General features: G+C 47.1%; 40 protein-coding genes and 1 pseudogene (1 of these 41 running past the window's edge). 18 read left to right on the forward strand and 23 right to left on the reverse strand.

What is annotated here, in order from left to right:
- Nucleotides 1–203: 203 nt before the first annotated feature.
- The 4 genes from Q0502_RS12845 to Q0502_RS12860 are packed head-to-tail and all read left to right on the forward strand — an operon-like array spanning nucleotide 204 to nucleotide 1,992.
- The gene (locus Q0502_RS12845) at nucleotides 204–605 is read left to right on the forward strand and encodes a hypothetical protein (RefSeq protein ID WP_298651322.1); all 402 of its coding nucleotides are present in this window, start codon (nucleotides 204–206) and stop codon (nucleotides 603–605) included.
- Nucleotides 606–616: 11 nt separating this feature from the next.
- Nucleotides 617–1,180 carry a GYF domain-containing protein gene (locus tag Q0502_RS12850; RefSeq protein WP_298651324.1) on the forward strand — a complete coding sequence of 188 codons (564 nt, stop codon included), beginning with the start codon at nucleotides 617–619 and terminating at the stop codon, nucleotides 1,178–1,180.
- 12 nt (nucleotides 1,181–1,192) lie between these two features.
- Nucleotides 1,193–1,588 carry a CD225/dispanin family protein gene (locus Q0502_RS12855; RefSeq protein ID WP_298651326.1) on the forward strand — a complete coding sequence of 132 codons (396 nt, stop codon included), beginning with the start codon at nucleotides 1,193–1,195 and terminating at the stop codon, nucleotides 1,586–1,588.
- Nucleotides 1,589–1,608: 20 nt separating this feature from the next.
- Nucleotides 1,609–1,992: a DUF2752 domain-containing protein gene (locus Q0502_RS12860; RefSeq protein ID WP_298651328.1), complete on the forward strand. Its 384-nt coding sequence runs from the start codon at nucleotides 1,609–1,611 to the stop codon at nucleotides 1,990–1,992.
- Nucleotides 1,993–2,146: 154 nt separating this feature from the next.
- On the opposite strand, the gene uvrA is transcribed toward Q0502_RS12860, so the two are convergent.
- Nucleotides 2,147–4,942 (reverse strand): excinuclease ABC subunit UvrA, encoded by a 2,796-nt coding sequence (gene uvrA / locus Q0502_RS12865; protein WP_298651330.1) that lies wholly within the window; start codon nucleotides 4,940–4,942, stop codon nucleotides 2,147–2,149.
- Nucleotides 4,943–5,111: 169 nt separating this feature from the next.
- Between uvrA and Q0502_RS12870 the strand changes: the two genes are divergently transcribed.
- From Q0502_RS12870 to Q0502_RS12900, 7 genes are all read left to right on the forward strand, one after another.
- Nucleotides 5,112–7,181, forward strand: coding sequence for a cation:proton antiporter (locus Q0502_RS12870; RefSeq protein ID WP_298651332.1), 2,070 nt, complete (start codon nucleotides 5,112–5,114; stop codon nucleotides 7,179–7,181).
- A gap of 183 nt (nucleotides 7,182–7,364) precedes the next feature.
- Nucleotides 7,365–8,840, forward strand: coding sequence for a family 10 glycosylhydrolase (locus tag Q0502_RS12875; protein WP_298651334.1), 1,476 nt, complete (start codon nucleotides 7,365–7,367; stop codon nucleotides 8,838–8,840).
- Between the two features lie 88 nt (nucleotides 8,841–8,928).
- Nucleotides 8,929–10,341 (forward strand): THUMP domain-containing protein, encoded by a 1,413-nt coding sequence (locus tag Q0502_RS12880; RefSeq protein WP_298651336.1) that lies wholly within the window; start codon nucleotides 8,929–8,931, stop codon nucleotides 10,339–10,341.
- A gap of 695 nt (nucleotides 10,342–11,036) precedes the next feature.
- Nucleotides 11,037–14,201 carry a SusC/RagA family TonB-linked outer membrane protein gene (locus tag Q0502_RS12885; RefSeq protein WP_298651337.1) on the forward strand — a complete coding sequence of 1,055 codons (3,165 nt, stop codon included), beginning with the start codon at nucleotides 11,037–11,039 and terminating at the stop codon, nucleotides 14,199–14,201.
- A gap of 17 nt (nucleotides 14,202–14,218) precedes the next feature.
- Nucleotides 14,219–15,685 (forward strand): SusD/RagB family nutrient-binding outer membrane lipoprotein, encoded by a 1,467-nt coding sequence (locus Q0502_RS12890; protein WP_298651339.1) that lies wholly within the window; start codon nucleotides 14,219–14,221, stop codon nucleotides 15,683–15,685.
- A 31-nt stretch (nucleotides 15,686–15,716) separates the two neighbouring features.
- Nucleotides 15,717–16,421: a BT_2262 family domain-containing protein gene (locus tag Q0502_RS12895; RefSeq protein ID WP_298651340.1), complete on the forward strand. Its 705-nt coding sequence runs from the start codon at nucleotides 15,717–15,719 to the stop codon at nucleotides 16,419–16,421.
- An 8-nt stretch (nucleotides 16,422–16,429) separates the two neighbouring features.
- Nucleotides 16,430–16,936 carry a lipid-binding protein gene (locus Q0502_RS12900; RefSeq protein WP_298651342.1) on the forward strand — a complete coding sequence of 169 codons (507 nt, stop codon included), beginning with the start codon at nucleotides 16,430–16,432 and terminating at the stop codon, nucleotides 16,934–16,936.
- A 302-nt stretch (nucleotides 16,937–17,238) separates the two neighbouring features.
- Here the strand turns inward: Q0502_RS12900 and Q0502_RS12905 are convergent, their stop codons facing one another.
- From Q0502_RS12905 to Q0502_RS12970, 14 genes are all read right to left on the reverse strand, one after another.
- The gene (locus Q0502_RS12905) at nucleotides 17,239–18,969 is read right to left on the reverse strand and encodes a family 43 glycosylhydrolase (RefSeq protein WP_298651345.1); all 1,731 of its coding nucleotides are present in this window, start codon (nucleotides 18,967–18,969) and stop codon (nucleotides 17,239–17,241) included.
- Nucleotides 18,970–19,085: 116 nt separating this feature from the next.
- On the reverse strand, nucleotides 19,086–21,380 hold the full coding sequence (locus tag Q0502_RS12910) for a glycoside hydrolase family 3 N-terminal domain-containing protein (RefSeq protein ID WP_298651347.1): 2,295 nt from the start codon (nucleotides 21,378–21,380) through the stop codon (nucleotides 19,086–19,088).
- A 244-nt stretch (nucleotides 21,381–21,624) separates the two neighbouring features.
- Nucleotides 21,625–23,007, reverse strand: a complete 1,383-nt coding sequence (locus Q0502_RS12915) for a glucoamylase family protein (RefSeq protein ID WP_298651348.1) — start codon at nucleotides 23,005–23,007, stop codon at nucleotides 21,625–21,627.
- 15 nt (nucleotides 23,008–23,022) lie between these two features.
- Entirely contained in the window at nucleotides 23,023–23,811 is a 789-nt protein-coding gene (locus tag Q0502_RS12920; protein WP_298651350.1) for a prolyl oligopeptidase family serine peptidase, read from the reverse strand.
- A 29-nt stretch (nucleotides 23,812–23,840) separates the two neighbouring features.
- Complete coding sequence (locus Q0502_RS12925; RefSeq protein WP_298651352.1) at nucleotides 23,841–25,334, reverse strand: Gfo/Idh/MocA family oxidoreductase; 1,494 nt, start codon at nucleotides 25,332–25,334, stop codon at nucleotides 23,841–23,843.
- 3 nt (nucleotides 25,335–25,337) lie between these two features.
- Nucleotides 25,338–26,132, reverse strand: coding sequence for a DUF1080 domain-containing protein (locus tag Q0502_RS12930; RefSeq protein WP_298651354.1), 795 nt, complete (start codon nucleotides 26,130–26,132; stop codon nucleotides 25,338–25,340).
- Nucleotides 26,133–26,177: 45 nt separating this feature from the next.
- Nucleotides 26,178–27,377 carry a Gfo/Idh/MocA family oxidoreductase gene (locus tag Q0502_RS12935; protein WP_298651356.1) on the reverse strand — a complete coding sequence of 400 codons (1,200 nt, stop codon included), beginning with the start codon at nucleotides 27,375–27,377 and terminating at the stop codon, nucleotides 26,178–26,180.
- 62 nt (nucleotides 27,378–27,439) lie between these two features.
- Entirely contained in the window at nucleotides 27,440–29,638 is a 2,199-nt protein-coding gene (locus Q0502_RS12940; protein ID WP_298651358.1) for a glucoamylase family protein, read from the reverse strand.
- A 191-nt stretch (nucleotides 29,639–29,829) separates the two neighbouring features.
- Nucleotides 29,830–31,470, reverse strand: coding sequence for a glucoamylase family protein (locus Q0502_RS12945; RefSeq protein WP_298651359.1), 1,641 nt, complete (start codon nucleotides 31,468–31,470; stop codon nucleotides 29,830–29,832).
- Between the two features lie 168 nt (nucleotides 31,471–31,638).
- Nucleotides 31,639–32,454 carry a LamG domain-containing protein gene (locus Q0502_RS12950; protein WP_298651360.1) on the reverse strand — a complete coding sequence of 272 codons (816 nt, stop codon included), beginning with the start codon at nucleotides 32,452–32,454 and terminating at the stop codon, nucleotides 31,639–31,641.
- A 204-nt stretch (nucleotides 32,455–32,658) separates the two neighbouring features.
- The gene (locus tag Q0502_RS12955; RefSeq protein ID WP_298651361.1) at nucleotides 32,659–34,197 is read right to left on the reverse strand and encodes a RagB/SusD family nutrient uptake outer membrane protein; all 1,539 of its coding nucleotides are present in this window, start codon (nucleotides 34,195–34,197) and stop codon (nucleotides 32,659–32,661) included.
- Nucleotides 34,198–34,221: 24 nt separating this feature from the next.
- Nucleotides 34,222–37,278 carry a TonB-dependent receptor gene (locus Q0502_RS12960; protein WP_298651364.1) on the reverse strand — a complete coding sequence of 1,019 codons (3,057 nt, stop codon included), beginning with the start codon at nucleotides 37,276–37,278 and terminating at the stop codon, nucleotides 34,222–34,224.
- Nucleotides 37,279–37,494: 216 nt separating this feature from the next.
- Nucleotides 37,495–40,350, reverse strand: coding sequence for a triple tyrosine motif-containing protein (locus Q0502_RS12965; protein ID WP_298651366.1), 2,856 nt, complete (start codon nucleotides 40,348–40,350; stop codon nucleotides 37,495–37,497).
- A 55-nt stretch (nucleotides 40,351–40,405) separates the two neighbouring features.
- Nucleotides 40,406–41,131, reverse strand: a complete 726-nt coding sequence (locus Q0502_RS12970) for a hypothetical protein (RefSeq protein WP_298651368.1) — start codon at nucleotides 41,129–41,131, stop codon at nucleotides 40,406–40,408.
- 147 nt (nucleotides 41,132–41,278) lie between these two features.
- Here Q0502_RS12970 and dut point away from each other — a divergent pair, with 147 nt between their 5' ends.
- From dut to Q0502_RS13000, 6 genes are all read left to right on the forward strand, one after another.
- Nucleotides 41,279–41,713: a dUTP diphosphatase gene (dut, locus tag Q0502_RS12975; protein ID WP_298651370.1), complete on the forward strand. Its 435-nt coding sequence runs from the start codon at nucleotides 41,279–41,281 to the stop codon at nucleotides 41,711–41,713.
- A gap of 44 nt (nucleotides 41,714–41,757) precedes the next feature.
- Nucleotides 41,758–43,485 (forward strand): tetratricopeptide repeat protein, encoded by a 1,728-nt coding sequence (locus Q0502_RS12980; RefSeq protein ID WP_298651372.1) that lies wholly within the window; start codon nucleotides 41,758–41,760, stop codon nucleotides 43,483–43,485.
- A 2-nt stretch (nucleotides 43,486–43,487) separates the two neighbouring features.
- Entirely contained in the window at nucleotides 43,488–44,333 is an 846-nt protein-coding gene (locus tag Q0502_RS12985; RefSeq protein WP_298651374.1) for a DUF4292 domain-containing protein, read from the forward strand.
- A 162-nt stretch (nucleotides 44,334–44,495) separates the two neighbouring features.
- Complete coding sequence (locus tag Q0502_RS12990) at nucleotides 44,496–45,857, forward strand: peptidoglycan DD-metalloendopeptidase family protein (protein WP_298651376.1); 1,362 nt, start codon at nucleotides 44,496–44,498, stop codon at nucleotides 45,855–45,857.
- Between the two features lie 19 nt (nucleotides 45,858–45,876).
- Nucleotides 45,877–47,157: an MFS transporter gene (locus Q0502_RS12995; protein WP_298651378.1), complete on the forward strand. Its 1,281-nt coding sequence runs from the start codon at nucleotides 45,877–45,879 to the stop codon at nucleotides 47,155–47,157.
- An 8-nt stretch (nucleotides 47,158–47,165) separates the two neighbouring features.
- Nucleotides 47,166–48,209, forward strand: a complete 1,044-nt coding sequence (locus tag Q0502_RS13000) for a glycoside hydrolase family 130 protein (protein WP_298651380.1) — start codon at nucleotides 47,166–47,168, stop codon at nucleotides 48,207–48,209.
- A 202-nt stretch (nucleotides 48,210–48,411) separates the two neighbouring features.
- Here the strand turns inward: Q0502_RS13000 and Q0502_RS13005 are convergent, their stop codons facing one another.
- From Q0502_RS13005 to Q0502_RS13040, 8 genes are all read right to left on the reverse strand, one after another.
- Nucleotides 48,412–51,216 (reverse strand): M16 family metallopeptidase, encoded by a 2,805-nt coding sequence (locus Q0502_RS13005; protein ID WP_298651382.1) that lies wholly within the window; start codon nucleotides 51,214–51,216, stop codon nucleotides 48,412–48,414.
- A 247-nt stretch (nucleotides 51,217–51,463) separates the two neighbouring features.
- A complete protein-coding gene (locus Q0502_RS13010; protein ID WP_298651384.1) occupies nucleotides 51,464–52,330 on the reverse strand; it encodes a nucleoside phosphorylase in 867 nt (288 codons plus the stop codon).
- Nucleotides 52,331–52,358: 28 nt separating this feature from the next.
- Nucleotides 52,359–53,345, reverse strand: coding sequence for a flotillin-like protein FloA (floA, locus tag Q0502_RS13015; RefSeq protein ID WP_298651386.1), 987 nt, complete (start codon nucleotides 53,343–53,345; stop codon nucleotides 52,359–52,361).
- A gap of 224 nt (nucleotides 53,346–53,569) precedes the next feature.
- Nucleotides 53,570–54,067 carry a hypothetical protein gene (locus Q0502_RS13020; RefSeq protein ID WP_298651388.1) on the reverse strand — a complete coding sequence of 166 codons (498 nt, stop codon included), beginning with the start codon at nucleotides 54,065–54,067 and terminating at the stop codon, nucleotides 53,570–53,572.
- Nucleotides 54,068–54,073: 6 nt separating this feature from the next.
- The gene (locus Q0502_RS13025) at nucleotides 54,074–55,498 is read right to left on the reverse strand and encodes a tetratricopeptide repeat protein (RefSeq protein ID WP_298651390.1); all 1,425 of its coding nucleotides are present in this window, start codon (nucleotides 55,496–55,498) and stop codon (nucleotides 54,074–54,076) included.
- 87 nt (nucleotides 55,499–55,585) lie between these two features.
- The gene (locus tag Q0502_RS13030; RefSeq protein ID WP_298651391.1) at nucleotides 55,586–56,569 is read right to left on the reverse strand and encodes a type II CAAX endopeptidase family protein; all 984 of its coding nucleotides are present in this window, start codon (nucleotides 56,567–56,569) and stop codon (nucleotides 55,586–55,588) included.
- Nucleotides 56,570–56,596: 27 nt separating this feature from the next.
- On the reverse strand, nucleotides 56,597–56,821 hold the full coding sequence (locus Q0502_RS13035; protein WP_298651393.1) for a helix-turn-helix transcriptional regulator: 225 nt from the start codon (nucleotides 56,819–56,821) through the stop codon (nucleotides 56,597–56,599).
- Between the two features lie 344 nt (nucleotides 56,822–57,165).
- Complete coding sequence (locus Q0502_RS13040; RefSeq protein WP_298651395.1) at nucleotides 57,166–57,402, reverse strand: hypothetical protein; 237 nt, start codon at nucleotides 57,400–57,402, stop codon at nucleotides 57,166–57,168.
- Between the two features lie 262 nt (nucleotides 57,403–57,664).
- Here Q0502_RS13040 and Q0502_RS13045 point away from each other — a divergent pair.
- A pseudogene (locus Q0502_RS13045) lies at nucleotides 57,665–57,671 on the forward strand (GMP synthase (glutamine-hydrolyzing)); its annotated part runs 267 nt beyond the window's last position; the annotation flags it as partial.

Consider the following 57,671-nt stretch of genomic DNA (forward strand, 5'->3'; position numbering starts at 1 on the left):
TTGCAACGTGGTTTTTTCATAATAGTATTAGATTTAAGGTTAACATGTTTGGCAGAGTGTCGAGAGACATTCTGCCGAATGCTTTTGAGGAGGGTAAAATGCTTTATCGGAAAACGGGAGTTTTTACCCTGCGGAACAAAAAAAACCCTTTCTATTTTTTATCTCTCCTAAACTTTTTTATTTTTGTAGTATAAAATTCAAGTATGCGAAAAATTATTTTCATTCTTTGCCTTGTCTTCCTTTCTTTGCTTCTTCTCCGGTGTGTTTCTGACGAAAAGGCACTCCACAGGAAGCTTGAAGAGATGGCTGCCAACGTCAATGAATCGGCTCCGCTGATGCTCAACCGGTACACCCGGTTTGAAGGGGCTTCCGTGACATCCGGGAATATATTTTGTTATCACTATACGGTATTGAATACATCGAATCCTGATTCATTGGTGGGAGATGAATTACAGTCATTAAAGGAAAATATCCGAAAAAAGTTCTCATCGCATCCCGATCTTCGTATTTTCAAGAAGAACAATGTAACCCTTGAGTATGTTTACAATGACGAGAGCGGACGGACTATCCGTTCACTCCGGATTACACCCGAAGATTACCAGTAAAATAAATATCTATGAACCGCTATTTTTACATCGACGCTGAAGGAAAGCAAAAAGGAACCTTCTCCCCCGAAGAACTGAGACGGGAGGGGATAAAACGTGATACGCTTGTGTGGACACAAGGTATGGAGCAGTGGAGACGTGCAGAAGAAATTGAAGAGCTGTACTCCCTGTTTTCCGATACATACAGGGAGCCTCAGGTAATTGCGGATCAGCCTGCCGTCCGGTATGACCGGCCCGGAGAGGCGGCGGGACCGCAGACACACCGACCCATGCCAAAAACCTGGCTGGTGGAGTCGATCCTGGTGACTATTCTCCCGTTTATGCTTTGCAGCAGTGTGCTGAGTCTCCTTGGGATTATCGGTATCGTATATGCTGCACAGGTGGAATCTTTCTATAACAGGGGCGACTACGCCGCCTCGCTGGAATCTTCCCGCTCTGCGGCGAAATGGACCAGAATAGCCATGTGGATCGCCATCGGCTGGATAGCGCTGATCGTGATCGGCATAATACTGTTTGTCGTGTTCATCGGTTCCCTTTCGGGGCTTGCCGGGATGAGTGATTTGCTGAATACTTAATCCTAAAAAATAATGGAATATCAAAACGACTCCGAATTACAGACCTTTCCCGACAGGGAAGACCGGACTCCGATGCCTCCTCCTCCGCCGCAAGAGCCGCCGGCATACGATATCCCCCCGTTGAAACCGAACAACTGGCTCTGGCAGTCTATTGTGGCTACCTTACTCTGTTGTATGCCCTTCGGGATTGTGGGGATCATCTATGCTGCAAAAGTCGATTCACTCTACTTTAACGGGAAGTACGAAGAAGCGGAGCGGATAGCCCAGAAAGCAAAGATGTGGACCCTTATTGCCGTCGGAGCGGCGCTGTTATATGTGATCTTCTGGGTAATCCTGGTTGTTACCGGTAATCTGCCGGAATACATGGAAAATATCATCGAGAACAATGCAAGCGGTTATAATTTTTAAACGCTTTTCTGCGGGGTATCGTGGGTAAAGGACTAAAAATAGCAATAGGCGCTGCCGTAAGTGTTTTGCTTGTGGCGGCGCTTTATCTTTTTTATATTTTCGACCCGGAGGCGCAGCCGCTTTTCCCGAAATGTCCCTTTTTGCTTGTGACGGGCTACGAATGCCCGGGATGCGGTTCGCAAAGGGCCGTCCATAGCCTGCTGCATCTCGATATCGGAGCCGCGCTGAAGTACAACGCTTTTATGGTGCTGGCGTTGCCGTATATATTTCTGGGGATCTATCTGGAGTATTTCGGCGGGAAAAAGCGATATCCCGGGATTGAAAAATTCTTTTTCGACAAGTGGTCGGCTGTCGTGCTGTTAGTTGTAATAATTGCTTATTGGATCTTGAGAAATCTATTATAAATCCGGACTTCCTCAGGAAATCTTTTGCCTCTTTAAGGAGGATTATGATCTAAGTACATGATCCGTATCATGATCCCGAAAAATTCGCTTATAGTCGGCCTAACTCAACAAATATAGACGGTTTTGGTTTAATAACCAAATAATTAACTTGTTCTTAACGTAGTTTCTCCTTCAGGAAACGGCCTGTATATGATTGTTTACACTGCACGAGCTGCTCCGGCGTTCCTTCACACACTACATAACCTCCCGCTTTTCCTCCTTCCGGCCCGATATCGATAATATGATCGGCACATTTAATGATCTCCATATTGTGTTCGATGATGATCACCGTATGCCCGCGCTCTATAAGCGCATTAAACGCCTGGAGCAACGTTTTGATATCATGGAAATGCAGGCCGGTGGTCGGTTCGTCGAAAATGAAGACAGTCGGTTGCGCCTGCTCCTCGCCCAGGTAAAAGGCCAGCTTTACGCGCTGGTTCTCACCTCCGGAAAGGGTGGAGGAAGACTGTCCCAGCTTGATGTATCCCAGCCCTACATCCTGTAAGGGCTGCATTTTTTTTACGATCTTCTTCTCTGTCGCCCCCTTCTGCTGTCCGAAAAAGTCGATCGCCTGGTTTACCGTCATCTCCAGTACATCATAAATGGTCACTCCTTTGTACTCTATTTCCAGTACTTCGGGTGAGAACCGTTTCCCGTGGCACGATTCGCATTCCAGCCGGATATCGGCCATAAACTGCATTTCCACGGTAATGGTTCCTTCGCCTTTACACTCACTGCAGCGGCCCCCTTCCACATTGAACGAGAAATAGGCCGGCGAAAAACCCATCTGCTTTGCCAACGGCTGTGCCGCAAAGAGTTTTCGGATCTCGTCGAATGCCTTGAGATAGGTTACCGGGTTGGAACGCGATGACTTCCCGATGGGATTCTGATCTACATATTCCACTCCTTTCATCAGCTTGAGATCGCCCCCGATGCCGTTGAATTCGGCAGGCTCCAGCGCCGTGCCTTTATAGTGATGTTGCAGGGCATTGAAGAGGACATTGTTCACGAGCGACGATTTTCCCGAACCGCTGACGCCGGTCACCACAGTCATCACGTTCAGCGGGAATTTTACGTCGATATTCTTCAGATTATGCTGTCGGGCCCCTTTCACCTCGAGGTAGTTATTCCATTTGCGGCGGATTCCGGGAATCTCGATCCGCTCCTCGCCCGTAAGGTATTTGACGGTATAGCTGTCGCTTTTTTTCTCCAGCTCGGCCACGTTGCCCTGATAGATCACTTCTCCTCCCAGACGTCCCGCCTTGGGGCCTATGTCGATGATGTAATCCGCGGCACGGATGATCTCTTCATCGTGTTCCACCACCACCACCGTGTTGCCCATACGTTGTAACTCACGCAATACGCCGATCAGCAGGTGGGTGTCGCGTGAATGAAGCCCGATACTCGGCTCGTCGAGGATATAAAGCGATCCCACCAGGCTGCTGCCCAGCGACGACACCAGGTTGATACGCTGGCTTTCACCGCCCGAAAGGGTGTTCGAGAGACGGTTGAGGGTGAGGTAGCCAAGCCCTGTATCCAGAAGGAACCGTACCCGGTTCTTTATTTCCGTGAGAAGCCGTTCCGCGATGACGGCGTCGGTTTCGTTTAATTCAAGTTGATCGAAGAACTCTTTCAACTCCGTTACCGGCAACATGACCAGTTCTGTGATAGATTTCCCGTCCACTTTTACGTATGACGCTTCCTGCTTGAGCCGCGATCCCTTGCACAGGGGACAGGTGGTTTTGCCGCGGTAACGCGCCAGCATGACCCGGTATTGGATCTTATAGAGATTCCTTTCCAGCATCCCGAAAAAATCGTGGATCCCGTAGATGCTAAAGTCGTGACGCCCATTCCAGAGGATATCCTTTTCCTCATCCGTCAGGTCATAATAGGCGCGGTGGATAGGAAAATCGACTTTGTAGGCATTCTGTACGAATTCCTTTCTCCATTCGCTCATCTTTTCCCCCCTCCAACACTGTGCGCACTCCTCCTGTACCGAGAGGCTCTTGTCGGGAATCACCAGGTTCTCATCGATACCCACCACCTTTCCAAACCCTTCGCATTTGGGACAAGCGCCGGCGGGACTGTTGAAGTTGAACATCATCTCGGTGGGTTCTTCGAACGTGAGACCGTCCGCCTCGAAACGATTGGAAAAGGTGAACGACTCAATCCCGTTCTCACTCCAGAAACGGACAATGCATTCGCCGTTGCCCTCCAGAAAAGCGGTCTCTACCGAGTCGGACAGCCGGTTCACCGTCGCTTTATCGGAAGAGCATGAGAGCCGGTCGATCACCAGTAACACCTCGTTTACGGGTGGCAACTTCTTCTGCTCCAACAGTTCGTCGATACGGTAGAACTGTTCTCCCACATCCACACGGGTAAAACCCTCTTTCAGCAGTATCTCCAGCTGGCTTCGCAGGTCGCGCCCGTTCCTCAGCTGGATATGCGACAGGACCGCCATGCGGGTACCTTCCCGGTATTCTTCCATTTTTGCCACCACATCATGGACATAATGGCGTTTTACCTCCTTGCCCGAAACAGGTGAGATGGTCTTGCCGATGCGGGCATAAAGCAACCGCAGGTATTCATATATTTCGGTAGAAGTACCCACCGTGGAACGCGGGTTGCGGGAGGTGGTTTTCTGTTCGATGGCGATGGCAGGGGGAATGCCCCGTATATAATCGCACTCCGGCTTGTTCATGCGCCCGAGGAACTGCCGTGCATAAGCCGAGAGGCTCTCTACATAACGCCGCTGCCCTTCGGCATACAACGTGTCGAATGCCAGTGACGATTTTCCTGATCCGGAGAGTCCCGTGATAACCGTGAAAGTGTTGCGGGGGATGTTTACGTCGATGTTTTTGAGGTTGTTGACGCGTGCACCTTTTATTTCGATCTGTTTTGGATTATTCATATAACCTTTGCTATAACCCGCAAAGATAAGGATTTTATCTCTCTCGATAAAGGTCATGGGTGATAAAAAGGGATCAGTCGCCCGATAAATCAAAGAAAAGAATTATTTTTGTTGCTGAATGTGGAAATCTACCTTCCGGAATCTGTTCCCAAATCTCAAGAGTCACCCTATGGAAGCTTTTCTTTCAGAATTACAACATGAATTTGCCTTACCGTTTTCCAACCCGGTATTGATCTTCGCGCTGCTTTTGGCGATTGTGCTTCTGGCGCCCATCCTCCTCAAACGGATCAATGTGCCGAGTATCATCGGGCTGATCGTGGCGGGTGTTATTATCGGTCCCCACGGGCTTAACTGGATCGATAATACCCATGCCGGTGTGGAGATGTTTTCCACCATAGGATTGCTGTATATTATGTTTATCGTGGGATTGGAACTCGATCTGGGTGAGTTTGTGCTGCATAAGAACAGAAGTCTCGCTTTTGGTTTTTACACCTTTGGTATCCCCCTGCTCGTCGGCTACCCTGTTTGTCATTATCTGCTCGGCTACGATGCGAATGCCAGTTTCCTTACGGCAAGTATGTTCTCTACCCATACCCTGGTAGCCTATCCCATTGTGAGCCGTATGGGGATTGCACGTAACCAGGCCGTGGCAATTACGGTGGGAGGTACCATCCTTACCGATACGGCCGTGCTGATTATCCTCGCACTGGTTTTGTCCAACAGCAACGGGGAACTGGATGCCGGTTTCCTTATAAGGTTGCTACTCTCGCTAACGCTCTTCTCACTGGTTATTTTCCTGATAGTACCCCGCATTGCCAAATGGTTTTTTAAGAGAGCTACCTCCGAAAAATATTCTACCTTTATCTTTGTGCTTTTTGTGGTATTTTCTGCCGGTTTCATGGTAGAACTGGGAGGAATTGAGCCCATCATCGGGGCATTTGCCGCGGGACTGGCCCTGAACAGGCTGATCCCTCATTCATCGGCATTGATGAACCGGATTGAGTTCTTCGGGAATGCGCTCTTTATCCCCTTTTTTCTGATCTCGGTAGGGATGCTGGTCGATATCACCGTGGTACTGGACGGGCCACGTACCCTTATCGTGGCGTCGACGCTTACGCTGGTAGCGCTGCTGGGGAAATGGTTGGCGGCATGGGCGACACAAAAGACATTCCGTTACTCAAATACCCAGAGAAATCTTATTTTCGGACTGAGCAGTTCACATGCAGCTGCTACGCTGGCCATCATTCTTGTGGGCTACAGGGCGGATCTGCTGGATGAATATATTCTGAACGGGACCATTATCCTTATCCTTCTTACCTGTATCGTGGCTTCGGCCTATACGCAAAGGGCAGCCAGGAAGATAGCGATCAGCGAGGAGAACGAACCCCTTACGCCCTCTTCCATGGGCGAATTTGCCCAGGAGAAAATTCTGGTGCCTATTGCTAACCCCACCAATATCGGTCAGCATGTGGAACTGGCATTGTTGCTGAAAGATAAAAAATCGGTGAATCCCGTCTCACTGTTGGGGGTAGTGCCCAACAACCAGGAGGCGGAAAAAAATATAGTGAGCTTCAGGAAACAGTTGCAGGATCTTGTTTCCAGAGCTACGGCGGCTGAGGTGAACGTAGATATTATTACTACCATCGACCATAATCCGGCGGATGGTATTGTGCGCACAGCACGTGAGACGATGTCGGATATCGTGATCTTGGGATGGCCGGGCAAAGCGGGGCTATGGGATAAACTGCTGGGAGAGAAAGTCGACCTGATCATTAAGAATATGGATAAGAATCTGTTTGTCTGCCATGTGGAACAAAATCTTATTTTAAGCAAACGGATTGTGGTGATCTCGCCGCCCCTGGCTGAAAAAGAAGATGGCTTCGGGCTGTGGGTGAGTAAAGTGACAAAACTCTCCTCTGAGTTGTCCATCCCGGTACTGCACCTGGGACATCCCGATACGCAGAAGATCATTTCCGGACAGAAAAAAGCGGGGAATTTTACTTTCCAGCCGTTTGTGGATTGGAACAACCCGTTGTCCTGCGGCGACCTGATCAAAAAAGATGATTTGATCATGCTGGTTTCAGCTCACATCGGATATATTTCCCATATCCCGGTTTTGGAGAGTCTGCCGACCCGCTTAGAGAACCGTTTCCCACACCATAACCGTATCGTTGTCTATCCCAAACAACATTTCGCAGATCAGTTGCTGGAAACCGATGATCATATTTTTATTCCGTAGAATTTAAGATTTAAAATTTCAAGATTCAAGATCTGACTACGTCGATTTTGGCTCCGCCGAATGTTGTTTCAATTCAAAATTTAGGAATTTGAGTGTGTAATAAATGGATTTAATGGTAATTAATTGGTAATTGATAAAATGAATCAGTTTGTTCGATTTAGTTGTTTTTTGTTTATTATTGGGATGATCACTGCCTGTGGCACTGCAAAACAATCCCTGACGCATACTCCCGATGCTGCCCCGAAACGCGAATTTCGCGGCGCATGGGTGCAGACAGTAGGGCAATCGCGTTACAGCCAGATGAACAGTGCCGCCATGAAGCATTATATTTCCGCTATGATGCAGAAATTCGATGAAGCGGGCATCAATGCTGTTATTTTCCAGATCCGTCCCGAAGCCGACGCTTTCTACCGGTCGGAACTGGAACCCTGGAGCCGGTTTCTGGCCGGTGAACAGGGGAAAGCGCCCGACGATCCCACCTTCGACCCTCTGGCTTTTCTCATCGAAGAGTGCCATAAACGGGGGATGGAGTTCCACGCCTGGCTGAATCCCTATCGGGTAAAGACCAATACCAACAATACGCTTGCAAAAAGCCATCTCTATTGGAAACATCCGGAGCGTTTCGTTCAGTACGGGAACCAGTTGTTTTTTGATCCGGGGCTGCCTGAAAACCGGGGATTTATATGTGAAGTGGTGCGTGATATTGTTACACGCTATGAGGTGGATGCCATCCATATGGATGACTATTTTTATCCTTATCCCATAGCGGGAGCCTCTTTCCCCGACGACAACAGTTTCAGGATGTATGCTGCTTCGCAGGGGTTTTCCCCTTCGCAGCGCGGCGACTGGCGCCGTAACAACGTAAACCTGCTTATCCAGCAGATAAAACTGACTATTGCCGGCTCCAAACCGTGGGTGCGTTTCGGCATCAGCCCCTTCGGGATTTACCGGAACAAGCGGAGCGACCCGAACGGGAGCGATACCAACGGTTTGCAGAACTACGACGACCTGTATGCCGATATTAAACTGTGGGTGGAGAAAGGGTGGATCGATTACAACCTGCCGCAACTCTATTGGGAGATCGGTCATAGCGCTGCCGATTATACCACCCTGCTGCATTGGTGGAATGCCAATAACTTCGAACAACACCTTTATATCGGGCAAGACCTGAAACGAAGCATCGACAAGAACGAGTTAAACGTAAAGATCCGCCAGTCACGCGAAATGTCTTTTGTACATGGCAATTGCTACTGGTACGGCTACCAGATACTCGATAATTTTGCCGGAGTAGCGGATGCCCTGAGAACCGACATTCATCGTGCCAAAGCGTTGCTTCCCGCATATACACATCTGTACAAAGGACGTCCCGCCACCGTAAAGAAACTGACGGACGTGTACACCGAGGATATGCATTTCCTCACCTGGGAACATAAGAAGGCTCCCGTGGATCCCGAATCGGCACAACGATTTGTGGTCTACCGTTTCCGCCGGGGAGAGAAGGTGGATATCAACCGGGCGGAAAATATTGTGAAGATTACGCCTGACAACTTTTTCGTACTTCCTTATGAAGATGGCGGAACCCGTTATACCTATGTGGTAACCGCACTTGACGCTTTTCATAACGAAAGCAAGCCGGCAAAGACCAAGGTGAAGCTGTAAAACAGGGAAATATTGATTTTGTTTGCCGGCGATAGGGTAAAATCGTTTCACGGATGTTATCTTTGTACCCATATTAAAAGGAGAACGGATGATTGATAGTGAACAATTTCCGCTGGTCGCCAAAACCCTGGCGGAGCTGGAAGACGTACTGGCGGAAGAACTGATCGCACTGGGTGCGGATAATGTGGAGTTGGGTACCCGGATGGTGTCGTTCACGGGCGACAAGGCGCTGATGTATAAGACGAATGTGCATTGCCGTACAGCATTGCGCATCCTCAAGCCCTTTTATACTTTCAAGGCGGAGAGCGCCGATGAGGTATATGAAGCGGTGAAACAATTCAATTGGGATGATTACCTCTCCTTAGACACTACATTCTCCATCGATGCCGTAGTCTTTTCGCATATCTTTACCCATTCCAAGTTTGTAGCATACAGGGTAAAAGATGCCATTGCTGACTGGTTTAAAGAGAAGTATGACAAGCGTCCCTCAGTAAGTGTATCCAATCCCGATATCATGTTGCATATCCATGTGGCGCATAACAAATGCACCCTGTCGCTCGATAGTTCGGGAGAGTCGCTCCATAAGCGCGGTTACCGGGTGGCACAGGGAGATGCACCGCTGAACGAGGTGCTGGCGGCCGGCATGATCCTGAAATCGGGATGGAGAGGAGAGAGCGACTTTATCGACCCGATGTGTGGTTCGGGAACGCTGCTGATCGAGGCGGCCATGATCGCCTTAGGCACCCCTCCGGGTATTCACCGTCCACATTTTGCCTTCGAAAAATGGAGAGATTTCGATCAGGAACTCTTCAGCGACATTTACAATGACGATTCCGGTGCCCGCGAGTTTAACCATCGTATTATGGGTTTCGATATTTCTCCCAAAGCCATCGCTATTGCCGAGAGGAATGTCAAAAATGCAGGACTGAAAAAATATATTGATCTGGAGGTGAAACCGTTCCGGCAATTCACCGAAGCACCTGCACCCGAAGGTATTCTGATGACCAATCCGCCGTACGGGGAACGCCTTAAAGTGGAGGATCTGGACGAACTTTATTCGATGATAGGCGAGCGGCTGAAACATGTCTTCGCGGGATACCGCGCTTATATATTGAGTTACCGGAAGGAGTCGTTCGATGCGATCGGGCTCAGGCATTCCAACCGGTTTTTCCTCTATAACGGTGCGTTGGAGTGTGAGATGCGTGAATACGAGATATTTTCCGGTAAACGCGATGACCGCCCGGCAAAGGGTGCGCCCCGCGGCAGTGGTAGGTCGGGCGGCTACGACGCGCAATCCGAAAGGAATTCCAGAGAGGGGTACCGTCGTTCTCACCGTGCAAATGAGACCAGTGAGGAAAAACCGCGAGACACGTACCGCCCTAAAAGGAGCGACGATGCGAGACCGGGCAACACCTTTTCCTCTAAAGGCCGGGGGCAGGGCAAGTTCAGTAAGCAGGCGCCCAACAGAAAGAAGGGCGGCAACCGATTAAGAAGTAAATGATTATTTTATCCATGAAATTCATCTGCATAAAAATAAAACCTTAACCCAAAAACGATAAACAATGTAGGCATAGTCTTTGTGATTGAATACAAATTAGGGACAAAAATTTATCCCTAACGTTTCTTCTTTCTCTAAATATGTTAAATTCATATTTTTTCTATATAAAATTATGAAATACCAAGAAAATGATATACATTTGTGCTCGATTGGTTAAAAAATAAGTGTAAATGAAAGTAAATTCAACAGTCTTCTGTATGTGCAACCGCCCTTCATTAACATTATTTAACGGGGGGGGGGCAAATTCTCTTGTAAACTTTCCGAACTTTATTTTTGCCTCTTTCTCAGTCAATTAACGTCCAATTTTATTTCTTCATTCCATTATATGTCGAAGCGCCTCTTCGGCGTACGTTCTCCTTTTACACCCTTTTTATCGATAACTAATGTTTCCGTCTCTCTCTTTTGGAAGACGTCCAAATTGTTTATGCCTGCCGGCGCAACTTTACCCTGTTTCTTCCTCGCTCTTCTCCGGGCGAAGAGGAGGCGAAGAAAAAACCAACTGCGTAGGGTTCCTGCTTACGGGAACGTGCACAACAGGTGTGCGTTAGGCTTGTGCTTGGCGGATGTCTCGATATGTACCAGGGAAAGAAAAAATAAAATTGTTCAAAAGAGTTCTTAATCTTCAAAACAAGTAGAGTATGAAAAGAAAATTAATTGTGTTTCTAACCCTTTTCTTTGCAGGAATAGGGAGCTTGATCGCACAGACACAGGTACGCGGTATCGTGACGGACGAATCGGGCGACCCGGTGATCGGTGCTACCATCCAAATCAAAGGGACTTCACAGGGTACCGTTTCCGATATCGACGGAAACTTCACCCTCTCGGCCCCCGCGGGAGGGACACTGGTAATCTCCTTCGTGGGGTACGCCACCCAGGAGGTTGCCGTGAGTGCAAACGTGAGGGTCATATTACGGGAAGATGCGGAGATACTGGATGAAGTAGTTGTCACTGCCTTGGGTATTTCAAGGGAAAGGAAAGCTTTAGGGTATTCTGCCACAACTGTTAACAATGAGCGGCTAACAGAAAGCCGCACAACAGATATCATGTCAGGAATCGCCGGCAAGGTAGCCGGTGTGCAGATAACCAGTAGCTCAAGCCCGGGAGCTTCCAACTCTGTAATCATTCGCGGTATAAGTTCTCTGTCGGGATCCAACCAGCCACTGTATGTGGTGGATGGGGTACCCGTCGACAACTATGCGCACTTTCCGACAGACGGGTTGAACTTAGCATACGACTTCGGCAGCGGCGCCAATGCCATTAATCCCGACGACGTTGAGTCCATGACAATTCTCAAAGGCGCGGCGGCAACCGCCCTCTACGGTAACCGTGCGGCAAACGGGGTTATACTCATCACCAGCAAAACCGGTAAGAAAAGAGCCAAAGGGTTGGGCGTAGAATATAACGGCGGCTTGCAAGCCGAAACCGTTTTGCGCCTGCCGGAATTTCAAAACGAGTTTGGTATCGGATGGAGCGGCGACTACACCTTGATAGAGAACGGTAGTTGGGGACCGCGTTTCGACGGTTCCATGCAGTTGTGGGGGAATGTATACAACAACTCTCAAAAAATGAAACCCTACGTGGCGTTGGAAAACAATGTGAAGGAATTTTTCGATACCGGAATGCGCTATTCAAATAGCGTTTCGTTCAATAACGCCACCGAAAGCAACAGCTATTTTGTTTCCCTGTCCCAAATAACGGACAATGGGATTCTTCCCACCTCCGCCGATTCGTATGATCGTTACACTTTCTCGCTTCGCGGAAGCCAGAAAGTGAATGACCTCAATATTACCGCGGCGGTCAACTACGCCAGCCAGGAAAACAAGTTCGTCTCTACCGGGCAGGGGCTTTCCATGGTAAACTCAATCTACCAAATGCCTCGCGACGTAAGCATTATAGGACTGGCCGACTTGAATGACCCCTTTAACACGCCGGGCTATTATTACACCCCTTATGGAGTTACGAATCCTTATTACATTCTGGAAACCTACCAGAATCAACAAAAGGCTGAGAAAATATTCGGAAAGTTCGAGTTGGATTACAGTTTCTTGAAATATTTCAAAGCACTGTACCGCTTAGGCTTGGATGCTTCCAACAGCCACCACAACTTCGGCTCTCCAAACCTGAAGGCGTTGTATCCCAACACCCCCAACAGTAGCAACTTTGAAAGTGAAGAGGGTACCGTGCGGGTGAGGATGGACCGCAGAAGGGAGTTGAACCAGGATTTCCTTCTTACTTTCGATATGCCGGTGAATGACTTCCAAATTAATGCCGTAGGCGGTTTTAGCACCAACGAACGGTGGTCTGTCTATACGCAAACCGAAGTCAATGGGCTTGACTTACCTACCTGGTACCACCTGAGCAACTCGGCAAGCACTCCCAATATCACGCAGATAGAATCTCTCCGCAGGTTGTACGGAGTGTACGGACAGGCGGAAATAGCCTGGCGAAACACGCTCTATCTTACCCTTACGGCCCGTAACGATTGGTCGTCGACCCTCCCGAAAGAAGCCCGGAGTTTCTTCTATCCGGGAACAGCCGTCAGTTTTGTTTTCAGCGAATTGCTGCCGGCATCGGCCAGGGAAGCCATAACCTTCGGGAAGGTGCGTCTGGCTTTCGGACAGACCGGTAATGATGCCAACCCGTACATGGTCAATCCCTATTATATTCAGGGAAATTTCAATTCATCTGGCTTCGGCGACCTGAACTTCCCATTGCAAAACACCAACTCTTTCAGTTTGGGCAATGTATTGGGAAATCAGAACTTAAGCCCCGAAAAAACAACCGAATGGGAAGTCGGGCTGAACATGGGATTCCTTAAAAACCGCATCTCCATTGACGCGGCCTATTATGACCGTAACTCCGACAAGCAGATTTTTACGCTGAACATGGATCCGGCCACCGGATACACCGCCCAGAACATGAACCTGGGAAAGGTGAGCAACAAGGGGATAGAACTACTCCTCAACTTCCGGCCGATCGAAATGAGGAATTTCAGTTGGGATGTGGGATGGACTTTCACCCAAAACAAGAGCAAAGTGATTAGCTTGCCCGAAGAACTGGGTGGCGAAGTAAACATTTCCCCCGTTGTAAACGAGGTGCAGATGTATAACATTGTGGGCGAACCGGTCGGGACGTTCAAGGCTCAGGTAGCCAAACGCGACAACCAGGGACGGATCATCGTCAACGCCTCGAATGGGCTCCCGGTGGCCGCCGACGATTACGAGATAATGGGTTCCATCAACCACAAATATGAAATGGGTGTCTCCACAACTTTCAGGTTCAAAGAGATAACCCTTTCCGCTGACTTTGACATCCGGCAAGGGGGGAAAATGTATTCCCGCACCAAAGACATCAACTACTTCGTGGGAAATCCGATTCAAACGGCTTACAACGACCGCAATACGTTCATTGTCCCCAATTCGGTAAACGAAGTGGTAGCTGCCGACGGCTCGGTATCCTATGTCGAAAACAAAACAGCCATCGCTTCCAGCAATGTCTTTCAGTTCTGGGGCAACGGGGGCGAAGATTTGGGAAGCGCTTTCCTGATAGACAAGTCGTATGTGAAACTACGTTCCATAAGTTTAGGATGGGACCTTCCGGGAAGGTGGTTGGCCAACACCCCTTTCATGGGCGTGAAAATGTCGGTTTTCGGCAATAACCTGTTCCTTTGGACGCCAAGTAGTAATACCTTCATCGATCCGGAAATGACTACTTTCGGGAACGACCTTCGCGGTAAATACGGCGAATTTTCAGCCAACCCCACTACACGGCGATTTGGTTTCAACTTGAATGTTAAATTTTAAACTGGAGAGCACTAAAGATGAAAAAAATATTCATATACGTTATTTTGTTTGCGGGTCTATTTGCCTGTGACTTAGATATTAACAATGATCCGAGCTATCCTTCGGATGTGTCGGCCGACCTGATCTTCCCCTCGGCTCAAAATGCCATGGCGACAGTGATCGGTGACCAACTGTACAACTACTCCGGTTTCTTCGCACAATATTACGATCAGATGCCGGAAGCAAACCAGTATAACAACGAAGCGGAATATAATCTTGACGTGGCGCGCACGGTCTTTAACCGGCCGTACCAAAATTTGTATGCCGGGGCTCTGGCCGACTTGCAGGATATATTTTCTAAAACGACCAACACGTCAAACCTCTTTGCAGCCCAGGTTTTACGCACTTTTTGCTTCCAGGTGCTGGTGGACAACCTGAACGTTGTGCCTTATACGGAAGCCTTGCAGGGCAGCGCCATACCGTCTCCCGCCTGGGATAACGGACAGTCTGTTTATGAAGGGGTCCTGGCCGAGTTGGATGAAGCAGAATCGGCTTTGGGTAGCGAACTGATGACCCTGAGCGACCTGCTCCTGTCGCAAAACATGTCGCAATGGAGAGGGTTTGCCAACGCCTTGCGGCTGAGGATGTACCTGCGCTTCATCGACGCCAATATAGACGCGGCGAACTATACCAGCAAGGTCAAAGCCTTGGTGGATGCAGGGAATTTCTTCAGCGGTGATGTGAAATATGATGTATTTGCCGACGAAGCGAATAAACGCAACCCGTGGTATTCCACGAACCGGGCATCGTTGGCAGCCAACCATGTGGCGTCTTACCCGATCATCGAATACCTCAAGATCACCAACGACCCGCGCATCGAGTACAACTTCGAAAGGGCAACGAACACGGGTGACTTTGCCGGCGAGTTACCCGGGTCGAAACAGGTGTTGACGGCCAACAAGAATGCCGATTTCAGCTTTATGAAGTATTATCCGACCAAGCCGGTCTATTTCTTCACACAAAGTGAGTTGCAATTCCTGCTTGCCGAAATTTACCTGCGGTTTTATGACGACAACGCCCGGGCCCAGGCGGCATACGAAGCCGCCATCGACGCCGATTTTTCGGCACGCGGAATGGAGGAATCTCCCGAAACTATGTACGGAACGGGAAGAGCGGTTGCCTGGAGTACGGCCACGACGACAGCCGATAAGTTGGAACTGATCTATATGCAAAAATGGGTGGCGCTTTGCTACATGGATCATATGGAAGCCTGGTCGGAACTGCGCCGTACGGATGTGCCGGAATTGTCGCCTCATACCGGCGCTGCCATTAATGCCGATGCAACGATATATACCGCCGGCAATCTGATTGCGCCCATGACCAATGCGCTTGGAGGACAAACCCTGATCAAACGGGTGCCTTATCCGCAGACGGCGATCGACAGAAACAAGAATACACCCAGCCCTGTTTCCTCTTCAACTGCAGTATGGTGGGATGTGAAATAGATCGGGTTACTAATATTTAAACTATGCAGTTATGAAGAAAATAATACATTACTTGTTTGTTTGTCTCGCATGTATGGCAATTTCTTGCGAAGACGATACGTCAAAAGATATGTCCAAGATCACATACTTTGTCAATTATGAGATATTGGGCGATGAGACAATGCTTTTGCCTGTGGGTACGCCCTACGTGGAACCGGGTGTTATTGCCATGGAAGGAGAGACCGATATTACTTCTTCCGTAGTCATTACCGGCAGCGTTGATGCGAGCGCCATCGGAATTTACGACATCAGTTATTCCGCCACCAATGTGGACGGTTTCTCAAGTTCCGTCTCCCGGACGGTTGTCGTGTATGATCCCTCGATCACAACGGATATCTCCGGAGTATATACTGCCGCCGCCGGTACGCACAGGCTCGCAATCGCAACCGGTGCAACAGTCTCGTACGCCGATTATAGCGTTACGCTGACCTCTATTGCACCGGGTGTTTTTCAGGTGAGCGACTTCTTTGCCGGATACTATGAAGTGAGGGCAGGATATGGCTCTTCATACGCCATGAGAGGCTATATCAAGCTTAATGCCGATAATTCCCTGGGATTGCTGAGCAGCAGCGTTGCCGGATGGGGCGATTCACTCGACCGTTTGGAGGACGGAGCCTACGACCCCGTATCGGGAACCGTTTCCTGGGGCGCCGTATACGCAGGTGCTTATTCGTTTAATGTTATATTAACAAAATAATGATCGCTATGATGAAAAAATATATTGCATTGCTTACTGCCGCTTTGGCCTTTACATTCATTTTTACGGCTTGCGAAGATACAACAGACCCGGGTGGCACCGAAGTTGAAAAAATGGCGGGCGACTGGTGGGTAACAATCACCAACACCGGAACCGATTATGAAGGCGAATACGGCCCCTATCTGATAAACAGCTACAACACGGCAGCCAACGTTGCCACGGAAATATGGGTGGATGACGGAGCGCACTTCTGGGATTTCAAGGTGAAGGTGAACGTCAACTATGCAGCGGGTACCTTTGCAACAGACGGTTTCGTGGATAACGACTCCTATGAATCGAAGGTAAAGATCACCGATGGCAAAATAACGAAAGACGGTGCTGTAACACCAAGCGGGATGCCGGCCGATAAAATAGAATTCAAAGTGAACTTCGACGACGACGACCTGGACGGAACCGCTGTTTTTGAAGTGACCGGATTCCGCCGGACCGGTTTCCCGGCAGACGATTTTGAATAAAAACGTCCGGTTTAACCCCAAAGCATCCGGCGATGGTGCCGGATACTTTGAGTAATAGACGGAAATCGGTTAAAAAATCATATATAAAACCTTTCAGTTCAATTTATCATAAACTCTACATTAAATTAAACACTAATGAAAGGACCGGACAGGGCCAGGAGTGATTCCCCGCCCTGTCTTTTTTTCTCTTTTTACGCTCCTTGCAAGCGGCGGGTACCCCGGAAAACATCGAAAGGCCTCCTATTTACCGGTATCCAGTCCTAAGGTATAAAGATAAGCGTATTTTTAACAAACAAATAATCCTATCTCACCCGGACGGTATCTGAAGATTCCGATATCCCATTCTCGTTGAATGCTTCGATGGTGAAATAATATTCCTGATCGGTGGTCAGGGCTTTTAAAAGCAACTGGTTGTCGTCATACACCAGCCAGGAACTGTAAAGTTTATCCGGGGCGATTCCCCAGCGGACATTGTAGCCTTGCACATCTTTTTGTGCATTCCAGGTGATCATCGCATCGCGGCGGTCATCCTCCCTTTTCACCCGGAAGCCGGTAACAGGCCCGGGTTTTTTCCCTTCACCAATGCCGAACACGCGGATATCGGAAATGGCCAGGTGGGGAGTGGGTACTTCTATATTCCTGTACCGGAGATAGCGGATCCTTTCCGGTTGCGCCAATTCCACGTAGTCGTTGGGATTGTCCCGATAACTGTTGCTTTTGTCTATCAATATTTCCCACTTCCGGCCATCCAATGAACCCTCAACCACGTACCTGTGCCTTAATCCGGGAATTCTGCCGTACATGTCGGATTCGTGATCGAAGTAGTTGATCTGTACGGCCTGTACCTTACCCGGTTTTTGCAGGTCTATGGTAGCCCACTGGCTGTCTCCGTTGTCTCCGGCAAGCCAGTAGGTTTTTACCTGCTCGTCGGTCAATTTTTCGGCGGTATGATCTCCTGTGGATGAAGAAACCGTGACCGGTTTTTTATAAGATAACAGCATCCAGCCGGCGAATTCACCCGCTTTTCCGGGTTCGGACGGTGCGTAACGCGGATAGTCACCGAAATAGGTGTCGCTCCACATCAGGTCATCGTTATCAAAATAGAGCGGGAACATGCAAAGCCGTCGTTCCCAGTTGACATTGTAAGAGAGCGCCATCGAGGCAAAGTGCCAGTAAAGGTCCTGCGGACCTTTTACGGTACTTCCATGTCCCGCTCCATTCATAAATCCTCCCGGTTTAAAACTCACCGGATTGTTGGGGGCATATTCAAAAGGCCCCAGCGGATGGTCGCCGATATATACGCCATCGGCATACACATTGAATTCGGTTCCCGGGGCTCCGTATTGCAGATAATATTTGTTGTTGTGCTTTGTCATCCAGGGTCCTTCAATATACCCCGGAATGGTGTCGCTGTTGTTCTCACCGAACCTTTCCCATCCATGTTTGTCCATATCCTTATTGAAGAGGGAATCAACTTCTCCGTAACGGATGAAACGATGATCCTTGTTCAATCTTTGTCCGCGGATAGGGTAGAGGTTGGATGATCCCCAATAGATATACGCTGAGCCGTCGTCGTCGATAAAGAGCGCCGGATCCTGAAGATTATGCAGTATGGCGGGAACAGCCTTCCAGTCGCCCCGCCTGGGATTATCGGTATATAATGCGCTCATTGATCCGGAAGGGTCGCCCATGACATATAAGACCGAATCTTTATAGTTGTGGGCGGCAGGCGCGTTGCTTCCCTGCGGATACCACTTTTCGGGCTCAATGAAATTCCAGTTCTGCAGGTCGGTAGAGTGCCAGTAACCCATGGAACGTGTGACGAACATATAATATTCCCCCCTGAATTCCACCACTGCCGGATCGGCTCCCGAGCGATAGGATATATCCTTATCGGAATTGTAGATCATATAGGTGTAATCTATATTGATCGGATTACAATAGGTGCGCATCCTTGCGTTCTGCGCGATGGCGTTGAAAGACACCATGCACGCGATAATCGCGATCGTGACGGAGAGATTTTTATTGTTCATAATTCAAAATTCAAGATTCAAAATTCAAGATTGAGCTTCGCTGACTAGCAGATTATTATCACTGATTTTCAATTAAATCGTCACATCATCAAATTATCACATCATCACATCAACTTTTATTCAATCCGGAAATCGATCTCGTTGGAATTGTCAGCAGCGTGTTGTGCTACCCAGAGTTTCATATTGCCGGGTTCCGCCTTTTTCTGCATATCGATGCCGTAGAAAGCCATATCGTCGGAGGCCAGTTCAAACGTTACCTGTCCGGACTCGCCCGCTTTTAACGCGATCTTTTGGAATCCTTTCAATTCTTTTACCGGACGGGTCACACTGGCGACAAGCTGGCGGGTATAAAGTTGTACCACGATCTCCCCGTCTGCCGGTCCTGTGTTCCGGATATCGGCCGTAATGGTGATTTTATCATCCTTCGTTTTCAGTACACTTTTATCAGTTTTCACGTTATCGATCCCGAATGTGGTATAGCTCAATCCGTACCCGAAAGAATAAAGCGGGGTGATGGACGTATCGAGGTAGTTGGATTTGTAGTCTACCGACTCATTGTTCAGATCCACCGGCCGGCCGGTATTCTTTTGATTGTAGTAGATAGGTATCTGTCCTATGTTCCGGGGGAATGACATCACCAGGCGCCCCGACGGATTGTAATCGCCCGCGATCACGTCGGCAATACCATGCCCTCCCTGCGTGCCGGGGAACCAGGCCTGCAGGATGGCATCCATATTCTCATCTTCCCATAAAAGATCGAGCGGACGCCCGCTCAGGGTGACCAGTACCACTGGTTTTCCGGTTTCCTTCAATGCCCTTAACAACTCACGTTGCGGTTCGGGCAGGCGTATATCGGTTCTTACGGCCGCTTCGCCCGACCAGTTGAAATCTTCTCCCATTGCGGCGATCACGATATCGGCCCTGCGGGCGGCTGATACCGCTTCGGCTATTGTGGCAGGTGAGGTTTCGGTGATGGATGCCCCTTCTGCATAGATAAGGCTTACCGGGGAGCCTTCATATTTTTCCATCAGTCCTTTCAGGATGGGTATGCTTTTGTTGCGGTCGCCCAATCCGGCCCATTCGCCGTTGAGGTTGACGGAGTCGTTCATCAGCGGACCGACCAGGGCAATGGTCTTTCCGCTCTCTTTCGTAACCGGGAGAACTTGGTTGTCGTTCTTCAACAGGACTACCGATGATGCTACGGCTTTGCGTGCCGTTTCCATAAATTCGGGCGTCATTGTGTTTTGTTTCGCCCTCTCTTCGTCGAGATAGCGATAAGGATCATCGAAGAGACCCAGCAGGAACTTCATTTCGAGGATGCTGCGTACGGCATTATCGATACTCTTTTCGGATATTTTTCCTTCTTTGACCGATTCGGCCAGATACTTAATAAACGTGGCTCCGGTCATGTCCATATCGATACCCGCATTCACTGCCAGTTCTGCGGCATGCTTCTCGTCTCTTGCCACGCCGTGGGGTACCAGTTCGTTCACACCGGTATAATCACTGACCACAAATCCTTTGAAACCCCATTCGTTGCGCAGCACCTCCGTCATCAGCCACCGGTCTGCGGTAGCCGGTACGCCGTTGATCTCGTTAAAAGAGGCCATGAAAGTGGCCACGCCTGCTTCGAGTGCAGCCCGGTAAGGTGGCAGGTAAACATTCCTTAGGGTGTGTTCCGACAGTTCAGCCGTGTTATAATCCCTGCCCGATTCGGCTGCGCCGTAAGCCGCAAAGTGTTTGCCTGTGGCAAGCAGTGTGGTAAGCGAGTTGAGGGACTCAGTTCCTTTTCCTCCCTGAAAGCCGATGACCCGGGCTTCGGCTACCTTACTGCCCAGGTAAGGATCTTCGCCGGCGCCTTCCATCACGCGGCCCCAGCGGGCATCACGTCCAATGTCGACCATGGGTGCGAACGTCCAGTTGATCCCGTCGGATGCCGCTTCAATAGCTGCGATCTCGGCTGTCCGTTGCATCATCCCCAGGTCCCACGAACAGGCTTCGGCCAGCGGGATAGGGAAGATGGTTTTATAACCGTGCACTACATCCTGTCCGAAGAGGATAGGAATACCCAGTCTTGTCTTTTCCACGGCAATTTCCTGCATCCGCCGGATCCCCTCCACCGAAGTGGCATTAAAGATACTACCTATCAGTCCTTTTTCCAGATAGGGCTGAAAGTCATCTGACATCACCGGGCCGGTGATCGACCAGTTAGCGGAGAACTGCGTCATCTGTCCGATTTTCTCCTCGAGCGTCATCAGTTTCAGTACCGAATCCACTCTCTGTTCGATGCGTTTGTCGCCACTGAAACTCTGCCATCTGCCGGCTCCCGAAGTTCCGGGTGAGGGTGATCCGCAGGCCGCAAGCAGGATCACCGCCAGAATGTATACTATTGAAAGAATATTTTTTCCCATTTTTTGTCTTTTCTTTTTATCCTTGATTATTATGTAATGATTAATTAAATTCAGAAATTAGAAATTAGAAAGAAAGAAGTCCGGGAAGTCAAGAAGTCTGGTATTTTCAATTATAAATTATAAATTATGAGTTATGAATTGAAAATCGACATAGTCAAATCTTGAATTTTGAATCTTGAATCTTGAATCATTATTCCCTTTACTCACCTTTTACTATTCACTATTCACTATTCACTTTTAGTTTTTAGTTACTCGTTTCATAGGTGAATCCCAGTTTCTTCAACCCTTCCTGGATCTCGGGCGCTCCCATAAACAGGTTCCACAACAAGCCGGTGCGGTAGTTTTCGATCATCGGAGCAATGGTGAGCTGGTCGATGGCCAGGTATCGTTGCGGATACCAGTCGTCCTGTATACTGAACGCATCGTAAAAACCGTACTTTCCCCATATCTTATCGCCCAGGTCGAAATAAAAGTGTTTCAATGCCTTCATCGACTGGTCGGGCGTGTAGGGAAAACTCGACAATGCGGCCGTAGGTGTGATAACACCCAGGTCGTTCTTCACCGGCATGTGGGCCGAATATCCGTTGACTGAGTAGCTGGCCGTCAATCCCCAGCAGTTGTCGCTGTATCCTTCAAACCCTTTGGGATTCTCCGCACAGTATTCGTAGTTGATAAGCGCCTGGTTACTGTTGAGTTGCCAGTAATCGGCATATTGATCTTTCAATCCTTTCGGATTCAATCCGATATAAGAATAGTGCGCCCAGAACAGCGGGCCTCCGTATTCTTCCGCCCCGTTATGCTTCAATATAAGCGGATGCCCATACGCAACCGCATCGCTTTTGATCCCACCACTGCGTGCCCATCCGTTGTGGTAGGCCGATGCCGGAATGGAATGGGTGGGTGAGGATGCCGCCAGGATATAAGTGATAAGGCATTCGTTGTATCCTTCCAGGGGGAAATTCATCTCCCAGCCGTACTCCGGGCTCCAGTGCCAGTAGAGTACATCCTGCCCGTTGAGGTACCAGGTCCAGTCCATTTCCCGCCAGAGGGTATCGATCTTTCCGGTCAGTTGTTTTTCGCTCTCGTTCCCGTCCTTAAAATATTCCCGTACGCAGAGTAATCCCTGTATAAGGAAAGCGCTTTCCACCAGATCACCGCCGTTATCTTTCCGGCCGAACGGTTTTACTTTCCCCGTGGGACCGTGCAGCCAGTGAGGCCATATCCCGTGAAAGCGATCGGCGGAGGCTAAGTAATCGGCTATTATGTGCAACCGCTCAACCCCCTCTTCACGGGAGATAAAGCCCCGGTCGATGCCGACGAGCAGGCCGGCGATACCGAAGCCGCTACCTCCTGTAGTAATGACGTCCGCGTCGTTCTGCGGATAAACTCCATCCATATGTATGCGTTCCGGCGCCAGTCCGGATGTGGGCTCTGCTCCTTCCCACATATAATCGAAATGGGCTTTCTGTATGAAATCGAGGAATTCGTCGTCCGATGTGAAAGAGGCGGGAGGGCTCTCTTCGCCGGTGGAAGCCGACTCTTTTTTGCTACTGTTGCTATTGCATGCTAAGAGGAAAATACCGCCGATAACCAGTGCGGTGATTGATAAGAGTATGCGATTGTTCATCTTTATATAATTATTTTATTTTTTTCTTTGCTCGAACAGCCATGACATGAAATCGGGTCTGTTAAAAGCCGGATCCCAACTGCCGTGATTCACTCCCGGGAACTCGATATATTCCACATCGGCTCCTTCGGCTTTCAGTTTCAGGTAAGCTTCACGCGAAAACCGGACGGGCACGACCGGGTCGGCATCGCCGTGAAATATACGGAAAGCGGTTTTTGAAGAAAAATCATGGAGCCGGTCGGTATGGATGCCGCCGCAAACCGGTATTGCTGCTGCGAACAGGTCGGGAAAGCGGCAAACCATGTCGAATGTACCCATTCCTCCCATTGACAAACCGACTATATATATCCTGTCCGTATCCACCGGATATGTTTCAATGATCTTGTCCAGTAGTTCTTTCGTCAATGCCAGCGGTTTTGAAATTTCAGCATCGAACGGAAAAGGATTTTCCTGCTGAAAACCGTCGGGCCTTTTGGGTGTGGGCCAATACAAATCTGCCGGACATTGGGGGAAGAGGACAAAAGCGGGATATTCTTCCCGGTTTACAGGATTGGTAAACATCAATGCGCCGTGATGCAACTGTGAGATATTGTCCGATCCCCTTTCTCCCGCTCCGTGCAGGAACAGCACAAGCGGGTATTTTTTCCCCTTTTCTATCTTCAGCGGATTTAACTGGCGATAAAGCAGCGAATCTCCCTGTTCAGATATATATGTCAGAGAGTCGTATTCCTGATACTGAGCATACGCAGCCGGAGCTAAAAGGGAAAGAAGTAAAAAAAGGGTCAATGTTCTTCTATATGTCATATCTACCGAATTTTCTGTAAAATCAATTTTTATCCGGGCATACCGGGTAATGTCCAGCCTTCCCTGTAAGTATGTTTTATGTATTCATTTGCGGCCGCCAGCGCATTGAACTTTTCCGTTTTTTCATCAAAATGGGGATGACCCTCTATTACTCTGAAAGAATTTTCCGAAGTGATAATTAATTCTTCTGAAGGCGAAATATTGGTAAATCCCATATTTTCGCCATCCCATTGTAAGATCTTTTTTAAGTTTTGTAATCTGATAGCAAGCACTCCGAGAAGTACCATTTCATTAAATGGGCCTGAGTAGGAAAAATTGGAGGATGTTTCAACCCGGTTTCCGGGAGACTCTTTACATGCCCTGATCCAATCCTGCTCATGGTATCCATCTGTATAGCCGGTTGCACCGGGAATCCGCCTTAACGATTGAGGTACATCCGGTACCCGGCCGGAGAGCAGGCGCGGATTAAATCCTCCGCAATCACAAAGCAGGGTATCTTTAGATCCCACAAACAGGCATCCTCCGAGGCCATCGCGCATAAGGTCGGTCCCGTCGGGGAGCAGATCGGGCCGGTCGGGCATTAAGCCACCGTCATACCAATGTACGCTCACTTCGGGCATGCCCACTTTTGGAAGATGATCTCTCGCGGGAAAACGAAATTCAACTTTTTCCGATTGAGGAGGAGACTCGGTATTTATGGGGGACGAACTGCCTTGAATTCTGTCCGGATATTTCAGTTTCAGCGCCTGATATACCGGATCTAAAACATGACATGCCATATCTCCGAAGGCGCCGGTTCCGAAATCCCACCATCCCCGCCAGTTCCAGGGCGTATATACCTCGTGATAGGGACGGAAAGGAGCAGGGCCGAGGAATAGATCCCAGTCAAGCGTTGCCGGCACTTTCATTTTTTCAGTGGGTCGCTGCAATCCCTGAGGCCATATAGGCCGGTTTGTCCAGGCATGCACTTCCCTTATTTCACCAATTTCGCCATTCCATATCCATTCGCAAAGCTGTCTCACACCATCCCCTGAATTACCCTGATTACCCATCTGCGTAGCTACTTTATGTTTTTCGGCTAATTTTGTAAGAAGCCTGCTTTCATAGATAGAGTGGGTCAGGGGTTTCTGGCAGTACACATGTTTGTCCATCGTGAGCGCCGTAGCTGCTATGATCGCATGGGTATGATCGGGAGTGGAGACCATGATCCCGTCTATATCTTTGCCTATTTCATCGAACATACGTCGCCAATCTTTGTAACGTTTTGCCTGTGGAAATTCTTTAAAGCAATTGTCTGCATACTTCCAGTCTACATCGCACAAACCAATGATGTTTTCGGTATTCATTCCTACGAGATTGGGATGCCCTTTTCCACCGATTCCAATGCCGGCAATATTCAATTTATCGCTGGGCGCCTTGAATACTTCGCTACGTTTCACACCACTTACTACGTAAGACGGTAATATGGTCAATCCGGTTACAGTAAAAAGTGTATTTTTTATAAAGGTTCTCCTGGTAGCCATTATTTATAACTCTTTAATTTTAATATTCCGGAACCAGACTTTAGTTCCATGATTTTGCAATGAGATATTTCCTTCGTCGAATTTTCCCCAATCGGGGAAATCGGTCCATTTGCCGCTATTGCGCAATTCGTTCCATTCATCTGAGTATTTTGTATAGCTTACTACCACCTGACCGTTTATCATCTGTATTACATCGTTTCCTTCCACAACCAGTAAAAGCCGGTTCCATTCACCGACCGGATTGTAAGGCTTGGTTAACGGCGGATACATGGCATAGTTCGCACCATGGATCTGCCAATCTTCCAACGGGTCAGGCCAGTTGTCGTGGTCTATCAATTGAAATTCCGGGCCTGTTTCGTAAGGAAATTTATACCTGCTGTCTTCTTTTAGCTGGAAAATGATACCGCTGTTCGCGCCTTTACTTAACTTATATTCTACGGTAAATGCGAAATTCCTGTATATTTTGTCCGTAATGATATCCTGTTCTTCCCCCATTCCTGTACTGTTCATGGTCAGACTTCCGTCTTCAATACTCCAGAACTCAGGAATATCCTGCTGATTATAGCCATGCCAACCGTTACCGGTCACGCCGTCGAAGAGCAATTGCCAACCGGCGTCTTTTTCTTTGTCACTTAACTCGTTTAACTGCGACGTGGAAGAAATCTCCGCATACAGTTCGTTTGCACGATCTGCGGTCAAACGGGATCCATACCCGACTTTTTTACTCTGTCCTCCGGTGCAAAGGGTCAGGGAACAGGCGCTTACGCCAAATAAGATATAATAAAATATTTTTTTCATAATACGATTGTTTTAATCATTTCGGTTTCATATTGGTAATTGGTATTACAGAACCGGCCATCTGAATGAAGATTTCAATTGTACTCTGATGCCTTCTTTTTGAGATTCGCGTGCAGCCTCGATGATTTCCAGCACATGCAGTGCATGCTCTGCATCTATCAGAGGCTCTTTACCGGTAGATAAGTACTCACAAATAACAGAAGCGCCTTCTTCCCATCGAAATCCACCGTCCCCGGTCACGAAACGTTGAGTCTCTTCATGATCTGTTGTGGCCATATCCACTCCAAATGGTTTCCAATCATAGCCAATCATGTGCATATTGCCTCCACGTCCGACAATGGATATTGTCGGTTTTTCCTGGCCGGTTCCGTCATGCCCGTAAGGATCAAAATAATTGAATCCGCATTGTATGTGAGACAATATATTGTTTTGATGTTCCATCAGGATCATTGCATTGTCTTCTGCTATTACCTGAATCGGACCTTTATTCCCGGTGTTTACGGTTGGCCTGATGATATTCATCATGGCAACAACCGATTTTGCAGGCCCAAAAAGACCTGTCAGGGTTGAGATATTGTATACACCCAAGTCGGGTATACTTCCTCCACCTTCTTCAAAGAAAAAGGCGGACCAATCCGGGCCAAGATGTCCGTAATGAGCATGGGCTGCGGCGACCTTTCCAAATTTGCCTTCGTTTATCTGCTTTGCCATAAATGCAAATTGCGGACTATTTACAACTGCAGGTGCGCCCCATATTCGGATTCCTTTCTTTTGGGCAAGTTCGAACAATTCGCGTCCTTCAGCATAGGTATTTGCCATGGGCTTTTCGCTCCAGACAAACTTTCCTGCGTTTATTGCCTTGCGGTTCAAATGACCGTGTTCCTGCATATCCGTAAGATTCACTAACAGATCGAACCGGACTCCGGCTAACATTTCATCAATATGCGGATACCAGTTTTTTATGTTATACTCTTCAGCTCTCTGCTGGGCTCTTTCGGGGCGTATATCACACAAACTGACCACTTCAGCGTATGGAGATTTTGACATATGGGGAAGGTACATGCCGGATACACTGCCGCATCCGATAATTCCGACCTTAATTTTTTCTCCCTGAAAAACCGATATCCTGGTGTTTTTTTCTTCTCTTCCCATGGGTGTTTCAATAGCATGTATGTTTGCCTTTGGAGCGATAATTACAGCAGCGCCAATAGCCCCTATCCTCGAAATAAATTGCTTGCGATTCATAGCTGTTTATTGTTTACTAGTTAAAGTATCAGGTATTTATTGTTTTATTATTGTGCATGTAATTATCTGATACTGTTTATTTTTTCTATCCCCTTATTGACATCGGGATGGCTCATGAACAGTTCCCATATCAGGCCACTCCGGTAATTTTCAATCATCACGGTGATGGGCGCCTGATTCAGCCCCATGAAAATAGGGGAACACCAGTTTTCGGATAGATTGAAAGCATCTTTAAAGCCATATTCCCCCCATAAGAATTGCCCGTAATTCCTGTAATAATTCTTAAGGGCAGCCATCGATTCGCCGGGGGTATAAGGAAATGAGGCGAGCGCTCCGGTAGGAGCAACAGTCCCGTTATCCCTGAATGATACAGGTTCCTGTGCCTGATAACCCCATGCGAAATCACTGGCGGTAAGTCCCCAGCAATCGATTCCATAACCATCATATTTACCGGGATTTTCTACACAGTAGCGGAGATTGATCTGTGCGATAGCCTGATTGTTTTGAAAATAATTCGTGTATCTGTCCGTAAAGCGGTGAGGATCCAGTCCCATATATGAATAGTGGGTGAAAAACAGCGGCCCGCCATTTGACACACCGACGTCGAGTTTTAGTCCGTAATATGTATTTCCATTTATATACAGGGCACCGTCGTCGGTTTTTCCCCAGTTTTTCCTGTAAGCCTGTGCCACTCCGGATTGACTTGCCCAACCACTGTAATACATTTCCGGCTCAATAGCATAGGTAGGAGACATAACTGCCAGTAAATAGGTAATCATTGTCTCATTCCAACCGATCAATCGATGATCAATTACCCAGGCCTGATCGGGAGACCAATGCCAATATAAGAACGGGCTGTCGGGATAACGCTTATACCAGTTCCATTCGATCCCTTTCCAGAAAGTATCTATTTTTTCCCGAATCAGTTTTTCTTCGTCCGTATCCCGGTTGAAATATTGATGTGCTGCCAATAATCCCTGTGCGAGGAAAGATGTTTCCACTAAATCACCACCGTTGTCTCTCTGCCCGAAGAAAGGAATGGTTTTTCCTGTCGTACCGTCTATAAAATGGGAAACAGCACCGTGAAATTTATCTGCTTCCGATAGGAATGAAGTAATGGTGATAAATCTTTCAACTGCTTCATCCCTGGTTATGAACCCCCTTTCTGTGGCCGCAATAATCGCCATGACCCCAAATCCGGAAGCTCCCGTGGCAATCATATTGCTTCTGCCGGGAATATTTTCGCGGGAAAGCCCGCTGTTTGGCTCCGCGCCCTCCCAGTAATAGCGGAAATGGGCTTCCTGTACCATATCCAGCAATTGTTCGTCTGTCATTGGATAAGTGGTTGCTGCAATGGCTCCTGATGCGGGCGTTTCTTTCAATGCATAGTCTACAGCCGTTACTTTATACCATGCTTTATATCCCGTTTCCCCTACGTAGTCGGTAAAGCGATTCATCCAGGGACGACGGATGCCTACCGGAATATAGATTTCCCCATCTTCGGAGCGGTAGATGCGGTAATACTTTATTCCCTCGTTTTCTTGTGGGTTCCACGCCACCTCTATATGTCTTTCATACGCTTTTACTTCTTTTAATTCGGGTGCCTGCAAAGCACTTGCCGGTAAGGATTCCGGTAATAATTCGATATCGTCGAGATAAAGCGTGTGTTGGTGCCCGTCTTTCACTCCCGGGTAAAAGGCTACAGCCGCTAATTTTTTGATGTTCGTATTATCGATGGGTTCCATCCCGAAATCTTTCAGAGGAATTCGCACATTGTGCCAGGTACCTGTACTTTCATCGGTTAGATAACCGGCCAGTCTCAGCTGTTTGGTATAGGTACTGTCTCCATAACGAATTGCTATTTCTGGCAACGCGCTGAAATCCATGTCACTTTCAATGAAAAGCCGTAGCGACAACAAATCAGGAGTTCGAAAGAAATCGTTTCCCCTTAACGGATGATATTGTACTTCGCCATACCATTCTCCTTCAGGAGACGAGATATAGGTCATCTCCAGAGAGTTGCCCGGACTGAAAGCTGTTTCGGAGACGGGCAGGCGGAGGCTTGCATTTTTTATCCACGAAGGCGGTGTATACGCTGTTTTGGTGTAATAGTGATAGCCTTCCATCATACTGTTGTCAAAGAACAGATAATCGTACCAATACTCTGATGACGGATGATTGCCGGCTGAGGATGATTTCCCATATACATCAACCCCCAATATTGGCGTCAGGATGAATAATAAAGAAAGAATTTTCCCCATCTGTTTCATATTTATTAATAATTTAGAGCAAAGAATAAAGAACAAAGAGTAAAGACGATTTATTGATTTGCAGATTGAAGAAGATTTATCAAATCCCCATTCCCAAATCCCAAATCCCAAATCCCAAATCCCCTAATCACACTCACTCATCAGCATATTCACTACACTCCTGCCGGCAACTGTTTTCTGACTCAATAAGTAAATCCGAGTTTCGTTAATCCCGCCTGTATTTCAGGAATACCCATAAAAAGATCCCAAATCAGTCCGGTTCTGTGATTTTCGATCATGATGATGATAGGGCCCTGGTCGATTGCCAGGAAATCGCCGGCATACCACTGTTCCGTCAGATTGAAAGCATCTATGAACCCATATTGTTTCCATAATTTATCTCCTAATTTGTAATAGAAGAAATGAAGCGCCGCCATGGATTCCTCAGGTGTATAGGGTATCGAAGATAAAGCGGCTGTTGGCGTTATCACGCCTTTGTCGTTAGTGGGAGAGTGCGCACTGTATCCGTTATTTCCGTCGCTGGCTGTCAATCCCCAGCAATGTTCGCTGTAACCGCTGTATCCTTGCGGGTTATCCACACAATAGCTGTAATTGATCAGCGTATGGTTCCTGTTTTGTTCCCCATAGTCGGCGTATGTATCCTTTAATCCGTTGGGGTTCAGCCCGAGGAACGAATAATGGGCAAAGAACATCGGCCCGCCGTGATCCGGTCCCAGAGGTAATGTGAATCCTTGATACGAAGCACCATTCCTCATATTGCCGTTATCCGCCCAACCGTTGTCATAAACGGCTTTGCTGATAGGAAAAGTAGGGGACGATGCTGCCAGTACATAAGTGATCAGACATTCATTCCAACCTCTGATCTTATGGTTCATTTCCCAAGCGTAATCAGGGCTCCAGTGCCAGTAAAGCACCTCTTCATTGTTACGGCGGAACCATGACCAATCGACCGCTTCCCATAATCCGGTGATCAATTCCCTCAATGCTGTTTCTTCCGGATCCTCACCTGTGAAATATTGCCTTGCCGTCAATAGCCCCTGGAATAAAAAAGAGGTTTCTACAAGGTCCGCACCGTTATCTTTTTCACTGAAAGGCTGCGTTTGGCCGGTATTGCCATTAATCCAATGGGCGAAAGCACCCTGATAGGAAGTGGCGTTGTCTCTCAAAAAATGGACAATTTTCAACAGGCGGTCCACTGCTGCCTCCCGGTCTATGAATTGCCGTTCAACGGCCACAATCATAGACATAATTCCAAATCCGGTACCGCCAGTGGTTACAATATCACCCGATGAACTTCTCTCGCGCGCCATTCCGCTTACCGGATGCCCGAAATCCCAGAAATAGCTGAAAGTCTGTTTCTGAACTAACGTAAGCAGTTCTTCATCGGAGATGCGGGGGAACTTATCCGCCGGATCGATCCCTGTGGATATCGCATATACTTTTCCCGTTGAGATCCGATGTCCTGATGCCGATCTTAGTCCCGTATTGATGATCAGTTGATAAGAGGTGAATGAAACCAATGGCGTTGTGGGTTGTATGATTACGGTTTTGTCCTGGATATTGTATGTCAGTTTGACAGACCGGCCGGTTGATGTCCGTAAAGTGATGTTGTTTTGCAATGTGCTTTGATCCACGTTGTCAGAGAAAGTAAGAGCCACATACAGATTGGGATCGACGTTCGTATATGACGAAGCATTTGTCTCTCCGTTAATTTCAATTTCTTCCAATTGAAACGTTACAGAAACGGGATCATTTTCTTTGCTTCCGCAGGACGAAAAGATTCCAATCCCGATATATAGTAAAAAACAAATCCATTGTTTCATATACGCTGATTTTATGGTTTGTAGAGAAACTTCTCTGCATACCTCAACGATAGAGATACGATTTTATATAGCTCTCATATTGAAAAGCGTGTTATATAACCGGTGCAGAAAAAATAGAGAGGGAGGTTTGCTCCCTCTCAGGTAAATGTATAAATTCAACCCAATGATTTATTCTGAATCGTGGATGATGATATCTTTAATTTGTGCTGCTGTCAATGCTCTATTATAGATGCGTAATTCATCTATCAAACTATTGTCGGACAGATGTCCCCATTCTGTAAAGCGGGGAGCTCCTGATCCGATGGATAGGATATCACATCCGGCCCAGCTTATTTGCGATAAATCGTTTGTGGCAACTTCTTCCCCGTCAAGGTATAATACGGCTTTCCCTGCGGTTAATGTCAGCGTAATATATTTCCAGCCCGCCGTAGCCGGGATATCTGCATTGGCTCCTCCGTCGAGCCATCCGTCGCCGGTACCATTTCCTACGTTTGCTTTGATCCGTTGCACAGTATTGTTCTCGTCACCCTTTTCACGGAATATCCTGAATCCGGAGGTGCGGTTATTCTGAGCTTCAGGAGAGGCTCCCTCTGTTACCGGGCCGATAACGATAATACCTGCCCGGTCAGGATTTGCATTCACTTTATACCAAAATCCGACCGTTAAGTCGGCACCTAAATCCGAAGCCAGATCGGACAATCTAAAAGTGAGGTAGCCGTCTTGTACGCCTGCATACGCTTTTGCCACTTTTCCCTCAGTAAAACCCGGATTTCCAACTATGGTTGCTGCCGTATTGCTTACATTGTCTTCGAAATTGTCTTCGAACGACAAATAAAATATCTGGCCGTCTTCGCTGATAGGCGGTTTGGGTGGCTCTTCGGGATAATTGAACGGCGGATCCTGATCCAAATCCTGAAAGCAGGACGGTAGCACAAACAGCAATAATGCTGCTGATAGCATATATACATATTTTCTCATTTTCATACCATTAATTTATTTTTTCTTGTCGGTGTATGGAACTCGCGATAATCATGTTCTAAAGTATAATGATGTACATGCTCGTTTCATAGTACCTACATCTCTTTTTGTAATAATTATATTATTCAATTTCATTAGGCATTTTCTCGCAACGACATAATCCAAGTAAACTTGTCTTCTGTTCGTATTGCTTAACGAAAATGTTCCTTTTTAATAATTCGGGTTCTGGATCAGCACTCCGTTTGACTTGTCAATCTCAGCTTGTGGCAAAGGCAACAAGACGTGTCTGTCCTGAAATCCGGTTTTACCCGCAGCATGTAATACTTCTCGTACAATACCCCAACGGACGAGATCGTAAAAACGGTCCCATTCCATTGCCAGTTCAACTCTTCTTTCATGACGGATAGCATTGCGCAATGCTGCCTGGTCTGTCACGGTTACTTCCGGCAACACATCGGCGTTGTTTCCACGCGCACGGGCACGAACATCTTCCAAGTATGCTACGGCTTCGCTCTGCTGACCAAGTTCGTTTGCCGCTTCGGCGGCGATCAGATACATTTCGGATAAACGGATGATGCGTATATTCATCCAGAATCCATGTTTACTGAATTGAGTGCGTAATGTCGGATTGGTATATACTTTCTTGTTGTAATAGCGATTCATTACTTCCTGTGCAATCGGTTTTTCCCCGTAAGGGGCATTGGCCGGAATCGATTCCGGATTTTCTCCGGGTTTCAGGAAATACAATAATGTCTCGTCTTTGCGAGGGTCGCCTTCTTCAAAAGCATTGGCCAATAAGGGTGTCGGACAATTCCATCCCCAACCTAAATCCCAGTCTCCGGCTCCTCTTACACCTTGTACTTCTGCGTACTGGCTTCCGATATCCGTACTGGATGGTAATGCAGCGGTGGCCGTACACTGTAACTCGAAAATAGATTCGCTACTATTCTCTCCACTTTCCCTGAAAATCTGATTAAAAGGTGTATTCAGGTCATATAGTCCCGAATTGATTACATCTGTAGCTGCCGTCAACATATTGCCCCAGTCGTTACGTTGCATGTATGTTTTGGCGTGCAATGCGCGGGCAGCACCCCACGTGGCCCGTCCCAGATATCTGGATTCCCATTGAGGGGGAAGCAATTCTTCAGCTTCCGTCAAATCCGTATCTATCAACGTATATATTTCGATTGCCGTTGATTTTGGAATGTTTGTCTCGGCTGCATCCGTAATCTTGAAATCTATCAGGGGAACTTCTCCGAAAGCCCGTACTAAATTAAAGTAAAGAAAAGCACGGAAAAAATGAGCTTCTCCCAGGCACAGGGAGTCAATTCTTTGCAGGACCACCCCATTGTCCTCTGCTTCCTTGATATCAGCTATGACAGTATTTGCAGTGTGAATCAATGCATAGTTACTGGTGTAATAACTTGCCAGGTTCCCGTCCGAAGTGTTGTAATTGAAATTGTCGTACATGGAAGCAACATCCGATCCGTCCGAAACAGTACTTCCTTTTTCCACATCTTCACTGCGGATACTATGGATTGCAAAAGCCGGAATACCTCCTGTCACACCCCATCCTTTCATTCTCGCATATAAAGAAAACACATCGGTTTGGAAAGATCCTCCGGGGTTGTCTCCTCCCGTCCATTTTCCCTGCGGCTCCTGATCCAGAAGGTCGCTGCAACTTATCTGTGTTAAGGTGAATATCCCTACTGCACAAATAATGAATGATTTAATTATATTATTTTTCATAACGATCTACTTTTGCTTTAATGATTAAAATGTAAGATTCAACCCGAACGTATATACTGCCGGCATGGGATAGGTTCCTTCATCAATTCCCGATTTTATGGCCGTTCCACCAATTTCGGGCGTATATCCGGTATTTCTGCTCCATGTTTTCAGGTTCTCCACATTGGCATATACACGTAATGACTTCATATGGATTTTGTTTAATAAGGATGCATTGAATGTATAGCCTAATTGCATGTTGCGGATCCGGAAGAAACTACCGTCTTCAATGAAATAGCTAGAAAAAGCGCGGTTGACCGCTCTGCCGGGTTCCAGAATAGGTTCCCAATTGGAGGTGCCTTCCCCGTTCCATCGATTCATACGCTTGGTCAGGTAATTGAACTGTGCAAAAGAAGAAACGTCCCAATTACGGTATATTTCATTGCCGTATACTCCCATCATATCGGCGGACAGATCAAATCCTTTATAATTCAGATTGACATTGAATCCGTAGGTGAAATCGGGAGAGGGTTTACCGATCATGGTACGGTCGTCCTCATCGATTATATTATCGCCGTTTATATCTTTAAATTTCAGGTCTCCCGGATTAACCGCATATACCGTATTCGGCGCGGATTGTTTGATGTCTTCGTTATTCTGATAAACGCCTTCCACTACGTAGCCGTAGAAATATCCGACCGGATAGCTGGCAACTGTCCTTGCTATTTCTTCATAAATGGCGTCGCCTTCATCCCGTCCAAGTGTTATCACCTTATTGTTGATCGTTGTTATGTTCGCACCTAAAGAATAACTGAACCCTGAATTGCCTATTTTATCATTCCATGAAGCCGATAACTCCAATCCTTTATTTTCAATGTCTCCAAGGTTTTCCAATGAGTTTAAGGATCCCGCGCGGGGGTCAAGCAATACAATAATGTTTTTTGTGTTTTTGTGGTAATAGACAGGCTCCAGCCTCAATCTTTGGTTTAAAAGATTCATTTCGAATCCGGCTTCCCACGAATAAGTTCTTTCCCAGTTCAGATTTTGTACATTATATATTATCGTATAACCTGGAATAATATCTTCGTTGGGGCCGAAAACCGCACTTCCTGTATTGGTAAGTTCCGGATAAGAGGGATAATAATTGTTGATATTTATTCCTGTGTTTTCGGTACCCAGTACACCCCAGGAACCTTTAAGTTTCAGGTAATCGATGATGTTCTGATCTTTCATAAAGTTTTCTTCTGATACGACCCAGCCTCCCCCGAATGTATAGAAATTGTTCCATGTATTGCCAACGCCCCGGAATACGGAAGATCCGTCGCGACGGAAAGAAGCGTTGAACAAATACCGATCATTATAGCTATACAAGGTTCTTAACAAGTAAGACATGGTGAATCTTCTCCATTGATAGATTTTGTCAGTATCGTATTGATTCCTCGCTCCATCCTGGTTTAATGAAGTCAGCCACCATTTGTCGTGATTGTCGGGGACAGAGAAATATATTTTATCCAAAAGTTCACTCCGCTCACCGTCTATTAAGGAAAATTCCCGATAGTTGGTTGTTAATCCGGCCATTGCCGTGAGCGAATGTTTGTCGAACCTGTTCTGATATGTCAAGATATGATCGCCCTGAGCCGTATATTCGGTAGACTTCAGTTGAGTGATTATCTGCCTGTTTTGCATAGTTTCTTTTCCTGGTATCTCAGGATTATAGAAATAAATTACAGGCGAGAAGGAGCGTGCTTCATTTATGGCATAATCCAGGAAAAGGGTTGTTTTGAAGGTAAAATTCTTCAGGAAGTTTACTTCTGCGTAAATATTACCGGCAGCCCTGTGGTTCACCCCTAAATTATGATTGCCGCGGATATAGGTCTCAACCAACGGATTCCAGAGCTGTGCCCGTTGAAAATCCGGCATGGTATGCAACAATGTTTCCGTAGTATTCGCAATCGGATCCGTATATTCGGCGAAGATAGGAGCGATCGGGGCAGCCCTTACGACAGAGGCAACATTTTTGGCATCGGGCAATTTATTCTTGCTTCCGTTTACTGCAAATCCGAACTTCAGGAAATCCGTAACATTATAATCACTACTTAAATTCACTGTTATTTTGGAAAATTTCTCTGTTTTAATGGAACCTTCTTCGGAGGTATATCCCAGTCCCATATAAAATCTGCTTTTATCCGTGGAACCTGTTATACTTGCATTACTGTTGGAAATGAATCCGGTCTGAAAATATTCATCCTGCCAATTCGTATCCGCCCCCCAATTTGTATAATCAAATGGAGTGGCTCCCTGGTTGATCCGTTGTTCATCGTATAATTCCCGGAATTGGGCGGCGTTTGTTACATCAATCTTATCATAAATATGTTTAAAGCCGAAAGAGGTGTTTAGATTTACGATTGTTTGTCCTGCTTTCGCCTTCTTTGTGGTGATAATAATTACGCCATTCGCTCCACGCATCCCGAATATAGCTAAGGAAGAAGGATCCTTCAATATTTCCATCGATTCGATATCCGCCGGATTAATATAGTTGATATTATCCGAAAATAATCCGTCAACGATATAAAGAGGTTTGTATCCATTAATGGAGTTTGTCCCGCGAATACGGATTTCAGGATCCTGACCCGCTCTTCCGCTGTTGACAACCTGAACACCTGCAACTTTACCCTGCAAAGATGCCAAAGGGTTCGCAGAGGGTCTGTTGGCAATCTCTTCGGCTCCTATAGTAACGATTGATCCGGTAAGGTCGCGTTTCCTTGCCGTACCATATCCGATCACTACTACCTCTTCCAATGCCTGCACATCTTCCTGCAGCGTTATATCGATGGTTGTCCGCCCATTGACCGCCTCTTCACGGGTCACCATCCCTATGTAACTAAATACCAGGGTCGCATCACTTGATACATTAGACAGGGAATAATTCCCGTCGATATCAGTCACGGTACCGTTGGTGGTGCCTTTCACTAACACGGTGGCCCCTATGGCCGGGGCTCCGGTGGATTCCTCTGTCACTGTTCCCGAAACGGTTACCTGCTGTGCAGATAAAAGAAAAGAACAGAAGAGAAAACTTAATACTGTTAGAATTTTTAGCTTCATGGATCTTTTTTTAATTTGTTCAAAAATAGTACTATAGTATTTTAAACAAAAATAAGGGTGTGTTTGGCCTGTGAAAAAATTAAAAACCTCGTTAAAAGTACGTTATGTTGTATAACATATTTTTAAAGGGTACTTTTTTACTACTTTAATGCAGGGTAATACGTTCTTGATTAGATATTTATAAAGGTAGTGATTGAAGGTACTGTAGTACCTTCATTATTGGAACTTGATCATAAAATCGACCAGGTTATCCGCTTCGGAGAGATGTAGCTTCTTTCGTAAACGGTAACGGGCGGCTTCCACTCCGCGCGTGGAAATATTCAGCATTTCTGCGATCTCCTTCGAGGAATAATTTAACCTGAGTAGGGCACACAGTTTCAGGTCGGTGGGGGTGAGCAACGGATACCGTTCTTTGAGTTTCCGGAAGAAATTCTTATGGATCAGGTCGAAGTTGCTCTGAAAGAGACTCCATTCATCTTCTTCCGGGAGATTTTTCCCGATCATGGTGAGTAGTTCGTGTCCTTCGGAGCGATTGATCTTTCCCGCAAGAATAAGCACCTGGATACTTTCCCGTAAGCTCTTTAAAAATTCGGAGTGATTGATCAGCATCATGGCGGCGCTGGCCAACTCTTTCCCTTTGTAGGTAAGTTCCGCTTCCAGCTTCTCGTTCTGTAATGTGGTGATCACTTTTTCCTGTCGTTCTATCTGGGCAAGGCGCCTGTTCTCCTGTTCCTCGAAAAGTTTATGCTTCTTGCGGACAATTCTTTGTATATGTTTTTTTACCAGAAACCCTGCCAGGGATCCGATGATGAGGAAATACAGCAAATAGGCCCACCAGGTTTTGTACCATGGATTTTTAATGCGGAATGAATAGCTTACGACAGACAATACCTTTCCCGAACTGTCCTTTATGTGCCCATACAGGGTATAGTCGCCTGCAGGAAGGTTATGGTAGGAAGCGGATCTGTTTGCGTCGGTGTTTATCCAGCGGTTATCGTATCCCTGCAAATAACTTTCTACCTGAAATATTTTTTTAGAGAATTCCGGATACAGGAACCGGAATGTAATGTTATTATTCTGGTAAGCGATCATTCCCTTTTTGGTGGGATCGAGGTAGAATATCTGATCGTTGTTCCGGTTGTGAAAGGTTATAGATGCGATCTGCAAGTCTGTCTTTACTTCCGACTGTCCTTCCGAAAACGAATATTTCCCTATCCCCCCGTTCATGCAGAAGTAGGAGTTATTGTCGCCGCCCACCAGCAGGTTCGCTCTTCCCGCATTGGGCGGATTATTCAGGATACTGTACGGGATACGGTCTTTGATGGCGTATTTGTTCCCGCTGTATTCCACCAGGACATATTCTTTGTGTCGTATGAACCAAAAGAGGTTGTCGTTCACGGGAATAATACGATGGGTATCGGCAAAGCCGGGCAGGTCGTTGTTCAACAGATCGAAGGGAATGATCTTATGCCCGATATCATCATAAGTGAAGAAACGGTCACCGTCGGCAAAAACAATCCTCCCTCTCAGTTTCATGACCTTGATGGGCCGGTAAGTGGAGACCTGCGTACTGTCGAACGACAGGTAGTTCTCTATTTCAACCGCCTTCCGGAGGTCCTCGTCCAGTTTCAAACGATAGACGCCTTTATACATGTGTCCTGCCCATATATTACCGGCATGATCTATCTCCAGGTTTTTTATCAGATCCGAAAAATCTTCCACAGCGTGGCTGAAAGCCCAGTTGCCGGAAGAGTCCTGTTTATAGACAAACAGGGAAGTATAGGAGGATTCCAGCAGAATACCCCTGCCGTTGATCGTTGCCTGTTTTATATCCATTCCTCCTGTGTGTGCCCCCTGAATACGTATTTCGCGAAAATCCTTCAGGAAGGAAGTTCCCAGGTTATGGCCCACGAAAACCTGATTGTCGAAGCTTTTGATGAACCACGACTGGATATCGAAGCCGGGAATACGAAAGAGGGCTCCGTCGGTGTCGGAATAACTGTAAACACCCTGGTTGGTGGCCAGATAGAGGCGATTGTCGTGAAACAGGATGTCTTCCACCAGCCCGATCTGACTGTCGGCGGGCTCAAAAAAAGACAAAGGAGAGTGTGTCCTGATATTGGAAATGCCGTTGTCGAGAGCGGCCCATACCGTGTGGTCACGGTCTTTGAACAGTGCCAGTACCGTATTGTTGTTGAGCCCATTGTTCCGGTCAATATGCCATATTTTCTCCCCATCTTTATCAATTGCGAAAATACCGCTGTTGAGTGTCCCGAAAATGTATGAATCGCCCGAGACAATAGCGCGATTGACGATTGCCTGTTTCAATTCCTGCCCGATGGAAATGTTCCATGGCGTCAGCGTATGCTCCTCTTCGGAAAACCGGTATAATCCGTTTTTGGAGGTGACCAGCAGCCAATCCTCCTCATAGGGGAGCAGGGCCACTACGTTGTCGTTATTCCACCGGTCGCGCGTAAAAACAGGGTAAAAATGCTCGCCGTCAAAAAGGCAGAAATCGTTCCCGATCAATTGCGCAAACATCTTTTCTCCCGCCGGGAAAAAGTATAAGACCGCGGGATAAGGCTTTCGGATCCCTACCTCCTTACCATCGTAGATGAAAATTGTCGAAAATGACTGAAAATAGAGTTTCCCGTCGAACGGATAGATGCCCCAGATCTCATCATTATGGAACTGATGCTCTTCAATGTTATGCTTGAGTGAGTGATAGATAAGCTGGTTGGTTTCGCTGGATTCGAAATAGCCGAACTCTTCGAAAGAACCCACGTAAATGCGTTCGTAATTGTCGCGGGAATCGATATAGATAGATTTTACGGAGAGATTATTGGGCAGGTTGTGCAATTTCCAGTTAACACCGTCGTAACTGAGCATTCCGTTGTCATTGCCGAAATAGATCACCCCGTTGCTTCCCTGGGCAATGGCCCAGTTTTGGTTGCCGGCATTATAATGGTCGGTTGTATAATTGTAGACAGGAGGGATAAAGGGAATGTTCTGCACGACTGAAGACATGGCCGAAGCCATGAAGATCACGGTGAAGATTGCCGTGCAAAACAATTTTTTACAGGCCGGTTGCATCATTATATCGGAATATCAGCGCAATTGCAGGAGGTTATTTTTTCTCCAGTAAGTTTTCAATCTCTTTTTCGCTCAGCACTTTTACATTGGTGAAAAGAAATTTGGTGTCAAGGAAATTGCCATATTGGTTACATTCGGTGACAGCGGCATTGAGGTTCGATTTTACATCCTTGTCGAAAGGAAAAAGCATCAGAATTGTGAAATAATTCTCATTCATCTCAAATTTTTCAATGACCACCTCCGCTTTCTGTAATTGAAAGGTAAATTCACGCTCTACCATCTCTTTCTGCAAACCGGTAAAGTGCTGCCTGTCGTTGGTTGTGAACAACGCGAAAAAGCGCAGTTTCTTGTCTTGTCCTCCCAGCCCTGAGGAGATATACACCTGTTGGTGGCCGGAGAGGTCGGAACTGAGTACGATACGGCTGCTTACCAGTGCCATGGACGACCAGTGTAGCAATTCGGATTCCAGGGGACTGCTGTGGTAGGTCTCGATAGAGCGGTAAGCTCCCACGTCGGGGATGGAGGCCAACAAGGTCAAGCTTCTCTTTTTACGGTCAATGGATTCATCGGGCGAGAATAATATGGCTATCTCGTCATCACGCACAAAGGAACTGTTCTCCCTCCGCAATCTGTCGAAATACCTGAAATATTCCATTTGTTCCTCAATCGGCACCAGGTCTTCGAGAATATGGAATGAGTCGATACCTTGTTCATTCAGTGTCTGGCGCAATTTCGCCAAAAGATCATCTTGGTCACTCATAGTTGCAAAGATAAAACTATTTCATTAAGCAATACGAGCAGAAGGCAAATTTATTTATTTCCTTAAATTTCATCAAATCGGTACTTAATTCCTCAGAATTGTATAAATTCGCACCATTAAAACAAAATCGACGTTTCCGTTAAACCGATGAAAATTAAAATAGTCAATAAGTCGCGGCACCCGTTACCCGAATATGCCACGGTATCTGCCGCAGGCATGGATCTGCGTGCGAATTTAGAAGAGCCTGTAGTATTGAAACCGCTCGAACGTACATTGGTTCCCACCGGCATCTATATACAGCTACCCGAAGGATATGAAGCCCAAATCCGTCCGCGTAGCGGGCTGGCCATCAAACACGGCATAGGAATTGTGAATGCTCCCGGTACCATTGATGCCGATTACCGTGGCGAAATAAGGGTGATCCTGGTGAATCTTTCGAATGAAAATTTCACCATCCAAGACGGAGAACGTATTTGTCAGATGGTGATCGCCGGGCATGCCCGTGTGGAATGGGAGGCCGTGGGTTCGCTCGATGAAACGGAGAGAGGCGCCGGCGGGTTCGGACATACCGGCAGGCAGTAGAACCACCACTATTCAAACTAAGAATGTTATATTCAATAACCACAATGAACAAACTGCTTCTCGTACTTTTTCTGATAGTTCCGGCATCGGTGGTCCTACCACTGGAGATAATGGCGCAACAGGAGAAGCACGGAATTCAACTCAACGAAGAGACAAGACGAAAATTCGACTATTATTTTTACGGGGCATTGAATGCGAAGGCCCTGGGGAAATATGATGAAGCAGTCGACCTCTTTCAGCATTGCTATGCGCTGGACTCCACCAACGCCAATGTATTGGTGGAACTGGGCACGTTTTACAATGTACTGCAGGAGAAAAATAAGGCTTTGGATTTCTTCCGGCGGTCAGTACACTACGATCCTTCCAATTACTATTACAACATGATGCTGGCCGGTTTGAGTAAAGAGCTCGGGTTGAAGCAGGAGGTGATCGATATTTACCGTTCTTTGTTGCAGTTATATCCCGAAAAAACCGACCTCCGGTTTGAACTGGCCAATGCTTTTGCCGATGCCGGAGAATTTCAGGAAGCTGTCGATGCACTCGACCAGTTGGAAAAAAGGACCGGTATCAACGAGATGATCGCTTTGAACAAGTTCCGCCTCTATTCAATGATGGACAGGAAGGAACAGGCTTTCGAGGAGATCCGGCAAATTATCGATAAAAACCCGTCCGAGCCGAGATATCTTATCCTGATGGGGGATCTTTATCTTGAAGATAATCAGCAGGAAAAGGCGCTGCCGTATTATGACAAGGCGAGAACGATCGATCCCGATTATCCTGCGCTTATCCTTTCCATGGTAAACTATTACGAGAAGACGAACGATAAACAGGCGGCACAGGCAGAGTTGCAAAAGGCCATTACAAACCCGTCGATGGACGTAGAGGTAAAATTACAGCTGCTCACGCGCTATCTTGGCATTCTACAACAGAGCCAGCAGGATATGAAGCAGGTCAATACTCTCTTCGAGGCGCTTTTTGAGCAACATCCCAACAATTCCCAATTGAATATGATCTATGGGAATGTGCTTTTGCTCCAGAATGATAAAGAGGGCGCGGCAGAGCAGTTCGGGATCTACACCAAAGCGAATCCGGAAGATCCCGCGGGATATGATCAGTTGATCCGTATAGCCTTGCCCGATGAGGACCTGGAAAAAATAAAGGAGGTGACCACGGAGGCATTAAAACATCTGCCGCACGAGGCTCAATTCTATTTCTATTTGGGCGCGGTCCACTATCAACAGGAAAATCACCGGGAGGCGTTGAAAGTTTTCGAGGAGGGATTGGCCAATGCGGTTATCCTGAATCCTGTAGTGGAGTCTAATTTCCATGGGCAGATAGGTGATCTTAATTATTTTCTCGGGAACAAAGAGACAGCCTTTGAGAGTTATGAGAAGGCATTGCAACTGAATCCGCAGAATCTTCCTGTTTTAAACAATTACAGTTATTATCTTTCTCTTGAAAAGAAAGATCTCGATAAGGCGGAGCAAATGAGCGGTATCACGGTGAAGGCGGAACCTGCGAATCCTACCTATCTGGATACTTACGGGTGGGTACTGTACGAACAAGGTTCCTATACGCTGGCAAAGGTCTATATAGAAAGAGCGATTGAATACAGTAAAGAGGACCTTTCGGCAGAGGTGCTGGAGCACTACGGGGACGTATTGTACAGAACCGGAGAGAAAGAGAAAGCACTGGATCAGTGGAAGAAGGCCAAAGAGATGGGAGGCGATTCTGACGCATTGAATAAAAAAATTAAAACCGGCGAGTTATAATCATGAATATTTCCTATTACCGGCATATCCTGATCATCTGTTTATTGTCGACAGTTACATTCACTGCATGCAAACCGAAACAAAAGATCGTTTATTCCACTTCCCCGGTGGAAGAGAAGGCCCATAATGAGCTTTTCAGTGATATCATTACCAGTGAATTCCCTTACCGGACATTCTCGGCCAAACTCAATATGGGGATGACCGCGGGTACCAAATCATTTAACTCCAAGGCCAATATACGGATTATAAGGGATGAGGCCCTTCAGATCTCTATACAGCCGCTTTTCGGAGTGGAGATGTTCCGGCTTTACATGAATCCGGATACGGTATTTCTGCTCGACAGGATGAACAAGCGGTATGTATTGGAGTCGATCGCTACATTAAAGGAGTTCTATCCGGTAGGATTCGACTACTATACGATGCAATCCCTGTTCACCAATGCGCTCTTCGTATCGGGAAAAGAGAGAATAGATGTTTCCGATTACCGTGCTTTCAGTTATAACCGTGCCTCCGATCAGAATTATTATATTACGGCCAAAGATGCCACATCAGGTATCGATTATTCATTTACCGTCAACGGAGATGACCGGATCACCTTCGCCCATCTGATGCAGCCGGAGAAAAAATACTATATGCAGTGGGGATATCATAATTTTGCGGTATTGAACAGTGCTACCTTTCCGCATAAAATGAATGTCACCCTCTCTTCTGCATCCCGCAAGATCGATGCAGAGCTGCTCTTTTCCGATGTAGTTACGGACAACTCCATCCTGTTAGGGTTGAATGTGCCGTCGGGTTACACGAGAACCTCTATGGATGAGATACTGAAAATTCTTTCTCCGAAGTAATTTAATTAAAATGCTAAACCACGTTCAACGGAATGGAGTGTAGTTAATTAATGAATGTGCTAATATATCAATGATTTGAAATAAGAAGTGAAGAAGGGATTAAAGGGTTAGGGAATGTCCCAGATCCAACCTCCCCAATCTTACTTTATGCAGATTAATCGTATGAAAAAGATTATTCTCCTCTTTCTTACCCACGCAGTTGCCGTTATCCTGTTGTCCCAGACCCGGCAGATCGAAAGTTTACAGCAGCAGCAGCAGGTATTGTTGGAGGAGATAAAAAATACGAACAAGCTTTATCTTGATGTTAAAAAGCATACCACTACGATTTTAGACCGCATCAATCTTATTAATAACCAGATATCGGCCCGTAAAGAGCTGATAGATGTGCAGGGAAAGGAGATAGAGGCGCTACGGAGGGAGGAAGTGCGTCTCGAAAGCGAGATCGTCAGACTGAATAAAGAACTGGAAAAGAAGCAGGGCTATTATGCCGACGCGATGAAAGGGATGTTGAACCATAAGTTCAGCCAGAATAAACTGCTTTTTATCTTATCCGGCAGATCAATGGGTGAATCGTTGCGGCGAATGCAATACCTGCGGGAATATTCCAAATGGCAGAAAACGCAGGCTGAAGAAATCAAAAAGCAGCATGCGGAGATAAAGGAAAAACAGGCATTATTGGCAAATGCTAAGGCCGACAAAGAGAAAGCGCTTGCTTCGTTACAGGAAGAGCAGAAAAGGTTGCAGGGCGAAGAAAAAACGCGCCAATCGGAGGTGGCGGCTGCCCGCGGACAAGAGCGGCAACTGCAGAAGACCTTACAGGAAAAACAGCAACGTGCCAACCAGTTAAATGCCCAGATCGAGAAACTCATCGCCGAGGAGGTGGCACGGCAGGAGCGTGAAGCAGAGGCCAGAAGGAAAGCCGAAGAAGCCGAGCGGAGGAAGAGAGCCGAAGAGAAGCTGGCGGAGGAGCGCCGTAGAGGTACAAGCGACAAGAAAGAGGAAGAACTGGCCGAAACACCTGCGAGGAGAGAAGAGACTACATCCGGGGCCGCGCCGGGACCAAGAATTGAAACCGGCAGCAGTACAGCAACGACCGAAACCTTCAATCTGTCGAAAGACTTTGCGGCCAACAGGGGGAAACTGCCTATGCCGGTGACGGGAACAGCAGCCATAGTGGGTAACTTCGGCGCTAAAAAACATAATGAATGGAATGTCACGACCAACAGCAACGGCGTCGATATCCAGGCCGAAAGAGGGGCCAATATCCGTGCCGTATTTGATGGGGAGGTATCGAAAGTATTCTCTTTCCCCGGATCCAACACCTGTGTGATCGTACGCCACGGTGATTATTATACATTCTATGCCAATATATACGACCTGTTTGTAAAGCAGGGAGACAAAGTAAAAACCGGGCAATCGTTAGGGCGGATCTTTACCGATCCCGATACCGGTGTTTCCACGATGCATTTCCAGTTGTGGCAAAAGACAAATAAACTCAACCCGTCACCCTGGTTACAACGATAGATATAAAATAATTACATATATGTCACTGAAGATCAGACTGATTATCATGAATTTCCTCCAGTTCGCGGTATGGGGGGCCTATCTCACTTCCATGTCCCGTTACCTGGGGCCCGCCGGACTGGGATCACACATCGGTATTTTTTATTCCGTGCAGGGGATTGTCTCCATTTTCATGCCTGCCATCATGGGGATTGTAGCCGACAGATGGGTACCCGCGCAAAAACTGCTGGGGATAAGTCATCTTTTGGCTTCCTCCTTTATGTTATCGGCCGGTTTATATGGATTATACAGCGGTACGGAGGTCTCTTTTTCCATCTTTTTTGCTCTTTATACCCTGAGTGTAGCCTTTTACATGCCCACCCTGGCCCTGTCCAATTCGGTCGCCTACACCATCCTGGAAAAGGGAGGAATGGATACGGTCAAAGCTTTCCCTCCCATACGCGTCTTCGGCACCATAGGGTTTATCTGTACCATGTGGCTTGTGGATATCCTGGGATATCAGACTTCGTCGATGCAGTTTGTTGTGAGCGCCCTGTTGGGTCTCATGCTGGGGTTATATGCGTTTACATTACCCAATTGTCCGGTGAGTGCTGCTACAGGCAGTAAGACCCTGTTTCAGGCGCTCGGCCTGGATGCATTTAAACTCTTTAAGATAAGAAAAATGGCGCTCTTTTTTATCTTTTCGATGTTATTGGGAGTCGCCCTGCAGATCACCAACGGATTTGCCAACCCGTTCGTCGCCAGCTTCGAAGCGCAGCCCGAGTATGCCAATACCTTCGGTGTACAACATTCGAATATATTGATATCCCTTTCCCAGATATCGGAAGCGCTCTGTATCCTGTTGATTCCCTTCTTCCTGAGGCGCTATGGTATCAAGAAGGTGATGTTGATCGCCATGTTCGCCTGGGTGCTGCGCTTCGGTTTCTTCGGTTTGGGCAATACCGGTAGTGGTGTATGGCTGCTGGTACTCTCCATGTTGGTATATGGCGTCGCTTTCGATTTTTTCAATGTTTCGGGATCGTTGTTCGTGGATAAGGAGACACCGCATACCATCCGCGCCAGTGCACAGGGGTTGTTTATGCTGATGACCAACGGAATAGGCGCCACAATAGGCACATTGTGGGCGCAGTGGGTGGTGAACCGGTTCTGCTCATGGACGGACGTAACCGTAGGATCTACCACCAAATCGCTCCTGATTGGTGATTGGCAGAGTGTCTGGTTTATCTTTGCCGGATATGCCCTCGTGGTTACCATCCTGTTTGCCATCCTCTTCCGGTACAGGCATGTACGGACCGGATGATTTATATCATGGACATTGCAAAACGCTGTAATAAAAATCCGATATTGCGCCCTTCGGATTTAAAACCGGGAATAGAGGGAATGGAGATAACGTGTTTACTTAATCCCGGAGTATTCAGAATGAACGGCAAAACATGGCTTTTGTTACGGGTAGCTGAAAGGCCAAAACAGATTGAAGGGAAAATTAGTTTTCCGGTATATAACAAAGGCGGACAAATAGAAGTATTGAGCTTCGATAAGGATGATCCTCAATTAGATGCCTCAGATCCTCGCGTGATACGATATAAGGGGCAAAATTACCTTACTACATTGTCATATTTGCGCCTGGTCTGTAGTGACGATGATGTGCATTTTCGCGAAGATCCGGCTTACCCGCCGATTTTCGGTGAAGGAATGCTGGAGTCTTTCGGCATCGAAGATTGTCGCGTAGCCACTATGGAAGACGGCTTCTTTCTTACCTATACCATGGTATCGCCTGTGGCGGTAGGGGTAGGCCTGATGGTTACAAAAGATTTCAAAACTTACGACCGGAAAGGGATGATATTTCCGCCGCATAATAAAGATTGTGCCGTTTTTGAAGAAAAAATCAACAATAAATATTACGCCCTGCATCGTCCAAGCAGCCCCGAACTGGGCGGAAATTACATTTGGTTGGCAGAATCTTCCGACAGGATTCATTGGGGAAACCATAAGTGTATCGCGGCCACACGGGATAATAGCTGGGATTCGGCACGTGTGGGGGCAGGAGCTGCGCCCATTAAAACAAAGGAAGGCTGGCTGGAGATATATCATGGTGCGAATTCAGATCACAGGTATTGTTTAGGTGCGCTGCTGCTGGATTTGAATGATCCGTCGAGAGTGCTGGCGCGAAGTGTGGAGCCTGTTATGGAGCCTGTTGCCGAATATGAAAAGACCGGTTTCTTTGGGAATGTGGTGTTTACGAATGGACAATATGTGAAAGGCGATACGGTTAAATTATTCTATGGCGCCAGCGATGAGGTCATTTGCAGAGCAGAATTTTCCATTAAGGAGGTATTAAATTCTTTGAAATAAAAAAATGTCGAAATGCGAAACACCGCTACCCGGTTTACGTTGCAATTTACCAGCTTTGCATGTACTTCGGGGTGTTGGTTACATCGGGGCTGAACGGAAACCGAATTTTCCTGACAGGAAAGGGGAATAACATAAAAAACAGGAGGAAGACCGATAAGACTTCCTCCTGTTTTTTTTAACTATGAGAGCCCGACGGATATGTTTATTCCGCTACTTTGGGCATCATCACTACCGTTTTCAGGTTATCCTGATCGAGCAGATCCCTGGCAAAGTTTTGAATATCACCGGGGGTAACGGCATTCACGGTTTCGAGGTATTGGGTGTGGTTGTCTTCGCCGTAAAAATATTTGTTGTCGAGGATATTCATCCAGTAATTGTTTTCTTTCAGGTTTTCGTTGTAACTCTTGTTCATGTACTCTTTCACCTTGGTGAAATCTGTTTCACGCGGACCATTTGAAGCTATTTCCCCGAGTACATCTAAAATGATCCGATTGAGATGCTCCATCTTTTCCGGATCGGTATCGAACATGATCTGCAGGATAGTTTGTCCTTCCGGATACCGGGAAATGGAACCTCCTGCATATACGCCGTAAGTTCCCCCTTCCTCTTCACGCACTTTCTCAGTGTAGACGATATCCAGGATCTGGTCGAACATGCTCATCAGTATCTGATTCTTTAGGGCACGTTCTGTTTTTCCCGTTACAGTGTTGAATACCGACGCTTTGGGATTTTGCATTGCACGTTGGAAAATATTTTCCAGACTTCCTTCCCTGAAGTTCATGGGTACTTTCACGAATTCACCTTTTTCCTGTTTTCCGGGTAGGGATGCCAGATACTGTTCAACGACAGGGCGCACTTTTTCCTCATCGATATTGCCCACGAACGTAAAGACGAAACTGCCGGGATTGGCGAATCGCTCAGTATACATTTCCATGATGCGGTTATAGTCGATCTTTTTCAGATCACCCATCTGTATCCTTTTTGTCAACGGATTATCGCCATGCAATGCGCTAGTCACCGAGTCGCTGAAAGCTACCATCGGTTCGGCCTCCTGGTTCTTCAGTTGAGTCTCCATACGTTGCAGGTACGACTGGAAAGCATCGTTATCCTTTCGTGGGGCAGTGAAATAGAGGTAAACCAGTTGCAACATGGTCTCGAAATCCCTGATGGAAGAGGACCCGTTGAAATCCTGTGTAATGAGGCTGACGCTCGGGCGGGCGGATGCCGTCTTGCCGGCCAGCACTTTGGGCAGGTCGGTCGCACTGAAGTTCCCTATCCCTCCCAGTGTCGCTACATTACTCATCAACCTGCTGTTAACAGGATCCTGTACGCCATAGTGCGAATATCCGCCGGCACTTGTTCCGGTCATCATGATCTGATCGTCTTTGAAGTCGGTATTCTTCAGGATTACCTTCATGCCGTTTTCCAGGGTCCATACGGTAGCATCCATCGCCTCATCCTTTTCCGTCTTTACGATTTTTCCGGGGATGGGTGGCGTGGCCACCAGCGGTTCATCGATCACCTCTTCCGCATAGGGATCGATAGTTTCAGCCTGTACCGATGCCAGTACGCCGAGCAGCGCCTCTTCAGCAGGATATACCAACCCTTCCTTTTCCGGGCCGGTGATAGCGATCACTATATTTTCATTGCCAATTAACTGCTGGATGGTTTGGTTAATCACTTCTACCGGGATGTTCGGGGCTACTGCCTGCATCAGCTGATACTCATACTCAATACCCGGGATGGGTTCCCCATCGGTGAAGGCGCGTACATATTCCTGTGAATAGGAAGAATTCTTCTGTTTATCACGGTTGTTGTAGGCATCCTCATAGATTTTCAGGATATTGGTGCGGGCCACTTCATATTCCGATGCAGTGAAGCCGTGCCGTTTCACTCTTTCCGTCTCGCGGACCATAGCTGCCAGCGCATTTTCTATTTTGTCTTCCGCACTTCCCGCCGCCACGGTCCATGCATCCTTTGTCTTAGCCACGAAATAATCACCGTCGTATGCATAGGCAGTGGTGAAAGGGGCATCGGGTTTTTGAATGATCTCGGACAGTCGTTGGTTCATCATCGATGAAGCAGCATTCAGGATATACTGTGTGATATAACCGGCCTGGGTGTTTTTCATTTCATCGGGCATCGGGTCGTGTTTATAAAACAGTAATATCTGGGTATTACGGGCTTCCTTGTCGGTGGCAACGGCTACTATGGGTTCCTTGTTATCGGGAACCGGATAGTATTCGCGTTCAGCTCTTTCCTGGTCGAGTTTGATGGGCGAGAACAACTCCTTTACCTTTTGCTCCATCGAGTCTACGTCAAAATTTCCCACCACGATGATGCCCTGCAGATCGGGACGGTACCATTTATGGTAATAGGTCCTGATCTCTTCCGGCTTGAAGTTGTTGATCACGTCGATACTGCCGATAGGCATACGATTGGCATATTTGCTGCCGGGATACATCTTTGGCAGCAGTTGGTCCCACAGACGTTGCTGCGCTCCGCCGCGTGTGCGCCATTCTTCACGGATCACACCCCGTTCGTTTTCCAGTTCCTCCTCTTCCAGGGCAATGGCATTGGACCAGTCATGAAGTACGAGTAGGGCCGAGTCCACCAGATTTTTATTGGTTGTCGGGATGTTGGTCATAAAATAGACCGTCTCATCAAAAGAAGTATAGGCATTGATGTTGGTGCCGAACTTAATCCCGTTGTCCTGCAGATAATTCAACATACTTTTTCCGGGGAAATTTGTTGTACCATTAAATGCCATGTGCTCCAGGAAGTGGGCCAGACCGGCCTGATTATCCTCTTCCTGCATAGAACCCACTTTCTGCGCGATATAGAAATCGGCCCTGTTTTCGGGAAGGTTGTTTTGCCGGATGTAATAGGTCAGTCCATTGTCAAGTTTACCCGTCCTCACCTTCGGATCTACCGGCAGAGGAGGATTTTGCTGTGCATAAGTAACCAGACCGGTTACCAAAAGCAGAAATGTGATTAATTTTTTCATACCATTAATTTATTTTTTTCTTGGCGGTGTATGGAACGTTTTAGAACCAAGATTTTTAGAATCAAGAACCAAGATGAATCGGTAGTGGAAAGATTAAAATCAAAACTCTGAAATTGAAATATCCTGACTCTTGGCTCTTTGTCCTTTACTCTTAATTCATGCTCATTTCATAGGGTTATTTTTTTGTGGGTATATGATATATCGTTGCTGCTCAGAAAAACCAATTACCGGATCGAACGGAGGTTGATCATATTCTGTCCAATACTATTTTGATGAGGTCTTCTATGGAGCCTTTGTAATCGGCATTCGATTTCAAGGCTACACGGTTGGCAATGATGGTGCAGACAGTCATCGCCTTGTGTCCCATTAGCTTCCCTAATCCTGCGATAGCGGAACTCTCCATTTCATAATTGGTAATGGAGTGTTCCCCGAAACGGAACGACTCGATTTTGGCGTTCAGGTCGGGATCGGCCAGCGGCAGGCGTACATGCCTCCCCTGCGGACCGTAAAAACCAATAGCCGAGATGGTAACACCCCGGATCATGTCATGTCCCACACGGTCGACAAGCTCCTCGTCAGCACTCACCACATAGGGAGAGCAGTGGTAGGGCGACCAACCCACCTCTCTTTGAAAAGCTTCTTCGAAATCTTTTTCGCGGATCGACTCGGAGTTGGCATAATAATGGATGAGTCCGTCGAAACCGATCGACTTTTCCGATACCACATAAGAGCCTACCGGACAATGCGGTTGCATGCCTCCCGAGGTACCCACCCGCACCATGGTAAGTTGTTTGAGTTCATCTTTCACCAACCGCGTGTTAAAATCGATATTGGCCAGTGCGTCCAACTCAGTGAGCACGATATCTATATTGTCGGTGCCAATACCGTGGGAGAGCGCAGTGATCCGTTTTCCTTTATACATCCCGGTAACGGTATGGAATTCCCGGCTGCGTACATCACACTCGATACTCTCGAAGAAAGAGGCGGTCATTGTTACACGGTCGGGGTCTCCCATCATCACAATCTTGTCAGAAAGTTGCTCCGGTTGAATATGGAGATGAAAGGCGCTTCCGTCGGAATTGATGATCAGTTCCGATTCAGGTATGATTCTCATAATATGTACTGTCTGTTATATCTAACAATTATTTTTTATTTCCGCCGCCTTGCGGTTTTGCAATGGAATCTCTCATATCGGTATCGGCCTTGATATTTTCCATCCGGTAATAATCCATAATACCCAGATTACCGTTACGGAACGCTTCGGCCATAGCGATAGGAACTTCCGCCTCAGCTTCGATCACTTTGGCGCGTGCTTCCTGTGCTTTGGCTTTCATTTCCTGTTCCAGAGCAATAGCCATGGCCCGCCGTTCCTCGGCGCGTGCCTGTGCGATATTCTTGTCGGCTTGTGCCTGGTCCATCTGCAGTACAGCGCCGATATTCTTACCTATATCGATGTCGGCGATATCGATAGAGAGAATTTCAAATGCTGTTCCTGCATCCAATCCTTTTTTCAGGACCAGCTTGGAGATTGAGTCTGGGTTTTCGAGCACCGATTTGTGCGACACGGCAGAACCGATGGATGAGACGATCCCTTCACCCACGCGGGCCAGAATAGTTTCTTCACCGGCACCCCCTACCAGTTGCTTAATGTTTGCGCGTACCGTCACACGGGCTTTGGCGATCAACTGGATACCATCGATGGCTACGGCAGAGACGGGAGGCGTATCAATCACTTTCGGGTTAACAGACATTCTGACGGCCTCCAGCACATCGCGTCCTGCCAGATCGATGGCGGTAGCCATCTGAAAGGTGAGGTCGATATTTGCTTTGGAGGCGGAAACCAATGCATGCACCACTTTTTCCACGTGCCCTCCGGCAAGATAGTGCGCTTCCAGGTTATCACGGGTGACCATCTTCAGCCCGGCCTTGTGCGCTTCGATCATCGCGTAAACGATGGTGTGGGGCGGTACGCGGCGCAGGCGCATCAGGAAGAGCTGCACGAGCGAGATGCGTACACCCGCCGACAGCGCATTGATCCACAGGAAGAAGGGGACGTAGTGAAAGAATATCAATAAAAAGATGATGATTACGGCAATCGTAATAATCAATGGAAACGATAAAATAGTCATAATAAATTTGTTTTTGGTGTTGTATGTTAAGTATATTCAATAAATTTAGTCGTTTTCTTGCTATGGCATATTCAAGTAAACTTAGTTGTTTTGAGTCGCCTTCGCTCCTCGATTTCCAATTCTACGCTCAACATAGTCAAAATAAGTTTTGCCTCTGTATTCGCTTATCGAAAACATTGCAAGCAAGCTTGTCTTTTGCTCATTTAGCGTAACGAAAACGTTTTTTAAATCTTTTCCGAAGGGATCGTTACTTTTCTCTTTACCAGTACATTGTAGGTTTCTACTTTTACCACCTCTATTTCGGTGTCTTCGTCAATGAATTCCCCGTCGAAAGATTTTCCTTCCATCACTACATCGTTCACCATTACTTTTCCAATGGGATTCAGCCGGGAAAGCGTCGCGCCGCTGTCGCCGACGGCTATCCCCTGCAAATAGGAGGTGTCCACTTTCCCTTCGATATTCGTATCTAAGGAGATCTTCCGTAGCGATTTTGATTTCAGCAGCCAGAAGAAACTTCCGCCAAGCAGTACGGCCGTGCCCGCAAGCGTTATATTCCCCACGGTGCTGCCCTGAAAGATGTATGCATATATTATTCCCCCTATCAGGAAAATAGCGCCTGCAATGCCTGCAATGCTGATGCCGGGAAGCAGGAAGATCTCAATGAGCATGAACACTACTCCCAGCAGGATCACGGCGATTATAAGGATCAAATCGAATGTCATATGCAGTTAATATTGATTAAAATGGGTGCGTATTTCTTCATTTCTGGCCTGCATTTTAAGTCTTTCCGTTTCCCGGAAAAGCGACTCGGTTTCTTTTTCCAGCTTGAGAATAGACGTTGCAAGGGCGTCGTTCATTTGGCCGCCGGTAAATTGGTCTCTTTTCTGGGATAACTCGCCATTCAACACCTGTAACTGTTCTTCATAACCTAACGCTTGTGAAAAGAGCGATCTGGCGCGCTCATTCCTGAAATCCGACAGAGTGTGGTAGGTTGCCTGATCGTTGATCATAAATGTAAAATCACCCTCAGTTTCCTGTTGTATGACGGTTTTTTGTTGCGCCAGTGAACGAAGTGCCTCGTAGTTCGTATCTCCTTTCCATGTGTCGGCAATAGAAGATATCTGTGCCCTGCGGGCAAGATAGCCGGCATCATCACTTTCGACGAGTTGAACCTGCGGGTTCGGGATAAAGGTATATATACAGACCGAATCGGCCGGTTGAAACCTGTCGGAGGCAAACCATCCGATACCTTTCTCTTCATCCATCGCCATCATGTAGTCGTTAAAAGGCGAATTGAAGGGCATATTCAGCTGATTGGGAGTGAGATATGAGTCTGAGGTGAGATTGTACCGTGTGACGAAAAGGTCATACCCTCCGAACGACGGGTCGTCTGTGGAGGCAAAATAGAGGGTCATCCCGTCGTTCAATACGAACGGAAATGCCTGGTTACCTCCTTGGTTGATGGTTTCGGGCAATTTTTTCTCATTCCCGAAAATGTCGAGTAACTTATCCATTGTAAAGAGATCTGTACCGGTTACCGCATCACCCCCGGAATAGTATATCTTGTCCTGCCGTTCGTTCATATAAAGTGTCTCTTTGGTTACGGACCGGTCGGGGAAGAACTCATTCACGGGGATCAATGAACCGGATGAGGCGCTCAGGTTATAAGCGGATAAGAAATCAGATTTCGGAACGACCAGACTGTCGATGATCTGCAGATCTTCCGTACGGTTGACAGCTCTTTGGAGTCTTTCGGCATATGACCGTTTCTGATCCAGTATCTCCAATGCTTCACTGTCTCTGCGTTTGGCACGCTGGTATTTTTCGAACTCTTTTCCCGCATCTTCAAAACGATACATTTTTGTGTACAGTTCCCCCAGGTAGATATAGGCTTCGGGAATTTTCCGTTCTGAAGCAAATTCCAGATATTTCTGCGCTTCGGGTATTCTGCCGGTTTCGTAGAGGCATACGCCCAGCCATTGGTTGACGGAGGGGTTATTGGGATTATTGAGGTATTCTGTCTGAAAAACGGGCAATGCCTCGGTATACCGGCCTTCCTGATACCAGTTCTTGGCATCGTCCAGCGTTTGCCCCGTTGCATAAAGACAAAAGAACATCAAAACGTGGATAGAAAAAAAGCGGCCTCGTTTCATAGAGCGTTATAAACTAATCTTCAAAGATAATAATTTGTTTTATTTTATGCTCCATATTCAGGGAGATAATTTAGTGCCAGGGTCGTTTTAAACAGGTGAACTTTGTTCTATAGTTACCACTTCTACGGGCGGGGTGGGAGGTAGCGCATGTTCCACTTTTTTATTCATGATGCCGAAATCCCATTTATAGATCCGTTGCAGAATGAAAACAACCAACAGGCTCGCGATGGAGATAGAGATAAGGCTTGCCACGGGATCGAGATCGTGCAGCAGGAAGAGTGCATCGGTCTGTAATGCCGATGCTTGATGGGTGACAAGCACAGCCGTAAGCGCGTTGTTGATGAAATGGATGCCGAGCGCTAACTCAATGCCGTCATCGAGAATGGAAATAAGTCCCAGCATCAACCCCATGATAAGATACTGCGGCATAGAGAGCCATAATCCATACTCTTTTACTTCGGGATTGGCTATATGCATGAGAGCAAATAGTACGGACGGAATGATCAGTGCCCACCAGCGGCTTTTTGTCCATCGTGCCGCACCCTGCGCCAGATAACCGCGGAACAGGATCTCTTCGATACTTGTCTGGAACGGCATTATAATAAGGATGATCAGGAGTAGCGGGAAAAAGGCGCCAGCGTTGAGCCGGAATTCATATTCGCCGGGCGAAGAGATCAACAGGCTGATGACCGTATCCACGAGGATAATGATTCCCCAGACGATGATCCCAACCCGGATACGATCCCAACGTATCTGCCTGCGGCCGTTGATGGTCTCACGGACCGTACGCCCGTGCAGCGGCTTTACCAATACAGCAAAGAGGAGAAACGTGATGACGAAGGTCCCCAGCATCACCAACAAAAAAAGATTAGATGAAATACCCCAGTCGGATGGGTTTTGTATGGCGGCTGAGAGGTCGCCGATATTTCCCCCGTTCGACAGGATGGCGGGAAACAGCAGGAGGAACAGAGGAATAACTGCTATTTGTGCTGCCACCATAACAATCACGGCCATTAAGATGTACCGGCCGATACCGTTTTTGCCTTGTAAGGCGCGTTCTAAGTGTTTCATTTGCGTATATTTTAAATGATTATTCAATTACATTAAACGAAAGCGTTCATCATCTCTCCACTCCATAATATCTCCCGGCTGGCAGTTCAATTCCTTGCAGATGGCTTCCAGCGTACTGAAACGGATGGCCTTGGCCTTCCCTGTTTTCAGGATCGAAAGATTGGCCGGAGTGATCCCCACCCGTTCCGATAACTCGTTCAGGGAGATCTTTTTCTTGGCCATCTCTACATCTAAATTTATAATAATGGGCATTGCGTTCTTTTGTTAAATTGTGAGGTCTTATTTTTCTTTCAACTTTCGTGAGAGGCTAAAGATCAATGTGCTGTTAAGAAAGTTTCACCCTGCAAATATAATACAATTGTTTTTATAAAACAGCAAAAATATATCGAAATACGATAAATATTTATTGTTAAAATAAATTTATACTTTATCATACTTGTTGTTTAATATTTATTGTTGGATAATTCGTTATCAGCCGACAAGTAAAAACGTGCAGCCCCTTTTTGAATTGGATTACACGTTTTTGAGTTGTCCTGAAATAAAAATTATTTTATATTCTATGTCTTTTCACTCTTGATTGGCTTTCTGAGTCCAAACTAATTTTCGCTTAGCCATCTCTCAATTATTTCATCTGCCTCTTGTTCCGGCAAAATATGCCCTGCGAGATACTCAGCTTTTGCTTCACTGATTCTTTGCTCTTGTTCGGGAGTAAGTTGGTACTTTTCTTTTTCAAGTTCAAAATCGAGTAGTTTACGAAGTTCCTCTATGATGCCGGGTTCATCTGTATTGGCTATGCGGCTTATTGAATCTATTTTTAATTCGGCTGTGCTCATTGTGTCAACGGTTTATCTGTTTTTTCTATTCACACATGTAACCTTTTCTGCCGAGCGACCATAGCTGTGGGATCAATTTAACGTTCGTTTATCCTGCCGGACATTCCATGCCTCTTTCATCTCGACCGGTATTACTTGTAAACACTTGCTCAATTCATTCGAATTTTACCGTTTTTCCGTGGTCTTTTCGTATCTTTGTGCCCTGAAAACTTCTTTTTTTGAATTGACGCCATCTGTCGGCGTTCCAACCCGGTTATACAATATGCACG

Origin of the sequence: uncultured Proteiniphilum sp. (assembly GCF_937873925.1) — a bacterium.
Classification (GTDB): domain Bacteria; phylum Bacteroidota; class Bacteroidia; order Bacteroidales; family Dysgonomonadaceae; genus Proteiniphilum.

What these genes read in the sequence shown, in the direction of transcription:
- Q0502_RS12930 (WP_298651354.1), bottom strand. Translation starts at nt 26,132, where the DNA reads ATGAAAAAAATATTTTATTATATCTTATTTGGCGTAAGCGCCTGTTCC.
- Q0502_RS13010 (WP_298651384.1), bottom strand. Translation starts at nt 52,330, where the DNA reads ATGAGAATCATACCTGAATCGGAACTGATCATCAATTCCGACGGAAGC.
- Q0502_RS12925 (WP_298651352.1), bottom strand. Translation starts at nt 25,334, where the DNA reads ATGGCTACCAGGAGAACCTTTATAAAAAATACACTTTTTACTGTAACC.
- Q0502_RS12945 (WP_298651359.1), bottom strand. Translation starts at nt 31,470, where the DNA reads ATGAAACAATGGATTTGTTTTTTACTATATATCGGGATTGGAATCTTT.
- Q0502_RS13005 (WP_298651382.1), bottom strand. Translation starts at nt 51,216, where the DNA reads ATGAAAAAATTAATCACATTTCTGCTTTTGGTAACCGGTCTGGTTACT.
- Q0502_RS12985 (WP_298651374.1), top strand. Translation starts at nt 43,488, where the DNA reads ATGAATATTTCCTATTACCGGCATATCCTGATCATCTGTTTATTGTCG.
- Q0502_RS12885 (WP_298651337.1), top strand. Translation starts at nt 11,037, where the DNA reads ATGAAAAGAAAATTAATTGTGTTTCTAACCCTTTTCTTTGCAGGAATA.
- dut (WP_298651370.1), top strand. Translation starts at nt 41,279, where the DNA reads ATGAAAATTAAAATAGTCAATAAGTCGCGGCACCCGTTACCCGAATAT.
- Q0502_RS12905 (WP_298651345.1), bottom strand. Translation starts at nt 18,969, where the DNA reads ATGAACAATAAAAATCTCTCCGTCACGATCGCGATTATCGCGTGCATG.
- Q0502_RS12990 (WP_298651376.1), top strand. Translation starts at nt 44,496, where the DNA reads ATGAAAAAGATTATTCTCCTCTTTCTTACCCACGCAGTTGCCGTTATC.
- Q0502_RS13000 (WP_298651380.1), top strand. Translation starts at nt 47,166, where the DNA reads ATGGACATTGCAAAACGCTGTAATAAAAATCCGATATTGCGCCCTTCG.
- uvrA (WP_298651330.1), bottom strand. Translation starts at nt 4,942, where the DNA reads ATGAATAATCCAAAACAGATCGAAATAAAAGGTGCACGCGTCAACAAC.
- Q0502_RS12970 (WP_298651368.1), bottom strand. Translation starts at nt 41,131, where the DNA reads ATGAGTGACCAAGATGATCTTTTGGCGAAATTGCGCCAGACACTGAAT.
- Q0502_RS12910 (WP_298651347.1), bottom strand. Translation starts at nt 21,380, where the DNA reads ATGGGAAAAAATATTCTTTCAATAGTATACATTCTGGCGGTGATCCTG.
- Q0502_RS12890 (WP_298651339.1), top strand. Translation starts at nt 14,219, where the DNA reads ATGAAAAAAATATTCATATACGTTATTTTGTTTGCGGGTCTATTTGCC.
- Q0502_RS12920 (WP_298651350.1), bottom strand. Translation starts at nt 23,811, where the DNA reads ATGACATATAGAAGAACATTGACCCTTTTTTTACTTCTTTCCCTTTTA.
- floA (WP_298651386.1), bottom strand. Translation starts at nt 53,345, where the DNA reads ATGACTATTTTATCGTTTCCATTGATTATTACGATTGCCGTAATCATC.
- Q0502_RS12950 (WP_298651360.1), bottom strand. Translation starts at nt 32,454, where the DNA reads ATGAAAATGAGAAAATATGTATATATGCTATCAGCAGCATTATTGCTG.
- Q0502_RS12960 (WP_298651364.1), bottom strand. Translation starts at nt 37,278, where the DNA reads ATGAAGCTAAAAATTCTAACAGTATTAAGTTTTCTCTTCTGTTCTTTT.
- Q0502_RS12855 (WP_298651326.1), top strand. Translation starts at nt 1,193, where the DNA reads ATGGAATATCAAAACGACTCCGAATTACAGACCTTTCCCGACAGGGAA.
- Q0502_RS12875 (WP_298651334.1), top strand. Translation starts at nt 7,365, where the DNA reads ATGATCACTGCCTGTGGCACTGCAAAACAATCCCTGACGCATACTCCC.
- Q0502_RS12900 (WP_298651342.1), top strand. Translation starts at nt 16,430, where the DNA reads ATGATGAAAAAATATATTGCATTGCTTACTGCCGCTTTGGCCTTTACA.
- Q0502_RS12955 (WP_298651361.1), bottom strand. Translation starts at nt 34,197, where the DNA reads ATGAAAAATAATATAATTAAATCATTCATTATTTGTGCAGTAGGGATA.
- Q0502_RS13020 (WP_298651388.1), bottom strand. Translation starts at nt 54,067, where the DNA reads ATGACATTCGATTTGATCCTTATAATCGCCGTGATCCTGCTGGGAGTA.
- Q0502_RS13035 (WP_298651393.1), bottom strand. Translation starts at nt 56,821, where the DNA reads ATGCCCATTATTATAAATTTAGATGTAGAGATGGCCAAGAAAAAGATC.
- Q0502_RS12850 (WP_298651324.1), top strand. Translation starts at nt 617, where the DNA reads ATGAACCGCTATTTTTACATCGACGCTGAAGGAAAGCAAAAAGGAACC.
- Q0502_RS12880 (WP_298651336.1), top strand. Translation starts at nt 8,929, where the DNA reads ATGATTGATAGTGAACAATTTCCGCTGGTCGCCAAAACCCTGGCGGAG.
- Q0502_RS13025 (WP_298651390.1), bottom strand. Translation starts at nt 55,498, where the DNA reads ATGAAACGAGGCCGCTTTTTTTCTATCCACGTTTTGATGTTCTTTTGT.
- Q0502_RS12845 (WP_298651322.1), top strand. Translation starts at nt 204, where the DNA reads ATGCGAAAAATTATTTTCATTCTTTGCCTTGTCTTCCTTTCTTTGCTT.
- Q0502_RS12895 (WP_298651340.1), top strand. Translation starts at nt 15,717, where the DNA reads ATGAAGAAAATAATACATTACTTGTTTGTTTGTCTCGCATGTATGGCA.
- Q0502_RS12940 (WP_298651358.1), bottom strand. Translation starts at nt 29,638, where the DNA reads ATGGGGAAAATTCTTTCTTTATTATTCATCCTGACGCCAATATTGGGG.
- Q0502_RS12915 (WP_298651348.1), bottom strand. Translation starts at nt 23,007, where the DNA reads ATGAACAATCGCATACTCTTATCAATCACCGCACTGGTTATCGGCGGT.
- Q0502_RS12995 (WP_298651378.1), top strand. Translation starts at nt 45,877, where the DNA reads ATGTCACTGAAGATCAGACTGATTATCATGAATTTCCTCCAGTTCGCG.
- Q0502_RS12935 (WP_298651356.1), bottom strand. Translation starts at nt 27,377, where the DNA reads ATGAATCGCAAGCAATTTATTTCGAGGATAGGGGCTATTGGCGCTGCT.
- Q0502_RS13030 (WP_298651391.1), bottom strand. Translation starts at nt 56,569, where the DNA reads ATGAAACACTTAGAACGCGCCTTACAAGGCAAAAACGGTATCGGCCGG.
- Q0502_RS12980 (WP_298651372.1), top strand. Translation starts at nt 41,758, where the DNA reads ATGAACAAACTGCTTCTCGTACTTTTTCTGATAGTTCCGGCATCGGTG.
- Q0502_RS13040 (WP_298651395.1), bottom strand. Translation starts at nt 57,402, where the DNA reads ATGAGCACAGCCGAATTAAAAATAGATTCAATAAGCCGCATAGCCAAT.
- Q0502_RS12870 (WP_298651332.1), top strand. Translation starts at nt 5,112, where the DNA reads ATGGAAGCTTTTCTTTCAGAATTACAACATGAATTTGCCTTACCGTTT.